Here is a 57,671-nt window from a genome sequence, read left to right on the forward strand (position 1 = left end):
ACATCGACAGCCCGCCCATCTCCATCGAGGTGGCGAAGTGGCCGACGGCGGGAAGGACCACGTCGATGCCCTGCTCTTTCAGCTTCGCGGCGGCCCGGCGATAGAGGATCAGCAGTTCCTCCAACGGTGTCGCCCCCAGCGAGTTCAGCATCAGCGCCACCCGCTTCGTCGGCGCGGGCACCGGGTCGGCCAGCAGGCGCTGGATCATCTCGTCGGCAAGATCGTCGGCGCTGCGCAGCGTGTCGCGCCAGATGCCGGGCTCGCCATGGATGCCCATGCCAAGTTCCATCTCGCCCTTTGCCAGTTCAAAGGACGGACCGGCCGCGCCGGGAATGGTGCAGGCCGAGGTCGCCATTCCGATACTGCGGGTGTGCGCGGCGGCGTCCCGCGTCGTGGCGGCCACGGCGTCAAGGTCATCGCCCCGGTCGGCGGCGGCGCCCGCGATCTTGTACAGCAGCACAAGCCCGGCCACGCCCCGGCGCTTGGCGGCCTCTTCGGGGGAGCCGCTGGCGATGTCGTCGGTGCCCAGCACCGTCTCGCAGCGGATACCGTCAAGGTCGACCATCTCGGCGGCCATGTCGAAATTCATCCGGTCGCCGCCGTAGTTCCCGTACAGCAGCAAAACCCCCTGCCCCTTGTCGGCGGCGCGGATCGTTGCTTCGCACGATGCGACCGACGGGCCGGCGAACACGTCGCCCACGGCACAGCCGTCGATGAAGCCGGGCGCGGTGTAGCCGACGAACAGAGGGAAGTGCCCCGAGCCGCCGCCCGACACGATGGCCACGCCATCCCGACCGCCCTTCGCCAAGGTCACCGCACGACCGTCGCGTGTCAGCCGGGGGTCGGTCAGGATCAGGCCGTCCAGCAGCTCATCCACGTAGGCGTCTGCGGTGTTCATCACTTTTGCCATTGCGTCCTCCCTTACGCGCAAGCGGGTCTTTTAAGGGTGGTACAAGGCGCGCCCTCCTCCGGGCGCGCCCCGTCCGGGTCAGGCCGGTTCGGCGACCTTTTCGTATTTCAGGACTTCCGGCAGAGCGGCCTTGATCTTGGCGGCCTGCGCCTCGCTGGTCTTCGGCATCGGTGCGCGCGGCAGGCCCGAGTCCACACCCTGCAGCGACAGCGCGTATTTCACGTTGGCCGGCAGGTTGTCGGCCGAGATCGTGTTCCAGAACCGCAAAAGCGCCTCGTGGATCTCGCGGCCCAGCTTGTGATTGCCCGCCTGCACCGCGTCCCACAGCGCCACGCAGGCGCCCGGAACGGCAGCCGGGTTGGCGGCGATGGTGCCGTGCGAGCCCATCGCGAAGGACGGGTACAGCAGCGCGTCGACGGCCGAGAAGATAAGCGCATCGTCCGGCGCGGTGATCATCAGGTCGGCGAACAGTTTCAGGTCGCCCGCGCTTTGCTTGACGCCCTTCACGTTCGGGATCTCGTTCATGATCTTCACCAGAAGATCGGGGGCGAGATAGTTCCACGGCACCACGTTGTAGATCAGGATCGGCAGATCGGTGGTGTCGCTGAGCGTCTTGAAATGGTTGTAGGTCGCGGTCTCGTCCGGCTTGAAGACATAGTGGACCGGCGTGATCTGCAGCGCGTCGATGGCGTATTTCGTCATCAGCTTCGCCTTGTTGGCGGCGTCGCGGGTCGAGTTGGTGATGATGCCGGCAATCACCGGGACCTGGCCCTTCGCCTCTTCGGCGCAGATCTCGGCCACGCGCTCCAGCTCGTCCGAGGTCAGGGTGTGGCCCTCGCCGGTGCTGCCGCCGAAACAGATGCCGTGGACGCCGCGCGTCAGCACGAACTGGACGTTCTGGCGCAGCGCCTTCTCGTCAATCTCGCCGCTTGCGTCGAAGGGCGTGACGATGGGCGGGATGATGCCGTAGATCTTCTTGCTCATGGGGTTCCTCCATTCCCGTATTTCGGAATGAAGGCTAGGAGCGAACCACGAAAACGGTCAACGGCATATTTCCCTTGAATACCACAATGCGGGATAGGATATCATGAAACTGGTCTAATACGTTGCTTTCGCTGGTTTTATTAATTTGCACCGTTCAGTAGTTTTGCGAGACGTACCGCAATATAGTAAATTTGCATCCCGCAATATGGAATAAACTGGGGATTGCTCACGCTGCACCTGCAGCATACTATCCCGAATTGTGGAACGGAGGAGCCAATGGAAACCAAAAGCGTGAAGACGCTGGGCAAGCTGGTCAGCGTGCTGGACTGTTTCTCGACCACCGAGCGCACGCTGACCGTGACAGAGATCGCGGACCGCACCGGCCTTCCCCGCTCGACGGCGCACCGCTCGATCCTCGCGCTGAAAGAGGTGGGCTTTCTGGAACAAGAGCGCGCGCGCGACGAATACCGGCTGGGCATCCGCCTGTTCCAGTTCGGCGCCACCGTCCTCAGCAACATGGATCTGCAACGCATGGCGCGGCCCTATTGCGAGGCGCTGAGCAGTCTCACCAACGAGTCCGTGCACCTGTGCGTGTTCGACGGCGAACGCATGGTGTTCGTGGAACGCGCCACCGGCGGCCCGACCGGCGATCAGAACGACATGATCGTGATGGAGATTTCGCCCTGCTACTGCACCGGGGTCGGAAAGGCGGCGCTGGCGTTTCAGGACGAGGCGACGATCAACCGGGTGATCTCGGCCGGACAGGACCGCTTTACCCAACACACAATCGTCGACCCCGACGACCTGCGCCGCGACCTCGCCGATATCCGGGAACGCGGCTATGCGCTGGACTGCGAAGAGCACAAGCTGAATGTCCGCTGCGTTTCGGCCCCGATCCGCAACTCGGCGGGCCGCGTGTTCGCCGCGGTGTCGGCCAGCGGCCCGGCGCGGCGGATGACGGAAGAGAACCAGCACCGGCTGGCGCCCTACGTCGTCAGCCACGCCGAGGCGATCTCGCGCAAGCTGGGATGGAACCCCGCAACCCCGGAGGACGGGGGCGCGGCCTGACCGCCGTGCCTCAGGCGGCGCGCGGCGACCGTCCGCCCGCCCACAGGCCGAACACCAGCACACCCAGCAGGACCAGCCCCGCCGCGCCCGCCAGCAGGCTCATCGAACTGCCGACCGGCCAGACCAGCGCTGCCGTTTCCAGAAGCGCCACCAGCAGGAAGCCCGCGCGGTGCACCACCGTCAGCGGCTGGATCATCCACCCGGTCAGCGCCGTCCCGGCCGCGAAGGTTCCCGCAAAGGCCGCGATCACCGCCAGCACGATGTTGACCGGCGTGCCGATCAGCAAAAGCTCGGGCGCGTAGACGAACAGGAACGGCGCAACCACCTTCACGAACCCAAGGCGGATCGATTCCATCGCCGTCTCGTTCGGCTCTGCCCCGGCGATCGAAGCACCCGCATAGGCGGCCAGTGCGACCGGCGGCGTGATGGCGGACAGAAGGCCATAATAGAAGATGAACATATGCGCCGCGATCACCGGCAGGCCGAAGGTCTCCAGCGCCGGGGCGATCAGGATGGCCAGCAGCAGGTAAGCCGCCGAGGTCGGCATCCCCAGCCCCAGCACGAAGCTGGCGACCATGGTCAGCAGAAGCGTCAGCAGCAGGCTGCCGCTGCCCACGTGGAGGATCAGCGAGGACATCTTCAGCGCCATGCCCGTCAGGGTCAGCACGCCGATCAGCATCCCCGCGATGGCGACGGCGGCGACGACCGGAAGCACGTTCTTCACCGTCTCCATCATCACCTCGACCATCCCGACCGGGCCGATCCGCGTCTTGGGCGAGAAGACCGAGACGATCAGCGTCGCGATCAGGCACAGCACGGCGGCGGCCGAGGGCGTGTAGCCCACGGCAAGGAACACGACGAGGCCCACCAGCGGGATCAGCAGGTGCCCGCGCTTCAGAAGGACCTCTTTCAGCTGCGGGATGTCGTCAGCCTCGGCGCGGCCGAGGTTGTATTTACCCGCCTCCTCGCGCACGCCCACCAGCAGCGCAAAGACATACAGCAGCGCCGGGATCAGCGCTGCGGCGGCGATGGTGGCGTAGGGCGTCTGGGTGAGTTCTGCCATCAGGAACGCGGCGGCGCCCATCACCGGCGGCATGATCTGCCCGGCAGAGGACGCGGCGGCCTCGATGGCGCCTGCGACCTTGGGACGATAGCCGGTGCGCTTCATCAGGGGGATCGTGAAGGTGCCGGTGGTCACAACACCCGCCACCGCCGAGCCGTTGATGGACGAGAACATGGTCGACGAGATCACCGCGGTCAGGGCCGGACCGCCCTGCACCCGCCCCGTCAGCGCGTGGGCAAGGTCGACGAAGACCTGCCCCAGCCCGGTCCGCAGCAACAGCGAGCCTAGCAGCGAGAACAGAAGGATGTACTGCACCGCGACGCCCATCGGCAGGCCGAACAACCCCTCGGTCCGCAAAAACAGGTTCGAGGTCACGCGGCCCAGCGAATAGCCTGCGTGGCCGTAGGTGCCGGGGATCAGGTAGCCGAAGAAGGCATATGCCAGCGCGATGACGCCCAGGCCAACCATGACCCAGCCGATCAGATAGCGCGCCAGCACCAGCACCGAGACGGTCGACACCACGAACAGGAAGATGTCCGTCGATCCGGCGATGCCGCCCGACCGGACGATATTCAGGTAGTTGACCCACAGATACGGCCCCGGCAGCAGCACCGCCGCCGCCAGCAGGTAGATCACCAGCCGCCACGGCCAGAAGGTCCGTTTCGCCGCGACCACCACCAGCCCCGCCGACACCATCAACGAGAAGAATGTCGACCGCAGGACCAGCGCCGTGATGTCGCCGAACCACGCGGACCAGATCACCAGCGCGCTTACGAGTATGGCCAGAATGGCAAGGACGCCGGTGGCGATCCGGTGCTCCCAACGCGGCAGATGCTCGTCCGGGAGAATGCTGGTGATATCGGTCATGGGGGATCTCTTGGTTCGGTTTTACGTGCATTCCCTCGAATGCACGAGGACGGGGCCGCTTCCGGCCCCGCCTTCAGTCAAGTCGGTCGGGGCTTACTTCGACGAGAAGTAGGCCTCGGCGCCCGGATGCAGCGCGATCGGCGTAGCGGTCGCGCGCTCCATCGAGATCTGCCCGGCGGCCGGGTGGACCTTGCCCAGCGTCTCGAGGTTGTCGAACAGCGTCTTGGTGATCGCCTCGATCAGTTCCGGGTCGGCATCGGCGCTGGTGAACAGGATCGCCGGGTCGCCCACCGCGGCCACGTCGCTTTCCTGCCCTTCGTAGGTGCCGGCAGCGATGTCGATGACCTCGTAATACGGATAATCCGCGATCAGCCCTTCCATGTTGGCCGCATCCACCGGGATCAGGTTCACGTCCTCGGTGGTGAACAGTTCGATGAACGCCGACGCGGGCGTACCCGCAAGGATGATCGAGCCGTCAAGCTGGCCGTTCTTGATGGCGCCCGTCGCCTCGCCATAGCTGAGGAACGACACGTTGCCGATGTTGAACGCGTCCTCGTGGGTCAGCAGCCGCTCGGCGAAGACCGACGAGTTGGACCCCGGAGGGCCGATAGAGATGTTGAGGTCGGCGAGTTCCGCGATCGAGGTCGCGCCGCTTTCGGCGGTCGCCGCGATCTGCAGTACGGCGGGATAGAGATAGGCGATCGCCGCCACGTTCTGCGCATCGCCGTCAAAGGCGCCTTCGCCGGCCAGCGCTTCGTACAGCACCGATGCGGAGGAGAAGCCCATGGTCATCTCGCCCGCGGACACGCGGCGGATGTTCTCGATGGACGCCCCGGTCACCTCGGCGTTCGCGGTGACGTTGTCGAGCATGGTGTTCAGCAGATCGGCCATGCCTGCGCCCACGGCGTAGAACACGCCGCCGGTGCCGCCGGTGCCGATCGACACGCGCTCTTGCGCGGTGGCCGGCGCGATGGCCGAGGCCATCAGGACGGCGGCGAGGGATAGTTTCTTGAGCATCGGGTGACTCCTCCCAAGTCGAGTTTCAAAAACAAGAAAGCTGTCGTATCAGAGCACAAGTAGCCCACCCGAAGCGAATGCCTGCAAATTCATTTGCCGAACGAGAATTAAGTTTTGGCTATACCCCACGCCGAAGAAGCCGCCATCCCATTAGTTCTGCACATGAGAGCTATTGGTTTCTCGTATGAATACACCCGGCACGCGACGTGCCGCGACGGCAATCCACCGCGTCATTACGGGATCGGCATGCGCCTCAGACCGGCGGCCACATGCGGCTGAACACGCCGTCGCGCTTCACCAGCCCGTGCATCGCCGCCGCCCCGGCGTGCATCACGATCAGCACGATCAGCACGGATTTCGCGGTGTCGTGAAACCCGCTGGCCGCGTCGGCAAGCTCTTTGTTGCGGCCGATCATGCCGCCGATCAGCGGATCCCAGAACTCCATCGGGAACCCGCCGGCCTGAACCCGCACGATGCCCGAGACGACCAGCGCGACAAGCGCCGCGTATAGCAGCCAGTGGACCACGCTTGCGATCAGCGCCTGCCCGCGCGACACGCTGGCCGGCAGCGGCGGCGGCGGCGCGGCCAGCTTCACCGCCAGCCGAAGCACGACAAGCAGTAGAATGATCGGCCCGATGTTCTTGTGGTACAGGAACAGCCAGTTCTGCACCGGTCGCGACAGCCCGTCCTGCACCATGATCAGCCCCGCCGGGATCGTCGTCAGCACAAGGACCACCGTCAGCCAGTGCAAGATGCGCGACGCACGCGAATAACGGGTCGGAAAAGAGGCAGATTGCACGTTGGCCATGGCGCGGGGCTCCTGCTCGGCATTCATACTATTGTCACAGACGAGTGAGTTCGGGCCAATAGTCAAGTTGGTTCGCTTGACTGTAGGGTAGAGGGCGGCATGTCGCTATTGATGAGTATCCTGTCACACCAGACGCCAGAGACGTCTCTGCCCGCCGGTGCGCGGACGCCTCTGGCCAACATGTTCCTGCTGTCGGTCGCACTTTCTGTGCTGCTGTTCGGCCTGTCGTGGTGGCTGGCGGGCGCGCGAACGGTTCTGCCGGTCGTCTGCTTCGGGCTGGGCGCGGCGGTGTCCGGCGTGTTCCTGCTGCGCCACTGGCCCGCGCACCGGCTGGGCTACGCGAATGCGCTGACGCTGGGACGGCTGGCGCTGACCGCGCTGATGCTGGTGCCGCTGGCCGATCCCCGGCTGACCGAAGGCGCGACCGGCTGGCTGGTGTTCTGCCTCGCGCTGTTCACCCTGACGCTCGACGGGCTGGACGGCCCCCTCGCCCGGCGCAGCGGCCTTGCGGGACCCTGGGGCGCGCGGTTCGACATGGAAGTCGACAGCATCTTCGCGCTGTTGCTGGCCGGTGTGGCGTGGCGCAGCGGCGCGGCGGGAAGCTGGGTCCTGCTGCTGGGCAGCCTGCGCTATCTCTTCGTCTTTGCAGGCTGGTTCTTCCCGTGGCTCGACGCGCCGCTGCCGCAACGGTTCCGGCGCAAGCTGGTCTGCGTCGTGCAGATCGGAACGCTGGTCGGCCTTTTGGCCCCCATCGTGCAGCCGCCCGTGTCGACCGTCGCCGCGCTGCTGGCGCTGGCGCTTCTCGCGTGGTCTTTCGCGGTCGACGTGATCTGGCTGGCGAGGCGGCGTTGACCGCAACGGCGCGCCGCTGGCTGGCGCTGATCCTGTCGCTGGTGCTGATCGACCTGCTGCTGATCCTGCCCAACCACCCTCGCGCGATGACGTGGGAGGCGCTGAAGCTGGTGCCATTGGAACTGCCGGTGCTGATCCTCGGCATGGTGGCCGCCGGGATACGGTCGCGGGGGCTGGCGTGGATCGCGACCGGCTTTCTGATCTTCATGACGCTCTACAAGCTGGCGGACCTTGCCATCTACATCGCCTATGGGCGCGGTTTCGATCCGCTGGCGGACATGCATCTTCTGCGCGCCGGTGCGATGCTGCTTGACGGCAGCACAGGGCTGCTTGGCACCGTGGCGCTTATCGGCGCGGCGCTGCTGCTGATCGCGGGCCTCGTCGTCCTGACCTATCGCGCGCTGCGTGTCTGGGGGCGTGCCGGGGCAAGGCTTCCGCGCGGCCTTCGGATCGTGGCGGGCGGCGTCGCGGTGGTGTTCGCCCTGCTCTGCGCGACCGAGATCCGCACCGCGCTGAACGGCTGGAAAGGCTGGCAGCCGCCCGGAAGCGCCTTCACCGCGAGACTGGCCGCCGAGAACATCCGCGACTTCGGACGCTCCCGCGCCGCGCAGGCCGAGTACCGCCGCGCCGCGTCCGAGGATGCGTGGAGCGGTCGCGAGGACATCTTCTCGAAACTCGGCGGGCGGTCGGTGGTGATCGTCTTCATCGAAAGCTATGGCCGAACCGCCTTCGTGAACCCGCTGTATTCCGAACGCCACGCCGTGACGATGGCGGCCGGGGAAGAGGACCTCGCCGCCGCAGGTCTTGCGGCGCGGTCCGGCTGGCTTCGCTCGCCGGTGCAGGGCGGCCAAAGCTGGCTGGCCCACGCCACGCTCGCCTCGGGCACCGAGGTCAGCGACCAGCGCCGCTATCGGGCGCTACTGGCCAGCGCACGGCAGACGCTGTTCACCCTCGCCGCCCGCTCGGGATACGAGACGATGGCGGTGGCCCCGGCCATCGTGCTGGACTGGCCCGAAGGTCCAGCACTGGGCTTCCAGCAGATCCGCGCCGCCGCCGATCTCGGCTATGAAGGTCTGCCCTACAACTGGGTCACGATGCCGGACCAGTACACGCTTGCCGCCTTCGACCGCGAGCCCCCGGCGGACAAGCCCCGGCTGGTGGAGATCGCGCTGATTTCCAGCCACGCGCCGTGGACGCCGGTCGCGGAACTGGTGCCATGGGACGCGGTGGGCGACGGTAGCGTCTTCAACGATCAGGCGACCGCGGGGCCGACCCCGAAAGAAGTCTGGTCCGACCGCGACAGTATCCGCGAATATTTCGGACTGACGCTCGACTATTCGCTGAAGACGGTGCTGTCCTGGGCCGCGCTGCCACGAGACGATCCGCCTCTGATCATCGTGCTGGGCGATCACCAGCCGGTCGAGTTCGTGGCGCAGGGCGGCGGCAAGGACGTGCCGGTCCACCTGATCGGCCCGCCCGAGGCGCTGAGCCTGTTCGACGACTGGGGCTGGACCGAGGGGCTGACCCCGTCGCCCGACCTCGAAACCTGGCCGATGCGCGCGTTCCGCGACAGATTTCTAAGCGCGACCAGTGCGTTGCCCGCCGGCCTTCAGGCGGACGGCTCATGAAGTGGCTGCGCCTTCTGCTGCCGCTGGTCCTGATCGGCGCCTGCCTCTACCTCGCCGACGGTCAGGACGTGTGGCGGCGGCTGTCGGCACTTTCGCCGGGCTGGATGCTGGTCACGCTGGTGCTGCTGAACGCAGTGACGCTGCTGTCGGCGGTGCGCTGGCGGGTGACCGCCGCGTCGCTGGGGCTCGCGATGCCATGGTGGGACGCGGTGCGCGAATACTACCTCGCGCAGTTCGTGAACCAGACGCTGCCCGGCGGCGTCGTTGGCGATGCGGCCCGCGCCGCCCGCAACCGCAAGGGCGGTTCGCTGGGCCGCGCGGCGCAGGGGGTCGTGCTGGAACGCGCGGCGGGGCAAGCGGGGATGGCCGCCGTCCTGCTCGCGGGGCTCGTCGGGCTGGTCCTGCGGCCGTCAGACGACCTGACCATCTCGCGTCTGCCCGCCGGGGCGCTGCTGCCTCTGGGCGCGCTGGCCCTGATGCTCGCCGCCCTTGCCGCGCTGGTCTTCGCCCGCGCCGGTCGGCCAACCGGGTGGCGCGCCGCCGCCCGCGACGCGCTGCTGCGACGGCTTCCCGTGCAGGCGGCGTTGTCGCTCGCCATCGCGGTGCTTATCGTCGGCGCCTTCGTCACCGCCGCCCGCGCCAGCGGCAGCGCCCTGCCCCCGGCAACCGCCGCCCTGATCGTTCCGCTGATCCTGACGGCGATGCTGCTGCCCGCCTCTGTCGCCGGCTGGGGCTGGCGCGAAGGCGCGGCGGCGGCGCTGTTCCCGCTTGCGGGTCTCGGGGCCGAGGCAGGTCTTGCGGCCAGCATCGCCTTCGGCATCGCCGCCCTGATCGCCGCCCTTCCGGGGGCCTTCTTCCTGCAACGGGGGCCACAACATGCCAAGCCGGCAGCGGCCGGCATTGCCACCCCCCATGAATAGCCTAGTCTTCTTTGAAACAGTGAGGTTCACATGCCAGTTCTAACCCCTTCCCGCCGCCTTTTCATCGGCGGCTCTCTCGCCACCGCAGGCGCCGCCCTGCTTTCGCCGCGCCGCGCCATGGCCCAAAGCGCCGCGACCCTTCAGCTTTCGTGGCTGCACTCTGTCCAGTTCGGCGGCAGCTACATCGCGCAGTCGAAAGGCTACTGGACCGACGCGGGGCTGGACGTCTCGCTGCTTCCCGGCGGGCCCAACGCGCCCGTCGAACCGCCGGTCGTCGCAGGGACGGCGCTGGTCGGCATCTCTGCCGCCGACTACACCGCCGCCGCCGTGAACCAGGGCGCGCCGTTCAAGATCATCGGCGTCGCGATGCAGAAGAACCCCTTCGCCATCGCGTCGCTGCCCGACAACCCGGTCAACAGCCCCGCCGATCTGGTCGGCAAGAAGATCGGCATGGCGCTGGCCAATACTCCGGTGCTCGAGGCGCTTTGCACGGTCAACGACGTGGACATCTCGCAGATCGAGGTGGTGCCGACCCAATACGACGCCGCCCCGCTGGTGCAGGGTCAGGTCGACTGCCTGCTGTGCTGGGCCACCGACCTTCCCGTCGCGATGGAAACGCAGGGCGTCGAAAGCGTGACCATGCTGCTGGCGGACCACGGCTATTCCGTGCATTCGCAAACCTACATCGCCACCGAGGACAGTCTCGCCAACCGCCGCGAAGACCTGGTCGCGCTGATGACCGGCGAGGTTCGCGGCTGGGAGGACTATCAAGCCGACCCCGCCGCCGCCGCCGCGCTGACCGTCGAGATGTTCCCCGACGCGGGTCTCGACCTGCCGACGCAAGAGCTTCAGGCCGACCGGCAGGTGCCGCTGATGTTCTCGGACCTGACGGACGCCGAGGGTTTCGGGTGGTTCACCGACGAGACGGTCGCCGCCAATGTCGAGACGCTGGACCTGCTGGGCACTCCTGTCTCGCCGGACCTCTGGGACCGCTCCATTCTGGAAGAGGTTCATGGATAACCACCCGGTCACGGCGCGGCTGGCCGCAAGCCCGGCATGAGCGCTCGGCCCGACATACGACTGACCGGGGTGTCCAAAAGCTTCGGCGCGGCCCAGCGCCGTGTCGAGGCGGTCGCCTCGGTCGATCTGACGCTCGCGGGCGGGCAGATGACCGCCCTTGTCGGCCCGTCGGGCTGTGGCAAGTCCACCTTGCTGCGGCTGATCGCGGGGCTGGACACGCCGTCCACCGGCACGATCACCATCGGCGACGAGACCCCCGACACGCTGCGCCAGCGTGCCGGGCTGGCAGTTGCGTTTCAGGACCCGGCCCTGCTGCCGTGGCGCACCGTGGAAAGCAACGTCGCGCTTGGCCGGGCGCTGGCCCGGCGGCCACGCGATCCGGATCTGGTGCGCGACCTGATTGCCCGCGTCGGGCTGTCGGGCTTCGAACAACGCCGCCCGGCCGAACTGTCTGGCGGGATGCGCCAAAGGGCTGCCATCGCCCGCGCACTGGCCGGAGAGCCGGACCTGCTGTTGCTGGACGAACCCTTCGCCGCCGTGGACGCGCTGACCCGCGACCGGCTGAATGCCGAACTGCCGCCCCTGTGGGAAGCACGCGGCGCGACCTCGGTGCTTGTCACCCACTCGGTCGCCGAGGCGGTGCGCCTGTCGGACCGCATCCTTGTCCTGACCCCGCGCCCGGCCAGCGTCGCCGCCGACATCCCGGTGCCGCTGCCGCATCCGCGCGACGCCGCCGTGCTGGCCTCTGACGCCTATCGCGACCTGTGCGCCAAGGTGACCGACGCGCTGCGCGACCACCAGTTCCCCGAAAACCTCGCCGCTCAATGACCATTGGTGACGCAACCGCGCCCGAGGGCCCGGCCGCGCAGGCGCGGGCGAAGCTGCTGCCGAAAGGCGTCGGGCTGCTGCTGGCGCTTGCCGCGTGGGAGGCCGTCGCCCGCATCACCGCAGGCGGCTTCGTCATCGCGGCGCCCAGCGAAATCGCCTTCCATATCGGCGCCAACACGGGCCTGTTGCTGCGCGCGCTGGGAACGACGCTGTGGTCCGCTGCTCAGGGCTTCGTCTGGGGCAATCTTGCCGGGGTGCTGCTGGCGCTGGCGGCCGTGCTGGCCCCGCGCACCGAAAGGCTGCTGTCGACCCTCGCCCTGCTGATCTTCTGCCTGCCGCTGGTCGCCACCGGGCCGATCCTGCGGGTACTGTACGGTCCCGGAACCGGCCCGCAGGTCACGCTGGCGGCGCTGGCCGTCTACTACACCACCTTCCTGCCGGTCCTCGTGGGCCTGCGCGCCGCCCCGCGCGGCTGGTTCGACCTTGTGCGCAGCTACGGCCGCAGCCGGTGGACAGAGATGTTTCAGGTCAGACTGCCCGCGGCCCTGCCCTATGTCGTCGCGGGCTTGCAGATCGCCGCCCCCGCCGCCTTCCTTGGCGCGATGGTGGGCGAGTTCACCGGCGCAGAGCGCGGGCTGGGCGTGCTGACGGTCCGGGCGCTGCGTGCGCTGGACCTGCCCGCGACGTGGAGCATCGCCGCCATCGCCGCGGGCGTGTCCATGCTGGCCTTCGCGGGGGTCGGCGCGCTTGGGCGGCGGCTGGACCTTGCCCCGCCCGAGGTGCTGCTGGCGCCCCCCACCGACACCCGGCGGCGCGCGTGGAGCGGGATTGCCGAGGCGCTGCTGGCCGCCGCCGTGACGCTGACCCTCTGGAAAGGCAGCATGGAGCTGTTCGCCCTGCCCCGCTTCTTCGCGAAACGGCCCGAGGATGTCTGGGCCTATCTCGTGACCTCTCCGGGGGCCGAGGCGCAACGCGCGCGCCTGTTCGGCGCGTTGGGCGAGACGCTGGCGCTGGCCGGTCCCGGCTATCTTGCCGGGCTGGTTCTTGGCGCGGGGCTTGCGATGGGGCTGACGCTGCGCCCACGGCTTGCCGGGGCCGTGATCCCCGTGTCGATCGCGCTGCGCTCGATCCCCATCGTCGCCACCGCGCCGCTGATCGTCTGGGCGCTGGGACGCGGCGCGACCGGCACCATCGCCGTCGTCGCCACCATGATCTTCTTCCCCACCCTGATCGCCTGTCAGCACGGGCTGGCCCGCACACCGCGCGCCGTGCTCGACCTGTTCGACGTCTACGCCACCGGATCGCTGCGCCGGCTGGCAAGCGCGCAACTGCCCGCCATGCTGCCCGCCTTCTTCGCCTCGGCGCGGATGGCCATTCCCGCCGCGATCCTTGCCGTCACCACCGCCGAGTGGCTGGCCACCGGGCGCGGCATCGGGGCGCTGATGGCGACCGTCGCCTCGACCTCGGACTATGGCATGCTGTGGAGCGCCATCGCGCTGATCGGCCTTGCCGCCGTGCTGGCCCATGCGCTGGTGGTCGCGCTGGAACGGATCGTTCTGTCGCGCACCAGCGCCGAGCAACTCGCCCGATGAAAGCCTGCGCCTTCGCGATCCCCGGCGACCATCGCCAGAAAACCGGCGGGTATATCTATGAACGCCGCTTGTTGGAGGAATTGCAGGCCGCGGGCCGAACGGTGGACCATATCGCCCTGCCCGCCGCATCCGCCGCCGCCGGGCAATCTGCCGACCTTCGCGCTTCGGTGACGGACAGGCTGCGCGACCTGCCCGCCGACGTGCCGCTGATCCTCGACGGGCTGGTGTTCGGCGCGATGCGAACCGGCGACCTTGCCCGCCTGCGCTGCCCCGTGATCGCGATGCTGCATCACCCGATGGGGCTGGAGGACGGGCTGCCGCCCGACACCGCGCGGCATCTGCTGGCGCAGGAGACCGCAAACCTCGCCCTCGCCACGCGGATCGTCGTCACCAGCCCGCATACCCGCGACACCTATATCGGGCTGGGCGCCGATCCCCAACGCATCACCGTGGCGCGTCCCGGCTATGACGGGCCGCGCGACCTTCAGCGCGTCGAGGCCGGGCCGCGTATCCTGTCGGTCGGGCTGCTCGCCCAGCGCAAGGGGCACGACGTGCTGATCCGCGCGCTGGCGCAGGTCTCCGATCTCGACTGGACCGCCCGCATCGTCGGCAAGACCCACGACCCGGCCATCGCGGACGCGCTTGCGGCGCTGATCGGAGAATTGGGCCTGACCGGGCGGGTGGTGCTGACCGGCGAACTGTCGGACGCGGCCTTGGCCGACGCCTATCGCAGCGCCCGCGTCTTCGCGCTCGCCACCCGATACGAGGGTTATGGCATGGCGCTGGCCGAGGCGCTGACCTACGGCCTGCCCATCGTCACCTGCGCGACCGGCGCGGTGCCGGGAACCGTGGGCGACGCCGCGTTGATGGCCCCCGCAGACGACCCCGACGCCTTCGCCGCCCACCTGCGCCACGTGCTGGGCTCTGAGGATGTGCAAGACGACCTCTCGGCCCGGTCCCGCGCCCTTGGCCGCGCCCTGCCGCGCTGGCGGGACACGGCGGCGGTGATGGGCGCCGTTCTGGACGCGCTTTGACGCCGGGGGCGGACACGGTCCGCCCCAAGCCAGACCGTTTTTACTTGAACGAGATCTGCGACAGCTGAAGCTCGCTGTTCGTGCGGATCGTCGGCGTGAAGTCCAGACGCGGGCTGACGCGGCTGAAGCCCACCATGTCGAACAGAAGCACGTCATAGGCCTTGTCATAGACATACCCCATCACTTCGCTCCACAGCCCCTCGCGCTCGGCGCCGGTCGCAGCGGTGGCTGCGGCGATCATGTCGTCGAGTTCGGGCACCTTGATGATCGATTGCAGACCCTCGCTGGCGTATTTGAAGAACATCGAGAACACCGGATCCCCGTTCGCGTTGTCATGCATCGCGGCGACGATGAAAGGCCCGACTTCCTCGGGATAGGGCGCGGTGTAGTACTGGTTCCACTCGCCGACCTCCATCATGTTGAGATCCACGTTCAGGCCCACGTCTTCCCACATCGCGGTCAAAGCCTCGAGCGTCTCGACCACGTTGCCCCAGTTGTTGTTGCGGCCGATGAAGGTGATCTCGGCGCCGACGTCGACACCATCGGCCTTCGCCTCTTCGATCAGCGCGCGGGCCTTGTCCGGGTCGTAGGGATAGGGTTCCAGATCCTTGTTATAGCCCAGCGTGGACGGCGGAACGATCGACGTCGCCAGCAGCGTACCGTCGGCGAGGATCGTGCCGATGAAGGCCTCGCGGTCCACCGCGTAGTTCATTGCCTGCCGCACCCGGATATCATCCAGCGGCGCGCGTTCGGCGGACAGACGGATGTAGACGGTTTCCGAATTCGGGTACGAGAAATCCATCTCCGGGTTCACCGCGTCCTGCAGCGCGATGTTCGGCGCGATGTCGGCCTCGCCCTGTTCGACCATCGCGGCGCGCACCGCCGAGTCGGGGCGGAAGACATAGGTCGCGCCGGTGACCGCCGGTGTGTCGCCCCAGTAGTTCTCGTTCAGCGTCAGCTTGATGTTCTGACCCCGGTTATACTCGGAGAAGATATAGGGACCGGTGCCCACAGGCATGTCGACATGCGTGGTCAGGTCGGTCTCGGACGGCATCACCGTCAGGGTCGACATCAGCAGCGGCAGGATCGGTTGTGCCGGGTCCACGGTGATGTCGATGGTCGTGTCGTCGACGACGGTCGTGGTGAACTCCATCCCGCCATAGAACTTGGCGCCGGTCTGGCAGACGATGTCCTTGGACTTGTTGCGCTCGATCGAAAAGGCCACGTCGGCGGCGTCGAACGGCGTGCCGTCGGTAAAGCTGACGCCCTCGCGCAGCTTGAACCGCCAGGTGCCGTCGCCCATGTCCTCCCAGCTTTCGGCAAGGCGCGGTTCGAGCCCGACGCCGGGGACAAGCTCGGTCAGGGTTTCCGACACGTTGCCCAGCAACACGCGGCCGATGTTCGACTGCGCCGCGTTGCACGGGTCGACGTTTTCAAGCTCTTCGGACAGCACGATGGTGACTTCGCTGTCCTGCGCCTGCGCGGCGACCGCCGCCGTCGACGCCAGCAAGGCGGCTGCGATTAACTGATATCTTTGGGTCACTTGGATCCTCCCTTTACCCAGGTCTTCCGGATGCTCCGCCGCCTGCCCCTGGCACATGGCCGGACAGGCGGCGGGTTCTGCCGGCCATGGAAACCGGGGACAGGGTCGCGCCCGTCGCGGCCCCGGCACTCACCCGCCGACCGCTCCGCACATGCAACCCGCTCCTCCAGCGAACCGCCCCCTTTCCAGATTGGCCCGGCCGGCCCGAAGGCACGACCGCAGACAGAATCTACAATCTGGTTTACACCATCTTAATCTTGTTTATTTCTGTCAACCTGAATTGCGAAATGCAGAAATCTGTCACAAACTCCGCCCATCGATCCGCGGGCGGAGGGGGCCGGCGGACGCAGGGGAGGATAAGGCAAACGATGAAAGTGACGGCGATCGAGACGATCTGGAACCCTGCGTGGTCCAACTTCCTGTGGGTGCGCGTCGAAACCGACGAAGGCATCACCGGGCTTGGCGAGACCTTCCGCCACGCCCAGCCCATCGCGACCTACCTGCACAGCCAGATCGCGGGCTACCTGCTGGGGCGCGACCCGCGCGCGACGAATGCCCATGCGGACGCTCTGCTGAACCATGGCGGCAACCGGTTTTCCGGCTACCCGACCCGGTCGGTCGAGATCCGCGCCAACTCGGCGGTCGACATCGCGTTGTGGGACATCCGGGCGCGTGCCCTCGATGTATCGGTCTGCGAGCTGATGGGTGGCCCGGTGCGCGACAGCATCCCGATCTACAACACCTGCGCCGGTCCCGGCTATAACTGGGCCGCCGGTCAGGCCCGCGCCCGGATGGCGGGCGACGGTCAGGCGGCGGCGGGGAACGTCACCGACGATCTGGACTGGCAGGAACGCGACCCGGCGGAGCTGGCGGAATCGCTGCTGGACGAAGGCATCACCGCGATGAAGATCTGGCCCTTCGACAAGGCCGCAGAGGCCACGCGCGGGCATCGGATCAGCGGCGCGGATCTGCGCGACGGGCTGCAAAAGCTCGACGCCATCCGCACGGCGGTCGACGACCGGATGGACGTCATGCTGGAATATCACGGGCTATGGCGCCCTGCCCCCGCGCGGCGCATCCTTCAGGAAACAGACCGCTTCAAGCCGTTCTGGCACGAGGACATCGTGTCGATGACCGAGATCCCGGCGCTGGCCGAGTTGCGCGCGCAGTCCACCACGCCCTTCGCGGGCAGCGAGAACCACGGCACCGCCGTCTGGGTCCGCGATGCACTGGCGGCCAGGGCGCTCGATTACGTCCACTACGACATCGGCTGGATCGGCGGCCTGTCCGAGGCGCTGCGGGTGGCCTACCTGACCTCGGCCCACGACGTGATGATCGCCCCCCACGACTGCACCGGACCGGTCGTCTGGATTGCGAACCTGCACCTGTCCTTGGCGATGCCGAATGCGCTGATCCTTGAAAGCGTCCGCGCCTTCTACAAGGGGATCTACCCGGAACTGGTCACCCATCTGCCGCAGATCGCGAATGGTACGGCCACGGCGATGGACGGCCCCGGACTTGGCACCGAGCTTTCCGACTTCGTGCTGAGCCATCCCGACACGCAAATTCAGCGCAGCGCCCTGTGACCGCCACACCCCACCGAGGAGCAACCCGATGAAGATCCATTTCGAGTGCAGCCCGAAGACCCGCCCCTCCATGCAGTTCGACGCCAAGGCCGTGGACGCGGTGCTGGCGAAGACGCCGGGGCTTGCCGATGGGCTGGAGTTCACCTTCAACAGCGACCCGGCGCAGTCGGACGCCTACCTTGCCGACGCTGACGTGCTGGTCGTGTCGAACCCGGTCGACCTGTCCGGCCTGGACCACCGCGCGCCCAAGCTGCGGTGGGCGCAGGTCATGAGCGCCGGGGTCGAGAAGGTGATCGCCCATATCCCCGATACCGTCCAGTTCACCAACGCCCGTGGCGCCCACACCGCCCGCGCGGGCGAGTTCGGCATCACCACGCTTCTGATGCTGAACAACCGCATCCCGGCCTTCGCCACCCAGCAGCGCGAGCGGGTCTGGAAGCAGTCGCCGCAGGCCATCGTGGCAGGCAAGACCGTGACGATCCTTGGCCTTGGCGCCCTGGGGTCGGCCTCGGCCAAATGGGCGAAGCTGTTCGACATGCGCGTGGTCGGCGTCACCCGCTCTGGCAGGCCGCATGAACATGCGGACGAGGTTCACGGGATGGACGGCATGGCCGCCGCCTTCGAGAAAAGCGACTTCGTGCTGATCACGCTGCCGCTGACACCTGAAACCAAAGGGCTGGTCAGCCGCGAGATGCTGGACCGCCTGCCCGCCCATGCCGGGGTGATAAACATCGGCCGGGCCGAGGTGATGGACTACGACGCTTTGGCCGACAAGCTGCGGGACGGCTCGTTGTCGGGCGCGGTGCTGGACGTGTTCCCCAAGGAACCGCTGCCCGAAAGCTCGCCTCTGTGGTCGGTGCCGAACCTGTTCCTGACGCCGCATTCGGGTCTCGACGACCCGGAAAGCTTCGCGATCAACTGCCTTGAGATCTTCGCGGAGAACCTCGAAGCCTTCAAGGCCGGCGCCCCGCTGAAGACGCCGGTGGACAAGGCCGCGGGGTATTGAGCCACCCCTACGCACCGGTTGCGCGTGGTGACCGGTGCGACACGCGACTTGGCGACGCGGTTGTTGTCCCACGCGGCAACTTCCTGCATATCTGTAAGCCAAGTACAGGGAATTGCCTTATGACCGCGCCGACCACATCGCTGAGCCAGGACATCTATCAACGGGTTTCCAAAGCGATTTCCGATGGCGAATGGCTGCCCGGTGAACGCCTGCCCAGCGAGGAAGCGCTGTCCAAGCGCTATGGCGTCTCGCGCCCGGTGCTGCGTCAGGCGCTGGCGCAATTGCGCGCCGAAAGCAGGCTGATGTCGCGCAAGGGCGCCGGGCACTACGTCTGCGAGGTGAACGACGGACATGCTTATGATTTCGGGGCGTTACGGAATGTTCCCGATGTTCGCCACTTTCTGAATTTCCGCGCGATCGTCGAATCCGAGATCGCCGCCGACGTGGCCGAGCAGGCCAACCCGCAGGTGCTGAAGGACCTGCGCGAGAAGATGGCCGCGCTGGAAGCCTCGATGGCGCGGGGCGGCCCGTCGATCACCGAGGACATCGCCTTTCACCTTGCGCTGGCGCGGGGCTGCCGGAACCGGTTCCTGCGCAGCGCGCTGGAAAGCCTGACCGACCAGATGGACGTCGCGACGCGGATGAACCGCGACCTTGCCCCCAGCCCGCTTCCCGAACGGTTCCGCCAGATCGCGTCCGAACACCGTGCCGTGGTCGACGCGATCGAGGCGGGCGACACGCAGGCGGCCCGGCAGGCGATGCACGCTCACCTCACCGCCGGCATCCAGCGGCTGTTCGGCAGCTAGGACCCGCTTTCGGGCCAGTCCAGCGCCCGCAGGTCGGCGGCAAGCGCCTGCGATCCGGCGGCAAAGATCCACCCTCCGCGCCGGGTCGGCGCATAGGGACTGCCGTCCTCCAGTTCCACATGACCGCCCGCCTCTTGCAGCAACAAAACCCCGGCGGCGTGGTCCCATACCTTGACCGAGGCGTTCACGCTGAAATCGGCCTGCCCCATCGCCAGCATGCGGTACTCGTGGCACGAGCAGCGCAGCGAGCGGGCGGCGCGGACGTCCGCCACGGCGCGCAGCGTTTCGATGCGTCGCGGTCCGGTGGCAAGGTCCAGCGGCACGGTGCCTTCGGCCTCTGCCAGCCCGGCGCAGGGCCGCGTTGCCAGACGCCTGCGCCTGCCCTGGGCATCGACGAACTCTGCCCCCTGCCCGCGCCGTGCGATGGCCCAGTCGTCCATCACCGGATCGTACAGCAGGCCGAACACGGTCTGCCCCTTGTGGACCACGGCGAGGATGATGCCGAAGACGGCCACGCCACGCGCGAAGTTGAACGTGCCGTCGACCGGGTCGATCACGACGCAGGTCTCTGCCGTGGCGACATTCGACAGCAGGTCGGGATCGTCGGCGACCGCCTCTTCGCCCACCACCGCGCAGCCCGGCAGGATCGAACGGGCGCCCTCTGCCAAAGCCACCTCGGCTTCGCGGTCCGCGATGGTGACAAGGTCGGACGCGTCGGCCTTTGTGTCGATCTCTGACGCGTCGAGGTTGCGAAAACGCGGCATCACGATCTCGCGTCCCACCCGCCGCACCAGCGAGACAAAGGCCTCTGCCGTCACCTCTGACTGAAGCTCATCCAATGTCGTCATCTCGATCTCCGATCAAAGCAGCCGCAGGGGTTCGAAGTGGTGCATATGCTCGAAATTGCAAAACTCGACCCGGCCAAGGCGGATGTCCTGAAGCCGGTCACCCTGCCGCGCGAAGACATCGTCGGACAGCGCGCAGACGTCTCGGGCCTCGTCCTCGGTCAGCCAGCGCAGCAGGTAAGCCAGCGTGATGTGGAAGGTATAGGTATCGAACCCGCGCGAGGTCAGCCCTGTCGCCTTGCGCAGACGCGTGCGGGTCTCGCGCAGACCCGTCTCGTCCGGCCCCACGCCGTCCACGGTCATCGAGTGCCCGGCGAAGACGTTCAGCGCGCGGATGCGGCGGCTGTCCGGCAGGTCGACAGCCTCTAGCCGGTCCAGCAGGATCCGGGACACCTCATCGCGTGGCGTGGCCGTGTCGACGCCTTCCGGCCAGTCGAACAGATGCGCGGACGGACCGGAAATGCCCTGAAACACCGTCATGTGCAGCGAGGACGGCGGCAGGAACGTGAACGCCCCGGCATGCGGTCCGGCGGCGAGTTCGGTCTGGATGTCAACCAGCGCGGCATGGGCGTCGCTGTCGGGGTCGATGTGGCAGATCATCGTGTTGCCCGGCCAGAGGTGCAAAGTTCCGTCCGGCAGGAACTTGCGGCCTTCCCTGGCGTCGGACACCCCCGGCGGCAGCAGGTCGTCGGACAGTGTACCGGTGAGGTAAGCGATGGGCTCGGGACGGAACTGCGTCATGTCGGTCTTTCTTCAGGCAGGTATCGGTGCCGGGGGCGCAGAACGCCTTTGTCGGCGGCAAACGTCGGTTAAACGCGATACGTGTCAGGCGCGTGTCGTATTCGGCGCGGCAAGGGCGTCGCTTCATTGACGTGCATCAATCCGCTGCGCCGCCCGGTGCGCGACACTGGGCGCACACTCAGGGGCCGCGCCCCTTGCCGGTTTGAAGGAACAGCCGCCCGTGGCATCGAAGCTGCCCGCCATCGCGACGCCCCATGCCGTGCCGCCAGAGGCGGTGCTTGCGGAACTGTCGGTATCTCCCGAAACCGGGCTGGCCCCGGCGGAAGTCGCCCGCCGTCTGACCAGCCACGGCCCGAACCGCCTGCTGCGCCAGAAACCCCGTAGCCCTTGGGCGATCCTGCTGCATCAGGTCCGCAGCATCATCGTCTGGTTGCTGTTCGCCGCCGCGCTGTTCTCGTTCATCGTGGGCGATCTTGTCGAGGCGGCGGCGATCATGGTCGTCCTTGCCCTGAACACCGGCATCGGCTTCGTCACCGAGTTCCGCGCGGCGCGGTCGATGGAAGCCCTGCTTCGGTTCGCAGAGGTGCAGACCCGCGTGCGCCGCGACGGCGGGGCGCGGATGGTCGATGCGCGCGACCTCGTGCCGGGCGACATCGTGATCCTCGACGCGGGCGACATGGTGACGGCGGACCTGCGGCTGGTCGAGGCGTCGAACCTGCAATGCGACGAGTCCGTGCTGACCGGCGAGTCCGTGCCTGTGGACAAATCCCCCGACCCGGTTCCGGCGGACGCGGCGCTTGGGGACCGCGCGGGCATGATGTTCAAGGGCACCGCGATCACCCGCGGCTCTGGCGAGGCAGTCGTTGTGGCCACCGGCATGGCGACAGAACTGGGCCGGATCAGCAGGCTGGTTCAGGACGCCGACGCCGAGGTGCCGCCATTGGAAAAGCGGCTGGAACACCTTGGGCAGCGGCTGGTCTGGCTGACCCTCGTGCTGGCCGCGGCCACCACCGCCGCGGGCATCCTGCGCGGGCACGAACTGACCGAGATGATCCAGACCGGCATCGCGCTGGCCGTCGCCGCCATCCCCGAGGGGCTGCCGGTTGTGGCGACGCTTTCGCTTGCGCGCGGGATGTGGCTGATGGCGCAGCGCAACGCGATCGTGCGGCGGTTGTCCTCGGTCGAGACGCTGGGGGCGACCACCCTGATCCTGACCGACAAGACCGGCACGCTGACCGAGAACCGGATGAGCGTGGTCGGCTACCTTCTGGAAGGCGAGGATATGGACGCCGCGCTGGTCCCGTCCGACCGCGTGGCGGACGCGGCGCGCTGCGCGGTGACCATCGGTGCGCTGTGCACGACCTCCGAACTGGGCGACGGCGACCATGTGACGGGCGATCCGATGGAGATCGCGTTGCTTCGCGCGGCGCGGTCATCCGGCCTTGCAGACAGCCGTTTCGGCCCGGAGACCGAGGTCGCGCAGCATGCCTTCGACCCGGACCGGCGGATGATGGGGTCGGTCCACGCGGACGGCGGCGGTTTCTTGGTTGCCGTGAAGGGCGCGCCAGAGGCCGTCATCGCCGTCTCGGCGCAGGTTCTGGGCGCCGAGGGCCCGCGCGCGCTGACCCCCGGGGACCGCGCCGAGTGGACCCGCCGCAACGATGCGGCGGCGGCCTCTGGCCTGCGCTGTCTTGGGCTTGCGATGAAGCGCACCGAAAGTGCCAAGGCCGAGCCCTACAAGGATCTCGTGCTCGTGGGGCTCGTCTGCCTTGAGGATCCGTTGCGCGGTGACGTGCCCCCGGCCATCGCCGCTTGCCGCGACGCGGGCATCCGGGTGGTGATGATCACGGGCGACCACGCCGCGACGGCGACGCGGATCGCGCAGGACGCGAAGATCTGCCGTGACGGGGCCGAGACGATACAGGGCCACGACCTTGCGGGGTTCGACCCGGCGACAGCCGACCCCGCCACGCTGGCGCGCGTGCTGGGGGCCGATGTCTTCGCCCGTGTCGCCCCCGAAACCAAGCTGGCCATCGTCGCGGCGCACCAGAAAGACGGCCAGATCGTCGCGATGACCGGCGACGGGGTGAACGACGCGCCCGCACTGAAGAAGGCCGACATCGGCATCGCCATGGGCCAGCGCGGCACGCAGGTGGCGCACGAGGCGGCGCACATGATCCTGCGCGACGACAACTTCGCCACCATCGTCGAGGCGGTGCGGCAGGGCCGCGTGATCTTCGGCAACATCCGCAAGTTCGTCGTCTACCTGATGTCGTGCAACCTGTCCGAGGTTCTGGTGGTGGGTCTTGCCGTCGCCTCGGGCCTTCCGGCCCCGCTGCTGCCGCTTCAGATCCTGTTCCTGAACCTCGTCACCGACGTGTTCCCCGCCTTCGCGCTGGGGATGGGGCGCGGCGATGGCCGCGACATGCACCGCCCGCCCCGCAACCCGTCAGAGCCCATCGCAGGTCGCGTCCAGTGGCGGCAGATCGCCGTGCTGGGCCTGTTGCTGACCGCCTTTACGCTGGGCGCCTTCGGGCTGGCGCTGTACCGGCTGGGGCTGGACCCTGCACCCGCCGTCACCGTGGCTTTCCTGACCCTTGCGCTGGGGCAGTTGTGGAACGTGTTCAACGTGCGGGCGTCCGACACCCGGCTGCTGGCGAACGATGTCGTGCGGAACCCCTATGTCTGGGGCGCACTGGCGCTGTGCGCCGTCCTGATCGCCGCCGCCGTGGGGCTGCCCCGGCTGGCGGAGGTGTTGCAACTGCCCTTCCCGGGGGCCGCGGGTGTGCTTCTGGCGCTTGGCATGAGCGTCGGGCATTTGCTGGCGGGTCAGGTCTGGCTGCGTCTCACCCGATGATCCGCAAGACAAAACGGGCGGGCCCAATCGGAGGGCCCGCCCGGTTCCGCCAAGGCGGCGCGGGGGTTACCCGGCCGTGCGTTCGGCCTCGGCGACGTTCATCTTCACCGCGAAGAAGCTGTCCGGCGTGCAAGAGATCGAGTCGATCCCCGCATCCACCAGCACCTTCGCGAACTCGGGATAGTTCGAGGGCGCCTGTCCGCACAGCCCGACCTTCGCACCCGCGTCATGCGCCTTGGAGATCACGGTCGAGATCATCCAAGTCACCGCAGGGCTGCGCTCGTCGAACAGATCGGCAAGCTGTTCGTTGTCGCGGTCGATCCCGAGGGTCAGTTGCGTCAGGTCGTTCGACCCGATCGAGAAGCCGTCGAACCGCTTGGCGAACTCTTCGGCAAGGATCACGTTGGCCGGGATCTCGCACATCACGTAGACCTGCATCCCGTCCTTGCCGCGTTCCAGCCCCTCGGCCTTCATGACGTCCAGCACCTTGTCGGCCTCTTCCGGCGTGCGGCAGAACGGGATCATCACGATGATGTTGTCGAAGCCCAGTTCCTCGCGCGCGCGGCGGATCGCCTTGCACTCCAGCTTGAAGCCGTCGGTATAGCCCGGATCGTAGTAACGCGACGCGCCGCGCCAGCCGATCATCGGGTTGTCCTCGTGCGGCTCGAACTGGCGGCCGCCCAGAAGGTCGGCGTACTCGTTCGTCTTGAAGTCGCTCATCCGGACGATGACCGGGTGCGGGTGGCACACGGCGGCGATGCGCGACAGCCCCATCGCAAGGTGGTCGACGAAGTAATCGGACCGCTCGGCATAGCCTGCCGTCAATTGCGCGATCTCTTCCTTCGCGGCCTTGTCCTCCAGTTCGTCGTACCGCAACAGCGCCAGCGGGTGGACCTTGATCGAATTGGCGATGACGAACTCCATCCGCGCCAGACCGACGCCGTCGTTCGGCAACCGCCACCAACGGGCCGCGGACGAGGGGTTGGCCATGTTCAGCATGACCTTCGTCTTCGTCTCGGGGATCGTGGCGAGGCTGGTCGTCGTCTCTTCGAACTCGGCGATGCCCGCGTAGACATACCCCTGATCGCCCTCGGCGCAGCTGACGGTGATCTCCTGCTCGTCATGCAGGAAATGGGTCGCGGTCCCTGCCCCGACGATGGCGGGAAGCCCCAGTTCGCGGCTGACGATGGCGGCGTGGCTGGTGCGCCCGCCGTGGTCGGTGATGATCGCAGAGGCGCGCTTCGTCACCGGCAGCCAGTCGGGGTCGGTGGTGCCGGTCACAAGGATGCCGCCATCGACGAAACGGTCGGCGTCGGCGATGTCCTCGATCAGGCAGACCCTGCCGGTGGCGACCGAGGTGCCGACCGACAGGCCGGTCAGCAGCTTCTCGCCCTTGGACGTGATCGTATAGCTCTTTAGCGCGCCGGTGTCGGCGCGGGACTGCACCGTCTCGGGCCGGGCCTGCACGATGTAAAGCTTGCCGGTGACCCCGTCGCGCGCCCATTCCATGTCCATCGGCGTGCCGTAGTGCCTTTCGATCTCGACCGCCTGCCGCGCCAGTTCCAGCACCTCGGCGTCGCCCAGCACGAACCGCCCGCGCTCGTCGCGCGAGGTGGGCACGTTCCGCACCGGCTGGCCGGGCACGTCGGAATAGATCATCTTCTTTTCCTTCGCGCCGAGCGTCCGCTCGATGATCGGCGTCAGCCCCTTGCGGTCGATGAAGGGTTTGTAGACCTGGTATTCGTCCGGCGTCACCGTGCCCTGCACGATGTTCTCGCCCAGCCCCCAAACGGCGTTGATCAGCACGACGCGGTCAAAGCCGGTCTCGGTGTCGATCGAGAACATCACGCCGGATCCGCCGATGTCCGAGCGCACCATCTGCTGCACGCCGATCGACAGCGCGACCTGCGAGTGGTCGTAGCCGTGGATCATCCGGTAGGTGATCGCCCGGTCGGTGAACAGCGAGGCATAGCAGCGGCGGCAGGCGTCCAGCAATGCGCCCTCGCCCGAGACGTTCAGGAAGGTCTCTTGCTGGCCCGCGAAACTGGCGTCCGGCAGGTCTTCGGCGGTGGCGGACGAGCGCACGGCGACCGAAAGGTCGTCGGTGCCGCCCCGCCGCGACAATTCACGGTAGGCCTCGACGATGGCGGCGCGGACCGCATCGGGCCACTTGCCCGCGACGAAGGCCTTGCGGATGGTGTCGCCGGCCACCTGCAGGGTGATCCGGTTCTCCGACAGCGCCGCGACGGTGTCGGCGATGACCTCGCCCAGCCCGTTGTGTTTCACATAGGTCCGATAGGCGTCGGCGGTGGTCGCGAAGCCCGGCGGCACATCGACGCCCAGACCTCCGAGCGTCTGCACCATCTCGCCCAGCGACGAGTTCTTGCCGCCCACCAAGGCCACGTCCTCGCGCCGCAGTTCCTCGAAGAAGATGGCGTGTTGAAGTGTTTGCTGACTGTCCATGATCAATCCTCCCGATTTCTCATCGCGCGGAGTCTCTCACAAACAGCGAGGCCGGGCCTTGATCGGCGTCAATCCGAAGCGCGTTTGCGTCGGAACGGTTCAACTGGGCGGAGTTTTAGTGCGCGCAGCGGCTGACGCACTTAAGGCGACACTTTAAGTATACCACTTAGGTATTTGTTTTAAATAAATATCTTCGTGACGCGTCGCAAGGATCACGTCTTGCCGGCATCCTTGGGCGGCGCAAGAAGATAGGTGTCCATGATCCAGCCGTTCTCGTCTTTTGACGCCACCCGCTGCCGTTCGATGTCGTCGCAGACGTCGCGCAGCTTGCCAGAGATCAGGATCTCGTCCTCGGTGCCGACATAGGCCCCCCAGTGGATCTCGATATCGCCGTCGAGCGCCCGAAGCCCTGCCTGCGTGTCCAGCATCACCACGACATTGCCGCCGGTGTCTGGCATGCCCTTGGTCAGCAATCGGCCCGTGGTAACGGTCAGCGGTTCGCCGATCCGGTTCAACGCGACCTTGTGGCGCGCGGCAAGCGCAGAGACGCTGCTGATCCCCGGGATGACCTCGTAGTCCAGATCGAAGGCGTCGGTGGCGGCGATGCTTTCGAGGATGCCCATCGTCCCGTCGTACAGAGACGGGTCGCCCCAGACGAGGAAAGCCCCCGTCTCGTCCTCTCCGATCTCCTCCGCCAGAAGCCGTTCGTAGATGCGGCGGACCTCGTCGCGCCACGCTTTCACGTCCGACTTGTACACGCCCGCCTTCGACCGCTCGGGGATGTCGAATTCCACGAAGCGATAGTCGTCGCCCTCGATGTAGCGCCCGCAGATCTCCTGCCGCAGATGCAGCAGACCGGCCTTGTCGGCCCCCTTGTTGGGCAGAAAGAACACCGACGCCCGGTTCAGCGCCTTGACCGCCTGCACCGTGATGTACTCGGGATTACCGGCCCCGATCCCGATTACCAAGATGCGCCGTCTCATCGCCACTCCCCGTCCGCTCCACCGCCCGGTCATTCCCTGTCGGGGTGGAAGCGTCAAGCGGCAAGGCGGAGTTACGCGCAGGCAGCGTCAATCCCCCCCTACGCCCCGCACGCCTTCACCACGGGACTGTCGCCCCGTCGTAGTTGATGTGCATGCCGCTTTGCTCGGGCGTTGCGTTGGCGATGACCTGGCGCATCTGGCTTACGGACTCCTCGGGCAGCAACTCTCCCGCATAGTCCGACATGCGCGTCTGCACGCGGCCCGGGCGGAGGGCGAGGCAGATGCAGCCCCATGGCTTCCACTCTGCCGCCAGCGAGCGCCACAGCTGGTTCAGCGCGGCTTTCGAGGCGCGGTAAACGAACTGGCGTTTGCCGGTGTAGGTGCCGTTCGACGCCGCGAGGCTGGAGATCTCGACCAGCGTCTTCTTCTCGCCGGCCTTCAGATTCTCTTCGATCAGGGTGGCAAGCCGGAACGGCGCCCAGGTGTTGGTCAGCATCATCCGCTGCCAGTGCGCCTCGTCGATCTCTTCCGGCGCAAGCTGCTGGTCGTCGCCATAGCCCGCGTTCATGATCGCCACGTCGATGGCATGGCCCTTCAGCCGGGCGGCGACGTCGGCGACCGAGGCTTCGTTCAGCCCGTCATAGCGCAGCTCGCGGGTGCCGGGGCCAAGGTCGACGATATCCATCGGCTTGAACGGCGTGCGGTTGGCGGCAAGGACTTCCCAGCCCTCGGCGGCGTATTGGCGAGCGAATTCCAGCCCGATGCCACGGTTGGCGCCGGTGATCAGAACGGTAGGCATCACTTCATTCCTTTCGCGAGGGCGATCACCACGGGACATCCAGCCCGTCGTAGCCGATGATCCGGCCGGCATCCGCCGGCGTCAGCCCTTCGACCACGCGTTTCATTCCGGCGACGCTTTCCTCGACCGCAAGCCCCTGCCCGCCGGTCATGTCGGTCGCCACGAAGCCGGGGCGCAGCAGCACGCAGGTCAGGCCCTCGGGCTCCCACTCCAGCGTCAGCGCGCGCCAGACGGCGTTCAGCCCGGTTTTCGAGGCGCGGTAACTGTACTGGGTGCCCCAGTCGTTTGCCTCGATGGAACTCATCAGGCTCGACATCGCGGTGACGATGCGTTTTTCGCCCGCCAGCAGATTTGGCTTCAGCGCGGTGGCCAGCGCGAGCGGGCCGAAGGTGTTGGTGCCGACGACCTTGAGGAACTCGTCCTTCGTGACCTCGGCGGGCTTTGCCTCGAGGTTGATGGCGATGCCCGCGTTGGCGATCAGCACGTCGATGGGCCGCCCGTTCATTGCCTGAACCAGCGCCGCGATCGAGGCGGGGTTGGTCACTTCCAGCGGCAGAACCTCTGCCCCGGTTTCGCGCAGCGCATCTGCGGCTTCGGGGCGGCGTGCGGTGCCGATGACGTCCCAGCCGTCGGCGGCAAATTGTCGGGCGAGCTCCAGACCGATGCCCCGGTTCGCGCCCGATATAAGGATGGTGGCCATCCGGTGCCTTTCGTCCTGTTGCGTCGTTCCGCGCGGTCGTGTCTGATTCGACGGCTCCGCGACGTTGGTGTGTCATCGGTATTCCGATGTCATACCAAACGACAAGGAAAGCCGTCGAACACCGGCCTTTCACATCGCCCAAGCGCACAATCGCAAGGCAGTTTGGCACGGCTCTGGCCGGTTGTGCAGCGAAAACAGGCACAAGACCGGGATCACGCGGTGTGCAGGTGGTATGCCAAATCTTTTCAGCGCACCTTTTCGAACACACGCCCCTTTGAACGACATTAATCCGGACAAGTGAATGGCAATGGTATCCCATCTGCGCCCCGTGGACCCCGCTCCGTCGGGCGCTCCGCAGACCCTGATCGAACTCGCCCACGCCGGGGTGACATTCCGCACACGGACCGGCGAGGACCTGACGGCGGTCGAGGACTTCAACCTGCGCATTCAGGACGGCGAGATCGTGTCGCTTGTCGGCCCTTCGGGCTGCGGCAAGTCGACGGTGCTGCGGATGCTGGCCGGGCTTCAAGAGCCGACCAACGGCGACATCTGGATCGGCGGCGGCAAGCGGCGGAGCGGGTTCTCGGAGGTCGCCATCGTGTTCCAGCGCCCGACGCTGCTGCCTTGGCTGTCGGTGCTGAAGAACGTGCTGTACCCCGTCCGCGCCCTGCGCCGGACCACCGCCGCCGACCGCGCCCGCGCGCAGGAACTGCTCGAGATGGTCGGGCTGGGCGACATGGGCGGCCGGATGCCCCACGAACTGTCGGGCGGCATGCAGCAGCGCGCGTCCATCGCGCGGTCGCTGATCCTCGATCCGAAAATCCTGCTGATGGACGAACCCTTCGGCGCGCTTGATGCGCTGACCCGCGAAGACCTGCAACTGGACCTGCTCGACATTCATGCCTCTACCGGCAAGACGATATTGCTGGTCACGCATTCGATCAACGAGGCGGTGCTGTTGTCGGACCGTGTCGCGGTGATGTCCGCCCGTCCCGGCCGCCTGCAAGAGCTGATCGACATCGACATCCCGACACCCCGGACGCACCAAACCTCGGCGCATCCCGCCTTTCACGACTACACCCGCCGGATCCGCGACAACATCTTCGGACCGAACGCAAGGAGCCACGCATGAGCCCCGCCGCCCGCAAGATCGTCCTGCCGATCCTCGCCTTCGCCCTGTTCATCGGCCTGTGGGAACTGATCAGCGTGTCGCTGGAGATCCCGGTCTACCTGCTGCCCTCGCCCAGTGCGATCTGGGAGGGCGGCGCGAAACTGGGCACGACGCTGTTCACCAACACCGCCGTGACGCTGAAGACGATCCTTCTGGGCTTTGCCCTGTCCTGCGCCGTGGGCATCCCGCTGGGGGTGCTGGTGTCGGTCAACCGCCTGACGTCCGAGGCGATCTATCCGCTGATCGTGTTCCTGAACGCGATCCCGATCATCTCGATCGCGCCGATCCTCGTGGTGATCTTCGGCACGGACGAGACGACGCGGCTGATCATCGTGACGCTGACCGCCTTCTTCCCGATCATGGTGGCGACGGCGACGGGGATCATGGACACGCCGCAAGAGATGCTGGACCTGTCCCGCGTCGCGGGCGCCGGTCCGCTGACCGAGATCCTGACGATCCGCCTGCCGCACGCGGTGCCGTTCATTTTCGGCGGCCTGCGCATCGGCGTGACGGTGGCGGTGATCGGCGCTGTGGTGGCAGAGTTCGTCAACGCCAACCGGGGGCTGGGTTATCTCGTCACCTCCTCCACCGCGCAATTCGCGATCCCGACGGCGATGGCCTGCGTGGTGATGCTCGCGGTGGTATCGGTGATCCTCTACGAGGCGGTGAACTGGACCCACCGGCTGCTGTTCGGCTGGTCGCTGCGGAACGATCCGGGGAAATAGGTCGGCGCCGCTCCACAAGGAACGCCGGGCCGTGGGGGCGGCCCGGCGATGCGCGGCGGCCTTTGGCCCTGATGCCGCGCGGGTGTCTGGTCGTCCCGGCTCAGGCCGCGTCCCGGTCCAGGTCCGCCTCGGGGTTCAGCTCTTTGTCCGTCAGCGAGATCCAGTACGCCGCGCCATGACACAGCGCCTCGTCGTTGAAGTCGTAATCGGGCCGGTGATTGCTCGTCCACTTCGGGTCGTCGCCGTTGCCCATCATCACGTTGCACCCCGGCCGTTGCAGCAGCATGAAGGCAAAGTCGTCTGCTGCGTTGATCGGCGGATTGTCGGGGTCGACGTTCTCTGCCCCCACCAGCGCCGAGGCGGCGGCAACGGCCTTGTCACGTTCGGCCAGCGTGTTCACCAGCGCCGGATAGCCCCGCTGATAGTCGATGGTGGCCGTGCAGCCCGACATCGCCGCCGCGCCCTCGGCCACATCTTTAAGCCGCTTCTCGATCGTGTCCTGCACCGCCGGATCGTGGATGCGCGAGGTGCCATGGATGCGGATGTCCGAGGGGATCACGTTGTTCGCCGTACCCGCCTCGATCATGCCGATCGACAGCACCGCCGAATCCTGCGCCGAGACATTGCGAGAGATGATCCCGTGAATGCCAAGGATGGTGTGCGCCAGCGGCACGGTCGGGTCGGTCCCCTTTTCGGGCGAGCCGCCATGCCCGCCGGTGCCGTGCAGACCGATCACCCAGTGATCCACGGCGGCCAGTTGCGGCCCTACGCGGGTGACGAACTTGCCCACCGGGATGCCCGGCTTGTTGTGCAGCGAATAGACGGCGTCGCAGGGGAAGCGCTCGAACAGGCCGTCGTCGATCATTGCCTGCGCCCCGGCGCCGCCCTCTTCGGCGGGCTGGAAGATACAGTGCACCGTGCCCCCGAAATCCGGGTTCTCGGCAAGGTAGCGGGCGGCGTAAAGCAGCATCACCGTGTGCCCGTCATGGCCGCAGCCGTGCATCTTGCCCGGTATGGTCGAGGCATGGGCGAAGCTATTGCCCTCTGTCATGTTCAGCGCGTCCATGTCGCCCCGAAACCCGATGGACCGGTTCCCCGGGCGCTTGCCACGGATCGAGGCGACGACCCCGGTGACACCCAGTCCCGCCTCGAACGGGATTCCCCACTCGGTCAGCTTGTCCTGCACCAGTTGCGAGGTGCGGAATTCCTCGTAGCTGGTCTCGGGGTGCATGTGGATGTCATGGCGCAGGGCCGTCATCTCGGCCTCCTGACTGCGCAGGGTTTTCATCACCTTGTCCAAATCCATACCGTTCTCCTTTCGGGACTGTCGCGGGTGCACGTTTTTTGTGCCGTTCGACCGGAACGCACCGCGCCGGGGCGCCTTTCAGTGGACGATACACCATCGGTACTCTACTGGTATGCCAATGCCACACAAGACCCGGCGACGCGAAATCCGACAACAGGAGAAATGAATTGATGAGACTTCCCACGACGATCGCTTTGTGCGGCCTCGCGATTGGTGCGTCGGCCCAGACGGCCGCTGCCGCCGACCAGGTCGACTTTCAGCTCGACTGGACTCCGGGTGGCATTTCGGCGGCCTATTACCTTGGCGTCGAGAAGGGCTGCTTCACGGATCAGGACATCGACGTCACCATCTCGCGCGGCTACGGCGCGGCGGACGCGGTGACCAAGGTCGCGACCGGCGTCGCGGATTTCTCCGTCACCGACCTTGGCGTGATCATCGGCACGATTGCCGAAAGCGGCGCGCCGGTGAAGGCGATCATGCCCATCGTGGCGCAGTCGCCGATGGCCATCGCCGTCATGGCCGACAGCGAGATCACCGAGTTGAAAGACCTCGAAGGCCACTCCATCGCCTCGTCCGTGGGCAACGCCGCGATGGAATTCCTGCCGCTGGGCATGGACGCCGTCGGCGGCGATATGTCCAAGGTCGAGATCATCACCGCCGAAAGCTCGGCCCTGACCGGCCTGCTGCTGCAAAAGCGGGTCGACGCGCTGGCCAGCTACATCACCTCGGTCAAGCGGATTGAGGCCATCGCAGCCCAGTCGGGGCTGGAGGTGCGCGGCATCCACTATGGCGACGCGCTGGACATCTACAACGCGTCGATCTTCACCTCTGACGCGATGATCGCCGAAAACCCGGACCTTGTGAAACGGTTCATGGCAGCCGTCGAATGCACCTACGACGCCGCCCGCGCCGACCCGGCGGCGGCGGTCGACGCCATCGTCGCGGGCGTCGAGGGAATGCAGCGCGAGACACAGACCGACATGGTGCCCTTCTCGTTCGGCTTCGCCTTCGACAACCCGGTGTTCGAGGCCAACGGATATGCCTTCGACATCGAACGCGTCGCGCATAACATCGCGATGGTCGACAAGGTCACGCCGCTGTCGCGCGACCTGACCCCCGAGGACGTGGTCTACGTCCCCGCCGAGTAAGCCCCCCGCCGGCGGCGCGCGGTTTTCCCGTTCGTGCGCCGCTGGCCCTGACGATACGGAGTTTCCATGCCGCTCATCACTGCCCGGTCCAACGGTGTCTTCACCATCTCGGCCACCCCCTTCGCCGAGGACGGATCGCTTGACCTCGACAGCACCGACCGCCTTACCGACTTCTACGTGCAGGAGGGCGCAAGCGGGCTGACGATCCTTGGCATGATGGGCGAAGCGCCCAAGCTGACCCAGCCCGAGGCGCGGGCCTTCGTGGAACGGGTGATCGCCCGCGTGCCGGACCTGCCCGTCGTGGTCGGCGTGTCCGCCTCGGGCCTTGCCGCGATCTCGGAACTGACCAAGGCCGCGATGGACGCGGGCGCCGCCGGCGTCATGGTCGCGCCGCCGCCATCGCTGACCACCAACGAGACGATCGAGGCGTATTACGCCAATGTCGTCGATGCCATCGGAACCGACGTTCCGCTGGTTTTGCAGGACTTTCCGCTGTCGACCACCGTCCCGATCTCGACCGCCACCCTTGGCCGCATTTTCGAGGCGCATCCGTCCATCGTGATGCTCAAGCACGAGGACTGGCCGGGGCTTGCGAAGATCTCGGCGCTGCGCAAGGCCGAGGCCGAAGGACGCCGCCGCACCGCCATTCTGTGCGGCAATGGCGGCATGTTCCTGCCCGAGGAAATGGCCCGTGGCGCCGACGGCGCGATGACCGGCTTCTGCTTCCCGCGCATGATGGCCGAGGTCTGCAAGCTGATGACCGCGGGCAAGACCGAACACGCGCGCGATATCTTCGACGCCTACCTGCCGCTGGTGCGGTATGAACAACAGCCGGGCGTCGGGCTGGCGGTGCGCAAGTACGTCTTCCACTCGCGCGGGGTCATCGCCTCGTCGAAGATCCGCGCGCCCGGCGCGCCGCTCGCCCCCGCCGCGGTGGCAGAGGTCGAGACTCTCATCAAGCGTCAGGAAGCACGGCTCGCCGAACTTTGCGGCTGACCACGGATCAGGCCCGGCTGGAATAGCCTTCAAGCTCGCGGTCGGGCATCCGCAGGCAGGCCGCCAGCGCCACCGCCATCATCAGGATCGCCGGCACCACCAGCGTCCAGGCCGGCCAGCCCGCCCCGCCGTCGCCATCAAGCCCCCCATCAAGCCCCGAGGCCACGGCGGCAAGCCCGGCGGCGGACGCGCCGACGGTCGCGCCCATCGCCCGCATGAAGCCCATCACCCCCAGCGCCGCGCCCATGTTCTCGGGCCGCGCCGCGTTCTGCACCGCCAGAAGGAAGATCGGGTACATGATGCCGACACCGATCCCCAGCGAGAACGACCCGACCTCGACCATCGCAAAGCTTCCGCCCGCGCCGATGACGACGGCCAGCAAAACGCCTCCGACGACCGCGATGCTTGCCCCCGCCAGCATGATCGGGCGATAGCGCGGGTCGCGCAGCAGCAGGCGCGGCGGCAGATACGGGCCCAGCATCACGCCGCTGAGGAAACCAAGGATCGCCACCCCCGCCTCGGTCGCCGTCATCCCGAAGGCCGAACGCCAGTACAGCGGCAGGTAGATCGCCAGTCCGATGTTGGTCCCCTGCGCACAGAACAGCGCGACCGCGTTCAGAAGGATCGTCCGCTCGGTCAGCACGTGAACCGGCACCAGCGGGTCGGCGGCGCGGGTCATGCGATAGCCGAAGCCGACCCAGAACACTGCCGCTGCGGCAAGGAAGCCCAACGCCATGGCCGCATTCGCCGCCGTGCCGGTCGCGTTGTCCAGCGCGAGGATTGTCGCGAAGGTCGCCAGCGACAGAAGTCCCGCACCCAGAACGTCGATTTTCCGCGTCCGCCGCGCCGCGCCGGTGCGGTCCGCCGTCAGGATCATCACGGCGACCAGCGCGCCCAGCGGCAGGTTCAGCCAGAAAACCGCGCTCCAGTGCAGGTTGTCGGCAAGGATGCCGCCCGCGACCGGCCCGAAGACAGAGGACACCGCATAGATGGTCGAGATCCCGGCGGCGAACAGCGCCCGCTTGCGCATCGGCACGAGGTCGGCGACGACCACGAAGGGCAACGCGATCAGCCCCCCTGCCCCCGCGCCCTGCAACGCCCGCGCGGCGACCAGCCGCGCAAGGTCGCGCGCCAGTGCCGCGGCGACCGACCCGATGACGAATAGCCCCACCGCGATCAGCAGCGCGCGGCGGCGTCCGTGGATGTCGGCGAAGGCGCCAAGGATCGGCGCCGTCGCGGTCGCGGCCATCAGATAGCCCGTGGCGACCCAGGGCAGCAGACGCCCGCCGCCCAGTTCGGCGGCGATGTCTCCCATCACCGGGCCGATGATCGTCTGTTCCAGCGCGGCAAGGAACAACGCCAGCAACGCCGCGACAAGCATCAGGCGGCGGCGCTGGGGAAGCTCCGTTGATAGGTCGTCCGTCAAGGCGTCTGGTATCCGGTCAGGTTCTGCGGCCGAGGATATAGTCGATGATCGCGTCGCGCACGTGGTCAAGATGCGCACCCATCAGGTCGCGCGACCGCTCGGGGTCATCGCCCGCCACGGCGCGGATCAGCGCAAGGTGCTCTTCGGCGCCGGGCTTGCGGCGATGCGAGATGCGCGCGGTGTTGAACAGGTGCGTCCGGCGGCGCAGGTCGCGGATCGCGGCCACGATCATCGGATTGCCCGCCGCTTCTGCGATGGTGTTGTGAACAAGGTCGTCGACGTCCCAGTGCTCCGAGGTGCTGACCTCGGCCGCGTCGCGCAGCGCGATGATCGCCGCCTCGACCTTCAGCAGCGTCTCGGGCGTGATGCGCCCGGTGGCGCGGCCCGAAACCTCGACCTCGAGGATGCGGCGCATGTCCAGAAGGCTGACGTAGCTTTCGACGCTGAGTTCGGCCACGACCAGCATGCGACCCTGCCGGCGCGACACAAGCTGTTCCGCCTCCAGCCGTCCCAGCGCCTCGCGGACCGGGGTGCGCGAAATGCCCAGCACCTCGGCCAGCCGCCGCTCTTGCAGGACCTGCCCCGGCTTCAGTTCGCCCGACAACATCCGGTCGAGAATGCGCCCGTAGGCGAAGTCGGCAAGGCTGACGCCCGCCTCTTCCACCGGCAGTTCACGGACTGCGCTTGCGTTCAGATCCTCCATTCGTCGTCCTTCCTTTCCCGGCCAGCGGCCCTTGCCGCTCAAAAAAGCGGCAGGTGCCCACAAGAACCAAATTCGTACTCGCACCGCGCCTTGACGCCTCGCGTACCATCGGTATGCCATTGGAGCACCTAATGGAAGATGTTTCGCGCGCGAAACGCTGCGCGCCCACTTCCCCGCTTCCCACCGGCCGCCCGAACCCGCGGCCTTCCAACGACCGGAGCCTTCACATGGCCATCACGCCCTGGCGCGCAACCTGTATCCAAGTCGACAGCAAGCTCGCCTTCCCCGCCGAGACCAAAGAGGCCGCCTGGGCCGTCATCAACGGCAATATCGACGTCGCCCTCGCCGCCATCGAGGCCGCCTGCGACAGCGACACGCCGCCGAAACTGGTGGTTCTGCCCGAGTTCGTCTTTCAGGGCCCGCAACGCAGCCTGCCCGCAAGCGTCTGGATCGAACGCGCCTGCACCACGATCCCGGGCGCGATCACCGACCGTCTGGCCGAGGTCGCGATCAAGCGCGGCATCTATATTGCCGGCAACCATTTCGAGGTCGATCCGAAGTGGCCCGACCGCTATTTCAACTCGTCCTTCCTGCTGGACCCGAAAGGCGAAGTGATCCTGCGCTACCGCCGGATCAACACCGGCAGCTGGACGTCGCCGCACGATATCCTTGACGAGTACCGCGAGGCCTACGGCGAAGAAGGCATCTTCCCGGTGGTCGACACCGAACTCGGCCGTCTGGCGATCTTCCCCTGCGGCGAGGTCTCGGTGCCCGAGATCACCCGCTCGTTCATGCTGCGCGGCGCCGAGGTCATCCTGCACCCCGACAACGCGCCGGTCAGCACGCTGGCGGATTGCGCCAAACGCTGCCGCGCGGCAGAGAACATGGTCTACCTGATCTCGTGCAACCTGTCGGGCACCGCGGGCTTCTCGGATACGCTGACCGGCGGGCACTCGATGATCGTCGATTATCGCGGCGACCTGATCGCCTTCGAGGAAAGCGACAAGGCGTCGAATGCCTGTTCCGCGATGATCGACGTCGAGGCGCTTCAGGCGGCGCGGCACGACACCGGGATGGCGAACGGCCTGATGCGGTCGCGGTTCGAGATGTACCGCGACTATTACGGCAGCGCCGATTTCTACCCGGCGAACGGTCTGGCCGAGGCCGCCGTCGAGACCAACGACGATTTCGCAGCGGTACATCAGAAGGCGCTGGCCAACATGTCGGCCGCCGGCGTCCTGCGCGACTGACCGCGCTGTTCAAACCCATTTCGCGGGCGCCCGCCACGGCGCGGCGCCCGCGACGCCGGCCACTCGGACGGCCCCAACTCCCCCACTACATTCTGAACGGAACAGCCGCGCGGCGGGAATGCTGCATGGCAGCATCGGGTGCGACGAGATCCGCGAATACGGCTGGACCGACCGCCGGCTTCACCGCAAGATCGGCCGATAGTTCAAATCCCGCGGCTGTCCAGTTCAGCCGCACCCGCGCAGCCCCGATTCCTTTCCCGCTGCGAGCGATTTTAGACATTGGCCGTCTGGCAACGCCGAAATTTAAGGCAAAACGCGCATCGCCCCCGTCCCTGCGCGCACCGGTCCCGGTTTCCTTTGTGACGTGTTTATCGCTGGCATACCATGTGAATGCCAACTCAACACCGATGAGAAACCGCCTGCATCCGGGCGCCAACGAGAGGCCAGCCAAATGAAACACTTTCTGCTCCGCACACTTTCCGGCGTCGCTCTTGCCGGGGGGCTGGGCCTGACGCCCGCCTTCGCTCAAGACCTTACAGATGTCAGCCTGCGCCTTGCATGGGTGACCGGCGGGGTTGACGCCCCGTTCTTCGTCGCCAAGGAAAGCGGCTATTTCGCCGAGGAAGGTCTCGACGTCGAGATCGTCGACGGCAACGGCTCGACCGGCACGATCCAAGCGGTCGGCAACGGCGACTTCGACATCGGCATCGCCGGCCTCGGCGCGCTGGCGCAGGCCCAGAAAGCGGCCGGTGCCGATACCATCATCGCCGTCGCGGGCCTGATCCAGAAAGACCCGACCTCGATCATCTCGCTGGAAGGCTCGGGCATCGCCTCGCCGAAGGATATCGAGGGCAAGCGCCTTGGCACCGACGCGGGCAACTTCGAGGACGGCATGATCAAGGCCTTCGCCGAAGCGAACGGCATCGACCTGGAGAAGGTCGAAGTGATCATCATCAACGGCGGCAACGACCGGGTCGCGCTGCTGAAAGGCGACGTCGACTTCATCAACGGCTGGGCCAACCCGGACGGCGACAAGGTCGCCGCGATGCACCCGATCGAACCGCCGCTGTTGTTCGCCGACTACGGCGTGAACATCCTTGGCTCGTCGGTCATCGTACGGAAGGACTTCCTTGCCGAGAACCCCGACGTGGTCTCGGGCTTCCTGGAAGCGATCATCAAGGCGAAAGCCGATGTCGAGGCCGACCCGGAAGCCGCCCGTGACGCGATCATGGCGAACCGCCCGGACTCGGACCCCGAAGCGATCCTCGAGCAGATCATCGTGATGAAGAAGTACGAGCACACCGCCGCGACCGAAGACATGCCCTATGGCACCGTCGCGCTGGAAGACATCGAGCTGACCATCGACCTGCTTGAAAAGTACTCGGGCATGGAGCCGGGCCTGACCCCGGGCGACATCTACACCGACGCCTATCTCCCCGCGGCGATGAACTGATCGGTTCATCTCCGAACTCGAACCGTGGGGTGGTGCGTCCACCCCACGGCCCTTTGTGCAAGTAACGACAGAGGCCACCTTGGATCTCGGACTGAAAGACCGCCACGCGCTTGTTCTCGGCGCCACCGGAGGGCTTGGCAAAGCCACCGCCCTCGCCCTTCTGGCCGAAGGCGCCAGCGTCACCTTCGCGGGCCGCGACGAAGCAAAGCTTGCCGCGCTGCTGGGCGAATTGCCCGCCGATCAGGCGGAGCGCGCCAATATCGCGGTGGCCGACCTTGGCGACACGACGGCGCCTGCGACATTGGCGGCGGCGGCGCGCGAACTTACGGGGCATGTCGATATCCTCGTCAACAACTCCGGCGGCCCGCCGCCCGGCCTTCCCACCTCGGTCGATCCGATGGTGATGCAGGAACACTATGCAAAGATGGTCACCCCGCTGGTGACGCTGACGCTGGACCTGCTTGGACCCATGCGCGCGAAGGGCTGGGGCCGCATCCTCACCATCGCCTCGTCCGGTGTCGTCCAGCCGATCCCGCATCTGCCGGTGTCGAACGCGCTCCGGTCGTCGCTGGTGGGCTTCATGAAAAGCCTTGCCGGTGAAGTGGCGGGTGACGGCGTGACGGTGAACATCCTCGCCCCCGGCCGCATCCTGACCGACCGCGTGATCTCGATCGACACAGGCGCGGCGGCGAAGACCGGCAAACCGCTGGCGGACGTACAGGCGGCATCCGCCGCGACGATCCCGGCGGGGCGCTATGGCAGCCCGGAGGAATTCGGCGCGGTCGCGGCCTTTCTGGCTTCGGCGCCCGCCTCATACGTCACCGGCAGCACGATCCGCATCGACGGAGGCATGATCCGCGCGGTCTGACCGCGCCCGTACAAGAATGGCGCCCGCCCGCCGGACGCCACCACTCACACCAAGGAGCGGTCCCATGGACCCGGACAACCAGCAATGAACGCACTCCCATCGCCAGACAGCCTGTCCACTCCCGCCACCGACACCCTGACGTCCACGGGCGCTGCGCACGTCTCGATCAAGGGCGTCACCAAGGTGTTCAACGGCCGCAAGGGCCGGGTTCAGGCGCTTGAGCCGGTCGACCTCGACATCCGCCGGGGCGAGTTCGTCTCGATCCTCGGCCCGTCCGGGTGCGGCAAGTCCACCCTGATGATGCTGCTGTCCGGTCTGCTTCCGGCCAGTTCCGGCCAGATCACCGTGGACGGCAAGGAGATCAACGCCCCCAACCCAGAGGCGGGGATCGTGTTCCAGAAGGACGTGCTGCTGGACTGGCGGTCGGCGCTGGAGAACGTGATGATCCAGGCCGAAATCCGCAAATCGGACAAGGCCGAGGCGAAGGCCCGCGCGATGGAACTGCTGTCGATGGTGTCGCTGGACGACTTCCACGACGCCTATCCCAGCGAGCTGTCGGGCGGCATGCGCCAGCGGGTCTCGATCTGCCGGGCGCTGCTGCACAAGCCGCCGCTGATGCTGATGGACGAGCCCTTCGGCGCGCTGGACGCGATGACGCGGGACCAGTTGCAGCTTGATCTGCTGAAGCTGTGCCGCGACGACGACATGACGGTCTTCTTCATCACCCACTCGATCCCCGAGGCGATCTTCCTCAGCGACCGCGTCGTGGTGATGACGCCGCGCCCGGGCCGGGTCGAGCGCATCGTGAACATCGACCTGCCCCGACCCCGCCGTCTCGCCATGCGCGAGGATCCGAAATTCATCCAATACGTCCACGAGCTGACCGGCATCTTCAAAAGCCTCGGCGTCTTCCGGGAGGAATAAATGGCTATGGCATCCGCAACCGAACCGCAGCAGGACGGGACACGCGCCCTCGCCCCCGTCCTGAAAGTGCTGAATGGCGTGCCGCTGGCCGTCTGGACGCTGATCGGGCTTCTTCTGTTCTGGGAGGCCTATGTGCGGCTGGCGAACGTCCCGCCCTTCATCCTGCCCGCGCCCTCGGCCATTGCGCAGGAATTCCGGGCTTATGGGCACCGGCTGTTCCCGAACGCGCTGGTGACGATGTTCGAGGTCGTTTTCGGCTTTACCTGCGCCGTGCTGATCGGCGTGCCGCTGGCGGTGGCCATCGTCTATTCCAAGTTCATCCAGAAGGGTGTTTACCCGCTGATCGTCGCCAGCCAGACGATCCCCAAGGTCGCCATCGCGCCGCTGCTGCTGACGTGGTTCGGCTATGGCATGACGCCGAAGATCGTGATCGTGATCCTGCTGTCGTTCTTCCCCATCGTCATCAACTCGGTGATGGGCCTGCGGTCTGCGTCGGACGAGATGATCCACCTTGCCCGCTCGATGGGCGCGAGCGCCTGGCAGACGTTCTGGAAGTTCCGCCTGCCCCACGCGCTGCCGTCGATCTTCGCGGGGCTGAAGCTGGCCACGGCGCTGTCGGTGATCGGCGCGATCGTCGCCGAGTTCATCGGGGCGGACAAGGGTCTGGGCTATCTGATCCTGATCGCCGGCTCCAACTTCGACGTCGCCCGCCAGTTCGCCGCTATCATCTGCATTGCGCTGATCGGGATGTGCTTCTTCTTCACCCTCGAGATGGTGGAACGCTTCGCGATCCCGTGGCGCAACAAGTCGGACGTCTCTGGCGAGGCGTAAGCCTTTCTTACTGGAGTGAAGCCGATACGACAGGCCGGGCGATCACTGCCCGGCCTTTTTCATGCGGCACCGGATTGGGGATTGCTTAACCCTGCCCGCGCGGATGAGGTGCTCGGGAACGGGGCCATTGCCGACCCCTAACGCCGGCTCGAAATCCCTCGGGCCGGGTGTCGCGAAATGGCGGATCATTGCAATCCAGCCTTCGCCCCGTGGCGCAGCGCGGCTTCGGCGAAGTCCTGAATTTCTTTTACACACGGGCGGGGCTTTCCTAGTGTTCTTGGCATCCAGCCAAGGAGACCCGCATGAATTCCGTCCGGAGCCTGCCTGCAATCGTCTCTCTGATCGTCACGCTGCCCGCCATGGGCCATGCGCAGGACAGTTCCGCGCCACGTGTTTTCAATGACTTCCTGAACGTCTCGGTGGACGCGAACATCACCCATCTGGAAACCACGGTCGGGGCGGTTTCGATCAGGTGCGAAGTGGATTCGTTTTTCAGTTCCAGCGGCGGTTCAGGCAGCCACGAGGTCGTGGGCGAGGCGATGTTGATCCTGCACGGCGGCATGTTCGACGTGGGCGGACGTTCGATCGAAGAGGCCATGCTCCAGAAGATCCCCTATACGGAATTTCGGCGTCTCGACTTCGTTTTCGGGAACGGCGGCACGCGGCAAATCGTCGAAACCTTCGACCTGACGCTTGGCCCCGTTCACTCGCCCTCGCGGATCGAGGAATGGAGCAAGGGCGGCTGCTTTCTGGAGCTGTTTCACGAATCCGAGACCTCGGGCATGTCCGAGGCCGAAATGATCGAAATGGTCTCGGACGAGTTCTACGGCACTATGCCCGCAAAATGCGATGCCGCCACGCCCACGCGATTGTTCAACTGCCTGCGGCCCGGCACCAGCCTTGAAAGCGCCGTGTTCTCTTTCGCACGTGAATTCTAGCGGGGCGATATCAAGGCTTGGCGGCGTGACGCAGGCGCGCGCCGGGTTTTGTCTTTTGCTTGCGTCCCTGGCCGGGTCCGTGGGCATCTCGCATGCGGACGAAGAGACCCGTGTCAGCGCAACACTCGGCTTTTCAGGTTGGGGCAGCGACGCGGGCGCGACGATACGCGGGGCGATCGGCTTTGAGGGCTGGGGCGCCGAGACGGCGGCACGGCAGGCTGCCCTTGCCTTCACGGGGTTCGGAGGTCCGGACCCGGCGATCGACGGTGGTCTGGCGTTTGCGGGTTGGGCCCTGACCAAGGTCGGCCCCAAGGCGGACCTGACCTTTTCGGGCTGGGGCACGACCCAAGAGGCCCCCAAGGCAAAGCTGGCGTTTTCGGGCTGGGCCAAGGATGGGCCGACAATCGAAACCTCGCTCGCTTTCGCGGGCTGGGGCGCAGATACGGCGCGCGTTCAGGGCCCGCTGTCCTTCTCGGGGTTCGGCGACCCTTCGGACGCGCAGGCCATGGCGCTTGCCTTTGCGGGCTGGGCCATGGACCAGCCGGAACTCTCGGGTGCCGTCAGCTTCGCAGGCTGCATCCGGGACGAGACCATCGCCCCCCATCCCCCGCTGCCACCCGAGGTCGTGCGGGCGCATTTCGCCAGCACCGACACGGGTCCCAATCTGGATCTTGAGGGGAACTGGCGCATCACTTGGGACGACGCGCCGATATCCTCGGCCTTCGCGACACTGACCAAGGGCGGCAGCTGGTCCTGCATGCCGGGCGGGGACGGCTGTTGGTACGCGTTCTCCAGAGACCCGAGCGCGCCATGGCTCATCGATATGTATATTCCCGAGCTCACGCTGTTCGAAAGCGAAGCCACGATCGGGCCGGGCCGCCAGTTCAGCGCGCAGTATTACTACCAAGTGCTTGGCCACTGGGGCGGCACCTCCAGGGGCGTAGCCACGGAAAACACCATCGTCGGTCAATGGAGCTATGGCGAAGAAGGCGGTCGCGAAGTCTGGACGCGCGTGCCCGGCACCATCACGGCGGCTGCCGGCAGCGACGGGCGCGTGGCGCCCCTTGGGCAGGCGGTTTCGGTTGTCACCGAATACGTCGACGCGACCTACACGATGCGCGGAAACCGCCCGGAAGCGTCGCTTCGCGTGCTGGGCGATCAGCTTTGGGGCGTTCAGCGGTACTGGATTCCTGCCGATAGCGATATCGAGATCGGCCGGGTCTGGTACATGTGCGCGGACTGGGCCGAAACGGGTGAAGTCTACGACGGCCACGAAGGCTGCTTTTCCAGCGGCGGCGCGGTCGGGCTGCGATTTGACCTCAACATCTGGCCCGACGCCAAGCCGGGATGGCATTACCTTTATTTGAACGACGTCGCGATCCCGTTCGAACTGGAAATCCAGGGTTATCCCGAGTGCGGCACCTAAGGGCCTTGGCTTACTCGGAAAGATCCGGGCGCACCACCAAGGAAAAGCCCCGCCCCTGTCCGATGACGTCGAAACATCGGACGGGGGCGGGGCGTCCCGGAACCTTGGTGCTTTAAGCGGGCGAGCGTGTGGAACCCGGCCCCAGGTTCAGAGATCGAGGACGAGGCGTCCGGACTTGCTGCCGGAACAGCAGATCAGCATGACCTTGTTCGAGGCGCGCTCGCGGTCGCTGAGGATGTTGTCCTTGTGGTCCGGTTCGCCTTCGATGACCCGCGTCTCGCAGGTGCCGCAGACACCGGAGCGGCAGGAATAGGCGACGCGGATGCCGTTCTCTGTGAGGACTTCCATGATCGTGCGCCCGGCCGGAACCTCGAACTCCTGCCCCCGGCGCTTGAGCACCACGGTGAAGCTTTCGGTCGAGGCTTCGAACTCGTTCTTGAAGTGCTCGACGTGGACGGCATCGGGGTCCCTGCCCTTGGATGCGTCGGTGAAAGCCGCGATCATCGGTTCGGGGCCGCAGCAATAAAGATGCGCGTCGGGCGCGGCGGCGGCCACGCGGGGGGCGATGTCCATGACGGTGCCGGTAAGCGCATCGTCATGCAGGTGCAGCACCCCGTTCGAGGCGGCGGCCAGCGCGCGAAGCTCTGGCAGGTAGGCGGCCAGCGCCTCGGCCCGGAAGGCATAGTGCAGCTCCCACGGGGTGCCTCGCGCGGCGCAGGCGCGGATCATCGACAGGATCGGCGTGATGCCGATGCCGCCCGCGAAGAAGGCGAAGCGCGGGGCGTCGGTCAGCGGGAAGGTGTTCAGCGGAGCCGAGACCTGAAGCGTCGCCCCGACGCGAAGGTCCTCGACAAGGAACGCCGACCCGCCACGGCTGGCGGGGTCGCGGTTGACCGCCACAAGGAAGCGGTCGTCGTCACCGGGCGCGTTGACCAGCGAGTAGCTGTTCGACAGGTCCCCCGGCAGCGCGAGGTCGATATGGGCCCCGGCCTCGATCCCGTCGAGCCGGCCACCGTCCAGGCGGCGAAGTTCGATCTCGCGGATGGTCTCGGCGAGGTAGCGGATCGCCGTGACGCGCAGCGTCAGGGGGCCGGTGTCCTGTGCCGGCGCTGTCGCGCCGGCACGGATGGTTTCCTGCATGGTCATGCCTTACTCGGCCGCCGAAAGGTTCGGCTTGTAGCCCTTGGCTTCGGCCATCTTCTCTTCGTAGCCGTCCAGCCAGTCGGTGCCCTTCGGCACGATGATGTCGCCGCCACGGGCATTCTGGGCGTATTCCGGGTGATCCACGAAGTCGGGCAGCTTCTTGCTGTCGCGCCATTCCAGCGCGGCGTCAAGCATCACGCGACGGGTGAGGATGACCATGCGGTCCGACGCGGCGAGGTGCTCCATCGTGCGGTCGACCACGTGGCCCATGCTTTCCTGGATCGCCTGATCCTGCAGCGGAACGCCGACGATGCCGGTGTAGCTGTCGCCGTTGCGCTGCCACTCGCGGTCGATGCCGTAGTCGTTGGTGGCATCCTTGACCGGACGCCAGCGGCCTTTCCAGTCGGTCGTGGTGGGCAGGTATTCCAGCGGGCGTTCCAGACCGCCAACCGGGGTGCCGTCAGCGTATTTCAGCTTTTTCTTGCCGCCGCCCTCGGCCCGCGACAGGTCGATGTTGAAAATCATCGTCGAGTCGTCGTCGATGGGCACCCACGCGTTGACGGTCTTGCTGGCCGCAAGGCCGCCGCCACCGGGATAGGTGACCCAGAACGGGTACAGATAACAGGCGTAACGCTGGTGCTCGTGGCCCTCCATCGCGTCACGCTGCGCCGAGTACATGGTGCCGAAGTTGGTCGTGGTCACGTTGATCTTGGGCGACTTCTCGGTGACCGTGAACACTTCGGGGTCGGACAGGTCGAGCTTTTCGCCGTCGATGCCGCCCACGTGCAGGAAGCCAAGGTGCGAGGTGTCGATGTCGCCTTCCAGCGCCTGCATGTAGTTGCAGTCGCGGTGGGTCAGCGCGATGTTGCGGTCGTCGCCCTCGCCCATGATGGCGTCGATCTCGGGCAGCGGCGGCGGGTTGTCCTGACGCTCGCCGAAGTAGGCGAAGACGATGCCGCCGGATTCACAGGTCTTGTAGGCATAGGCCGGAGTGCCCGCCGGGTACTTGTTCTTGTCCTCGAGGTTCGGCTGGTCAAGGCACTTGCCGGTCACGTCGAACTTCCAGCCGTGATAGGCGCAGCGGATGCCGCCCTTCTCGTTGCGTCCGAAGAACAGCGACGCGCAGCGGTGCGGGCAGCGGTGGTCCATGACGCCCACCCGGCCCTCGGTGTCCCGGAAGCCGATCAGCTTTTCGCCGAGGATCATCAGGCGCACCGGGTCGCCGTCGGCGACAAGCTCGGACGACAGGCAGACCGGGGTCCAGAACTGGCGGAAGAATTCTCCCATCAGGGTTCCTTTGCCGACGGCGCAGAGGTCGACGTTTTCTTCAGCTGTGATCATCTTGGTTCTCCTAGAGTTCGACGGTCGAGGCCGGATCCTCGGTTCCGGCGGAAAGGGGCACGAGCACACCGGCCCATTCGAGATTGGCCCGCGCCTGCGCGATGGCGGCGTGGGTTTCGCTTGCGTGTTTCATCGGGGCGTCGCGGAAGCGGTCGGGCGGGTAGAAATGCGCGTCGGCATAAAACGGGACGTACATCTCGTAGCGGGCGCGCAGATGCGGGTTGGACAGGCCGGTGTCGTTGCGGCGGTCGGCCCGCAGGCGCTCGATGTCGATCATGGCCGAGACAGAGGTCCCCTCGGCGTCCCCTTCCTCGAAGGCCAGCGTTTCGCCCCAGTGGTCGAGGATATGGGACCGGCCGCCGGTGAAGGTGCCGTCCGGCGAGAAGCCGATGGGCCCGGCGACATTGGCCGAAACCATGTAGGTCATGTTCTCGGCGCAGCGGGCCAGCTTGGCCGCCTCTTGCGCCGCGGAATAACGCGAGTTCGTCGGGTGCAGGATCACCTCGGCCCCGTTGAACATCATGCAGCGCGCGACCTCGGGCACCGTGATCTCGCCACAGGCGATGACGCCGATCTTGCCCAGCGGCGTGTCGGCGACCGGAAAGACCTGATCCTTCGGCGTGGCTTTCATGTAGTCGGTCATGAAGTCGTGCACCGACGGGAAGGCCGCTACGTTCACGCGGCGATAGCGATAGATGATATCGCCGGCGGGTCCGATGATGATGCAGGTGTTGAAGTAGCGGCCCGGCCATTCCTCGGGCGCTTCGAACACGTTGCCGGCGATGTAGATGCCTTCGCGTTTGGCCAGCGCCTGAAGCGGTTCAGTCAGAGGGCCGGGCACCGTCGAACAGGCGCGGCGGATCCAGTCCTCGACCGCCATGCCCAACGGCGGACCCTGCATGCCGAACTCTGGGAAGACGACAAGATCGGGACGGTCCGGCCCGGCAAGCGCGGCTTCGATCAGGCCGATCATACGCGCCTGATTGCGGGCGATCACCGCCCAGCCGCCCGCGTCATCGGCAGCCTGACAGGCCCGTTCGCTCTGCATCTGGATGCAGGTCGCGCGCCAGGACGGTATCGTCATCGGGTCTCCTTCCGGCGTCTTTGCCGTGTATCAGGTGCCAGCTGCGCACCACTGGTATACCATTAGTCTGCCGCCCTCGGAACCCGAAATCAAGCGCCTCCCGATGCCGACCGCTGCCGGGGGCCGGAATGCGGTGCGTTGCCTAAAAAATCCGCAGTTCAACGCGTCTGCCGTCAAACGCGGGGCAGAAGGAATCCCGCGACGGGATACCAAGGGCATTCCGGCGGTTCCAAAACAGGCAAAGGGTTGCTAGAACGTTCGGCACGAGGAGAGGCTAAGGACTACAGGCAGATGGAAACCAATGCGGCGCTGGACGTAACTGCGCTCCACGACAAACCGACTCGGACCAACGAGGTTTACGAGCAGATCATCGACATCCTGATCCGTGGCGAGTTGCGCCCGGGCGATGTCATCGTCGAACGCCGCATGGCCGAACGCCTGAATGCCTCGCGCACCCCGGTCCGCGAAGCGCTTGGCCGGCTCGAAGCCGAACGGATGGTGCTGCGCCAGCCCGGCCGCGGCGTGACGGTTGCGCCCTTCTCGACCGAAGCCTTCGTCGAGGTGCTGAACATCCGCCAGCTTCTTGAATCCGAAGCCGCCCGCCTTGCCGCCGGACAGATCCCGCCCGAAACGATCTCAGAGATCCGCGACGCGATGAAGGCGCTTTCGGAAAAGTCCGAACCGACCCCCGCCGAGGTCTGGGAGACCGACAACCTGCTGCACGGCGCGATTGCCGAGGCGTCGGGGAACGAACTGATGGCCGCGATGATCCGCGACTTGCGGCGCCGGACCCATGTGTTCAACGCCTTCCGCAACCCGAACAAGCACATCTACCAGTATGACGAGAACGCCAAGTTGCTGGACGCGATCGAGACCGGCGACGGCGAGACCGCGCGCGCGGCGATGACGCAGCATATCGAGACGGTGAAGGTCGCGATCGTCAGCCGTCTGGCGGGGCTGACGCGCTGATGCTGGCGGGCGCCCTGCCCGCCAGACCCTTGTTCCACATCTCTTTGCTCAGGCCGTCCGGCGGGCATAGGTGCCGGGCGTTTCCGCGCTGACGCTGGCGCCGTCCCAAACCCGCACGCCATTCACATAGGTCGCCGAAGGGATCGCCGCGAAGGTCATTCCGTCATAGGCGCTCCAGGCCGAGCCTTCGGGCGTGCGCGCGGAATCATAGACGATCTCGCCCGGCGTCAGCACCGCGATGTCTGCGTCGCAGCCCGGCTCCAGCCGCCCCTTGGTTTCCAGCCCGAAGAAGTCCGCAGGCCCCTCGGCCAGCAGCGCGGCGGTCAGCGAGGCGGCGGCCTCGACCGATCCGGTGCGGCGCAGCGCCTCGGTGTAGAAGCCCGGCAGCAGCGTTTCGAGCCCCGGCATGCCCGCCGCCACCTCGAAGATGTTCTCCGACGCCTTCCGCTCGAGACCCCAAGCCGAGTGGTCGGAGGAGACGAAAGCCGCGCCGCCGTCCTCGATCACCTGCCACAGCGCATCGCGGACGCCCGACCGGATCGGCGGGTTCACCTTCAGCTTCGGGCCAAGCGTCGGCATGTGCTCTTCCGCGTCGAACAGCAGGTAATGCAGGCACATTTCGGCGCTCGCCTTCTCGCCCCGCGCGGCATGTTCCGCAACAAGGTCGAAGCCCTCGGGGATCGAGATGTGGACGATATGCGCGTGGCCGCCCAGCGATGCGCCGAGTTCGAGGAAGGTTGCCGTCGCCGACATCTCGGCCACCGGCGGACGCGAAGGAGAGTGATCGAGCGGCGTGGTGCGCCCCTCGGCACGGAACTTCGCCTCGGTCGCGCGGACGACCTCTTGATCCTCGTTGTGCAGGCCGACGGGTAGGCCGGTGCCGTCGAGCGTCTCGAACAGGGTCAACACCGCGCCGGACCCGATCCGGGGGAAGCGGTGGGGATGCGCCTCGAAAGACGAGATCTTGAAGGCCGCCACGCCCGCTTCGACCAGCCCGCTGATGTCCGCCGGGTCGGGGTCGGTCGGGATGGTGGCGTACAGCGCGACGTTGGTGTGGGCCAGCTCTTCTATCGCGGCGACCTTCTGGTTCAGCAGGCCGACGGTCGTGATCGGATCGGGATGGTCATAGGGCATGTCGACGATGGTGGTGACCCCGCCGATGGCCGCCGCCCGGGTGGTCGGCGCGATGCCGGGAAAGCCCCATTGGCTGCCCGCATGGGTCTGACCGTCGATGGCGCCGGGCAGGATCAGCGCGTCACCGTGGTCGGTGGTTTCGGCGGCGTCGGGCGCCTCGCCTTCGCCAAGCGACACGATACGGCCACCGGCAATGCCCAGCCAGCCCTTCGTGACGCTGCCACCGGGCAGCACTAGCCGCCCCTTCAAGACGAGATCGAGCATCCCTGCCCTCCTTGGTTTTTTTCCGGCACATGCCGCGGTGCGCCTGCATCCCCGCCCAAGGGGCTTGCGTTGCCGCGGCAAACGTGGAATCCCTTTGGCATACCAGATGTGTGCATAGTCGATGCCACCCCGTCAACCCGTCCCGGACCACTTCCAGCGAGACCCCATGATCTACGATCTCACAACACTTGCGCTGCTGCCAAACACCCTTGGCGCGGTCATGCCGCTGCTGCCTGAAACCTATGCCGGTTTTTCCAGCACCGGCCGCGTCCTTGGCGCGTTTTCCTGCGACTTCGGCGTCCTGAACCGGTTCCACTTTCTGACCGCCTACGAAAGCACCGAGGCGCTGGCCGCCGAGCGCGCGCGGCTGATGGAGACCGAGAACCCCTATGGCATCGGCGAATACCTCGGCGGCGTGAACAGCACGGCCTACAAGCCGTTCTCGTTCTGCGCGGATATCGAGCCGGGCGCCTACGGTCCGTTCTACGAGTTCCGGACCTACAGCATGTCGCCCGGCGGCGTTCCGCAGACCGAAGAAGCGTGGGGCAAGATCATCGAGCGCCGCAACGAGATGTCGAAGCTGCTGATGGTGATGGCCTCGATCGAGGAAGGCCCGCAGAAGATGGTGCATATCTGGCCCTACAAAGCGCTGGAGGACCGCGTCGCGGCGCGGGCGCAGGCCGGCAAGGAAGGCATCTGGCCGCCCCCCGGCGGGTCGGACTATCTGTCCGGCCTGCAGTCGGAACTGTTCCTCGCCACCGGGTTCTCGGACCTGAAATGACGCCCGGCGACCTTGCCGTTCTGGCGCGGGCGGGGGTCACCCTGCCGCCCGCCCAGCCGCCGGTCGGAACCTTCGTCGCGGCGGCCGAGATCGGCGGGCTGCTGCATGTCTCGGGTCAGGCGCCGCTGGACCCCGATGGCGTGCCCCTGCGGGGCCGGGTCGGCGAAGAGGTGGACGCAGCCGAGGCCCGCGCCCGCGCGCGGCGCACCGGGCTTGCCCTGCTGGCGGCCATCGCCACCGAGCCGGGGCGGCTGGCCCGCGTCACCCGCGTCATCCGACTGCTGGGCACGGTCAACGCGGTGCCCGAATTCACGGCGATCCCCGAGGTTCTGGACGGCTGTTCCGAGCTTTTCGACAGCATGTTTCCGGACGGCCATGCCCGCACCGACGTGGGCTTGCCAGCGCTGCCGAACAACATCACGGTCGAGATCGAGGCGGTCTTCGCCCTCGCGCCCAGGACGCCGGAGCCGCAATGACCCGCGACATCGTCGTCATCAACCCCAACAGTTCCGGCACCGTGACGCAGGCCATCCGCGACACGCTTGCGCCGCTGGACCCCCGGTTCCGCTGCCTCGACATTGCCGAGGGACCGGCGACGATCGTCACGCAGGAGGACGTGGACCGCGCAGGCCCGCGCGTCGCTGCCCTCGCCGCGCACCAATCCGAGCCAGCCGCCGTCGTGATCGCCTGCTTCTCGGACCCCGGCCTTGCCGAAACACGCGCGCGGCTGGATTGCCCGGTGATCGGGATACAGGAAGCCTCGGTCGCCGCCGCGCTGGCGCTGGCGCCCCGGTTCGGGATCATCGCGCTGTCGGAAGCTCCCATCGAGCGCCACCGCCGGCGGCTTGACGCGATGGGCGTCCTGCCGCGTCTGGCGCTGGAGGTCGGGCTGGGCGGAGTGTCCGCCCACGACGCCGGCCACGGCCCTGCTCTGTACCCCGAGATCCTTGCGGCGGGCGAGCGCCTGAAGGCCGCCGGGGCCGGCGCCATCATCCTAGGCTGCGGCGGCTTCGGCCCCCGCCGCGCGACCCTGCAAGGCGACCTTGGCATCCCGGTCATAGACCCGGTTCTGGCCGCGGGCGCGGTGGCCGTGTCGGTGGTGTAGGAGACGGTATTTCGCCTAGTCTGGCTGCGCCTCTGTCGCAGCCGAGAAACGGACGATCGTGTCCGCGGACTTTAGCGTAGTAGGACGGTGCGCGATCAGCACCACGGTACATCCCACCGGGCGCGCGGCCAGGGTCTCCTGGACCAGCGTTTCAGACAGCGGATCGAGCGCGCTGGTCACTTCGTCGAGGATAAGCAGGTCCGGATTGCGCAGCAGGGCCCGCGCCAGCGCGATGCGCTGCCGTTGTCCGCCTGACAGTTCTGACCCATTGTCGGTGATGACGGTTTCGTAGCCGTCGCGGGTGTTCATGATGAAGCCATCCGCATTCGCACGCGTCGCGGCTTGCCGGACCGCCTCCTTCGATGCGTCACGCTTTCCGTAGGCAATGTTCTCGCCGATGGTTCCGTTGAACAGGTAGATGTCCTGCGTCACGACCCCGATCTGTCCAAGCCAATCCCCAAGTTTGTACGCGCCTATGTCTCTGCCATTGGCGGTGATGCGCCCGCCCGTCGGCACCGACATGCGACACAACAGGTCCACGAAGGTCGACTTGCCGGAACCCGACGGCCCGGCAATCCCTGTGACTTCTCCCCTCGGGATACGAAAGCTCAGGTCTTCGAGCACCGGACCGTCCGTGCCGTCGTAGCGGAACGATAGCCCCTCGACGGCGATATCGGTTTCCAGACCGGTGAAGGGCGTGGTTCCCGCAGGACGATTGGCCCCGTCAGCCAACCACGGAACAATCGCATGAATTGCAGCAACTTCGGCCAAAAAGTTCACGCGGATTCCGACTAGTTCGCTGGCGCGTGGCATCAGGCGGCGCAGGATGATGATGAAACTCACGAATGCAGGGATCGCCACAATCGACATGCCCAGCCCCACCAAGGCAAGCAACGTGATCAACAGCAAGATCAGCAGTTCCGTAACCGGCTGCACCGCGACAGAGATCGTCTCTTGCCGGACATTTGCGCGCTGAAGCCGGTCGAAGGCCTCGGAAAACCTTTGGTGCTCGTATCGCTCGCGTCCGAACAGCCTGATCGTCTTGAGCCCTGCGATTGTGTCCCAGATCCGCACCGTCAGTTGCTGCTGGCTATCGACGACGACATGGCCCAGCCGCTCGATCCGGGTGACCAAAAGGTGGACGACAACGGCGATCACCGCCGCGCAGACAAGAACCAACACCGTCAGTTGCCAGGACAACGCCAGCAGCAGGAACAGGAAGAAGCTCGCCGCCAGTAGTTCGCTGAAGGACGTAAGCAGCGACAGCATCGCGTCCACTGCCCGCCACGCCTGGTTTTCAAACGCATTCATGATCTCTCCGGAGGTCTTGCCAAGCTCCCGCCCGCCCCCGTTCAGCAGGCGGGCGAACATCCTGCCCTGCACCCGGTCGTTGACCGTGGCGTCATAGCGTATCCAGAAATAGTCGCAGCAGAACTGGGTGACGTTCTTCGCGATGATGGCAGCGACGATGCAAAACAGGAGGACGCGGACTTGCCAGTCGTCTGGAAATCTCTGCAAAAGAACGTCGAGGTGATCCGAAAACGGGTACTCGGCCCAAGAGACATCCTGCCCGGCAATGATCGTGTCGATCAGCGGCACAAGCAGATATAGTCCCACGCCCTCGAAGACGGCGGCCACGACGCTGAGGGCAAGAAGAACCAGAACGAACCAGCGCAATCCCCCCAATGAGTTGAACAGGATCAGGACGGCTTGAAGGTTCGACAGGCGCCCGTCTTTCATACCCGACACAGCATCGCAAAACCAAAAGACGCAAACCAAATGGAAGCGGACACAGCGCAAGTCTTTTTGTTCGGGGAAGAGAGAGCGACCAAGGTAATTCCGCAGCCTGAATATCGTTCAGATCAACCGTATCAGCTTGGCTGCCCCTGACAAGAGCGCCGCGCAGCGATTGCGTCGCGGCCTCTGATGTATCGGCTCGCCGGCGCACCTACACAGGTTTGGATCGGTTTTCAAAGGCTAGGGTTGCCTATTCCCGCCTCTACCTTCGTCCGGCGTGTCGGCGCGCCAGACCGCGCCCTTGTCGCCAAAGGAAGTAATTGCCCTTCGGTTACGTCGCAGTATATCTTCCTAAGACGTAGGCTGTGACCACGTCATTATGGTGCGCCTTCGCTTGAGTGCTGCCATCTCCGGTGACGTGATAATTATGCGATACTTTAGGCCTTGAGTAACGAATTGAAGCCTCTTGTTTCCATCGTGGTTCCTGTCTTTAATGCGGACCCCTTCCTTACGGCCACGATCAAATCCGCCTGCGACCAAACCTATAGAAACATTGAAGTTATTGCGGTTGACGATGGATCTTCGGACGATAGCGCAAGTACCCTTGCCTTACTCGCAAGTACTTATCCACAAGTCCGATGGATACCAAGCCAGCATTTTGGTGTTTCCAGTGCACGGAACATCGGCATGAACGCGGCGAAAGGTGATTATGTCGCTTTTCTCGACGCCGACGATCTTTGGCATCCAACAAAGATTGAAAAACAGGTTGCTGCGATGGCGAAACATCGCAATCAGCCGGATTGGGCCGCCTGCTATTCGCTATTCAGGATCATCGACCGTAGCGGAAAGGTACTCAAGAACGGCCCCACCCGATACTCACGGGGTTATCTGTATGGCAGCCATCTGGTCATCAACCACATAGGAAATGGCAGCAACCTACTGGTCCGGCGCGACGCGGCACTTGCTGTCGGAGGGTTCGATACGGCCCTGAGCCATTGTGAGGACAGGGATTTTCACCTTCGGCTGCTCAAGCATTTCCGGATCGATGTCGTGCCGGAGTTCCTGACGGGCTATCGAAGACACTCGGATTGCGCGACGCTGCACCACAGCGAGATGGCAAGGTCGCTGATCTTGGTGATCGGCACCTCCGCGAACGAGCCTGGCATCCCGCCCGGCCTCAGACGCGCCGCGCTCGCCGCTGCTCACAATTACGCGTGGCTCAAGTTCCTGAAAGACGGAGCGATCAAGGAGTGTTTGGCGTCGCTTTCAAGCTTCCTGCGAAGCGACCCCCGTGGTGCCGGGCAAGAGATCGTGTACCGCCTAAAGAACCGTTTCAAGGCAGTCAGGGATCGGTTCGGTGCCAAGGCGCTTGATCCGAAGGGCGAGACTGCGCCGGAGTTCTTCGACCTCGATCCCTGTGACGGAGTTCTGGCCGAGGAGACCGTCAAAAACACTCGCAAATTCGAACGCCTTCAGGATTTCGATGCGCAACTGGAGCGCCTGTTTGCTCACGAAATCGGCGAACCGGCCCAAGCCTCTCGGGTCGACACCGAACAGAAATATGCCTTACAGGGCCGGAATTGATCAGGTGTTGACCGGGCGGGCTTGTTCGGCCCGGCCTCCCCTCTAAAACTCTTTGATATCAGACCAAGAGGACCGAAAAAATCGCCGAAGTCGCCTTTATCATCCCGGCCTACAACGCCGCTCTGCATCTGAGCGAGACCATTGAAAGTGTTCGGGCGCAGTCCGTCGAAGATTGGGAAATCGTGATCGTCGACGACGGCTCGGCGGATGCAACCGCTGACTTGGCGCGGGACTGGGCGGGGCGCGACAGCCGGATCAATCTTGTTCAGCAAGAGAACGCCGGCGCCAGCGCCGCACGGAACAGCGGGATGAAGGCGACAACCGCCACGTATGTCGTTTTCCTGGACAGCGACGATTGGGTTTCGCCTGACTTCCTGAAGAAATTGCTGCCGCGTGTCACGCGACGGAAGCTGGACGGCGCCTTCTGCGCTGCGGTTGATGTCGACGAGCATGGAGAGCGGGGCAAATACTGGCAACCGGTCCCGCGGCAGGAGTTTTTCAACACCACGGCGCACGACTGCCCGATCGCCGTCCATTGCGGCCTCCTTCGCCGGTCGCTTGTCCTCGAAGTCGGCGGCTGGGATGCCACGTTGAAGACCTGCGAGGATTGGGACCTTTGGCAAAGGCTTGCGCGCTCCAAGGGCAAGTTCGCGAACACGTCCGAAGTTCTTGCGTTCATTCGCCTTCGCCCCGGTTCGTTGTCCCGATCCGCCGCTCACAACCTTGCCGCCGACGGGGCCAAGGTCATTCGCCGCGGCCACCAGCCCGACGCCCGCGTTCCGGATCCCGATCCTCAATGGGCCAAGGGCGCACCGCCGGAAGCCATGGCCCACACGCTTGCCATGCATCTGACATGGGCGGCCATCCTCGACATCGCGACAGGAGGCACCGGCAAAAAGATCCTTGACGACGATTGTGATTTTGCAAATGCCGACATCACGCCCTACGGGCTGGCCGCGACGATCCACGATGCGATATCGCACGGGACCGGAGAGCTTCAAAGCGATTGGTCGGACTATTGGCCCCGCATCACGGATCTTCTCGAAACCATCGAAGACCGCTGCGGCGACCCGAAATTGAAGCAACGCACACTTCGCTTGCTGGAGACGCTTGTGTTCCGCCACGCGCACCTGAGCGAACCGACGGCGATCGGCGGCACGTACTGGACGTCGATCGACGTGATCGATCCGATATCATCGCTGGACGTGCCGCCAGGCCACGATCAGGCGGCCATCAACGTGTACCGCAAGGATAAGCGGTTCGGGACGGTAACGCTCGACGTGCGGGACGGCCATGTCGCGGCGCAGCGGATTTTCGACGCCGTGGCCGAGCGGATGGGCGGACGCATCGCGGCGCACGTTCTGCGGAAGAAAGGCCGGGACGCGTTGCCACTGATGGGGCCCATGGCAAAGACGGTGTTCCGGCGGTCGTTCGTCCGGTTTGCCGGCTACCTGAGCCAGCTCGAACCTGCCTCGCGGCGGGCTGCGCTGCGCCAATTCGCGATCCTGCACGGCGAGGAATTGGTAAAGGCATCAGGCATCCTGCGAACCGCCGAAGAACCGGATGCGGACACCCCCACCCCCTCGCCAGCTAACGTAATGGCAAAGAACCGCCAGCATACGGTCACGGTGACGTCCGATTACGGAACGGACTACTGGGAGGGGATCTTTTCCACGCAGGATCCGTGGGACTACACCAACGCGTACGAGCAGACGAAGTACCAGCAAACCATTGACGCGCTTCCCAATCGCCGTTTCGGGCGCGCGCTGGAACTTGCCTGCGCCGAGGGCCACTTCACGCAGCTTATCGCACCGCTGGTCGACGAACTGGTCGCAACCGATATCTCAGAGACTGCGGTGCAGCGGGCGGCAGAGGCGTGTTCCGCGCACACGAACATCCAGTACCAGACGCTCGACCTCATTCGCGACCCGGTCCCCGGGAAATTCGACCTGATTATCTGCAGCGAGGTCCTTTACTATTTCGAGCGCGGTTCCGAGATCCGCTCCCTTGCCGAACGCCTTCAGAAACACCTCAACCCCGGTGGCCTGATCCTGATGGCGCATGGCAACGTCGCCGCCATCCGTCCCGAAGAAACCGGGTTCGAGTGGGGGCACAACTTCGACGCCCGCTCGATCGGGAAGATCTTTTCCGACACCGACGGCCTGCAACTGGTCAAGGAGTTCAGAAGCGATCTTTACCGCATCCAGCTGCTGGAAACGACGGAGGGCTCCAACACCACCGTTTCCGCGCCCCCTATCATCGACATCGAGCGTGCCGAGGACCTGAACTTCTATGTTTCGTCTCAGATTGAATGGAACGGTTGCGCGCGGTTCAAGCAGGTGGAGGTCACCGACCGGCTGCCGATCCTGATGTACCATCGCGTTGCGAATGAAGGGAATCCGGGGCTGGACCCGTATCGTGTCACCCCCGAGCAGTTCGATGTG

The 57,671-nt window shown here is 66.2% G+C and carries 48 protein-coding genes and 1 pseudogene (2 of these 49 only partly in view); 29 read left to right on the forward strand and 20 right to left on the reverse strand.

From position 1 onward, the window contains the following. Positions 1 to 898, reverse strand: partial view of a dihydroxyacetone kinase subunit DhaK gene (locus ACP156_RS20910; RefSeq protein ID WP_425053330.1) — the 5' portion only. The gene continues 74 nt to the left of window position 1, outside the view; the window shows 898 of its 972 coding nt (coding positions 1-898); it begins with the start codon at positions 896 to 898; its stop codon lies beyond the left edge, outside the window. 90 nt (positions 899 to 988) lie between these two features. Further along, on the reverse strand, positions 989 to 1,894 hold the full coding sequence (locus ACP156_RS20915) for a dihydrodipicolinate synthase family protein (protein ID WP_425053331.1): 906 nt from the start codon (positions 1,892 to 1,894) through the stop codon (positions 989 to 991). A gap of 276 nt (positions 1,895 to 2,170) precedes the next feature. Here ACP156_RS20915 and ACP156_RS20920 point away from each other — a divergent pair, with 276 nt between their 5' ends. Next, the gene (locus ACP156_RS20920) at positions 2,171 to 2,962 is read left to right on the forward strand and encodes an IclR family transcriptional regulator (protein WP_425053332.1); all 792 of its coding nucleotides are present in this window, start codon (positions 2,171 to 2,173) and stop codon (positions 2,960 to 2,962) included. Between the two features lie 10 nt (positions 2,963 to 2,972). Here the strand turns inward: ACP156_RS20920 and ACP156_RS20925 are convergent, their stop codons facing one another. The 3 genes from ACP156_RS20925 to ACP156_RS20935 all read right to left on the reverse strand — a co-directional run bounded on the left by ACP156_RS20925 (position 2,973) and on the right by ACP156_RS20935 (position 6,717). Then, positions 2,973 to 4,892: a TRAP transporter permease gene (locus ACP156_RS20925; protein ID WP_425053333.1), complete on the reverse strand. Its 1,920-nt coding sequence runs from the start codon at positions 4,890 to 4,892 to the stop codon at positions 2,973 to 2,975. A gap of 93 nt (positions 4,893 to 4,985) precedes the next feature. Then, positions 4,986 to 5,909, reverse strand: a complete 924-nt coding sequence (locus ACP156_RS20930; RefSeq protein ID WP_425053334.1) for a TAXI family TRAP transporter solute-binding subunit — start codon at positions 5,907 to 5,909, stop codon at positions 4,986 to 4,988. A gap of 253 nt (positions 5,910 to 6,162) precedes the next feature. Continuing rightward, entirely contained in the window at positions 6,163 to 6,717 is a 555-nt protein-coding gene (locus tag ACP156_RS20935; RefSeq protein ID WP_425053335.1) for a cytochrome b, read from the reverse strand. Between the two features lie 111 nt (positions 6,718 to 6,828). Here ACP156_RS20935 and ACP156_RS20940 point away from each other — a divergent pair, with 111 nt between their 5' ends. The 7 genes and pseudogenes from ACP156_RS20940 to ACP156_RS20970 all read left to right on the forward strand — a co-directional run bounded on the left by ACP156_RS20940 (position 6,829) and on the right by ACP156_RS20970 (position 14,591). Continuing rightward, positions 6,829 to 7,569, forward strand: coding sequence for a CDP-alcohol phosphatidyltransferase family protein (locus ACP156_RS20940; protein WP_425053336.1), 741 nt, complete (start codon positions 6,829 to 6,831; stop codon positions 7,567 to 7,569). Next, positions 7,566 to 9,197 carry a sulfatase-like hydrolase/transferase gene (locus ACP156_RS20945; RefSeq protein ID WP_425053337.1) on the forward strand — a complete coding sequence of 544 codons (1,632 nt, stop codon included), beginning with the start codon at positions 7,566 to 7,568 and terminating at the stop codon, positions 9,195 to 9,197. Before ACP156_RS20940 ends, ACP156_RS20945 begins: the two co-directional genes overlap by 4 nt. Then, positions 9,194 to 10,117: a lysylphosphatidylglycerol synthase transmembrane domain-containing protein gene (locus ACP156_RS20950; protein WP_425053338.1), complete on the forward strand. Its 924-nt coding sequence runs from the start codon at positions 9,194 to 9,196 to the stop codon at positions 10,115 to 10,117. The genes ACP156_RS20945 and ACP156_RS20950 overlap by 4 nt, the downstream gene beginning before the upstream one ends. 30 nt (positions 10,118 to 10,147) lie before the next feature. Further along, positions 10,148 to 11,137 carry an ABC transporter substrate-binding protein gene (locus ACP156_RS20955; protein ID WP_425053339.1) on the forward strand — a complete coding sequence of 330 codons (990 nt, stop codon included), beginning with the start codon at positions 10,148 to 10,150 and terminating at the stop codon, positions 11,135 to 11,137. A gap of 138 nt (positions 11,138 to 11,275) precedes the next feature. Continuing rightward, positions 11,276 to 11,965 (forward strand): annotated as a pseudogene (locus tag ACP156_RS20960) (ABC transporter ATP-binding protein); the annotation flags it as partial. After that, a complete protein-coding gene (locus ACP156_RS20965; protein WP_425053340.1) occupies positions 11,962 to 13,557 on the forward strand; it encodes an ABC transporter permease in 1,596 nt (531 codons plus the stop codon). The pseudogene ACP156_RS20960 and the gene ACP156_RS20965, both read left to right, overlap by 4 nt. Next, positions 13,554 to 14,591, forward strand: a complete 1,038-nt coding sequence (locus tag ACP156_RS20970) for a glycosyltransferase family 4 protein (RefSeq protein ID WP_425053341.1) — start codon at positions 13,554 to 13,556, stop codon at positions 14,589 to 14,591. Before ACP156_RS20965 ends, ACP156_RS20970 begins: the two co-directional genes overlap by 4 nt. Before the next feature lie 40 nt (positions 14,592 to 14,631). Here the strand turns inward: ACP156_RS20970 and ACP156_RS20975 are convergent, their stop codons facing one another. Beyond that, positions 14,632 to 16,134 carry an ABC transporter substrate-binding protein gene (locus ACP156_RS20975; protein WP_425053342.1) on the reverse strand — a complete coding sequence of 501 codons (1,503 nt, stop codon included), beginning with the start codon at positions 16,132 to 16,134 and terminating at the stop codon, positions 14,632 to 14,634. Positions 16,135 to 16,502: 368 nt separating this feature from the next. Here ACP156_RS20975 and ACP156_RS20980 point away from each other — a divergent pair, with 368 nt between their 5' ends. The 3 genes from ACP156_RS20980 to ACP156_RS20990 all read left to right on the forward strand — a co-directional run bounded on the left by ACP156_RS20980 (position 16,503) and on the right by ACP156_RS20990 (position 19,532). After that, on the forward strand, positions 16,503 to 17,720 hold the full coding sequence (locus ACP156_RS20980) for a mandelate racemase/muconate lactonizing enzyme family protein (protein WP_425053343.1): 1,218 nt from the start codon (positions 16,503 to 16,505) through the stop codon (positions 17,718 to 17,720). Positions 17,721 to 17,748: 28 nt separating this feature from the next. Further along, complete coding sequence (locus tag ACP156_RS20985) at positions 17,749 to 18,726, forward strand: D-2-hydroxyacid dehydrogenase (RefSeq protein ID WP_425053344.1); 978 nt, start codon at positions 17,749 to 17,751, stop codon at positions 18,724 to 18,726. Between the two features lie 119 nt (positions 18,727 to 18,845). Next, a complete protein-coding gene (locus ACP156_RS20990) occupies positions 18,846 to 19,532 on the forward strand; it encodes a FadR/GntR family transcriptional regulator (protein WP_425053345.1) in 687 nt (228 codons plus the stop codon). Here the strand turns inward: ACP156_RS20990 and ACP156_RS20995 are convergent. After that, positions 19,529 to 20,380 (reverse strand): inositol monophosphatase family protein, encoded by an 852-nt coding sequence (locus ACP156_RS20995; protein WP_425053346.1) that lies wholly within the window; start codon positions 20,378 to 20,380, stop codon positions 19,529 to 19,531. The genes ACP156_RS20990 and ACP156_RS20995 overlap by 4 nt on opposite strands. Before the next feature lie 12 nt (positions 20,381 to 20,392). Continuing rightward, positions 20,393 to 21,118, reverse strand: a complete 726-nt coding sequence (locus tag ACP156_RS21000) for a DUF1868 domain-containing protein (RefSeq protein ID WP_425053347.1) — start codon at positions 21,116 to 21,118, stop codon at positions 20,393 to 20,395. Positions 21,119 to 21,338: 220 nt separating this feature from the next. On the opposite strand from ACP156_RS21000, the gene ACP156_RS21005 reads away from it, so the two are divergent. Beyond that, positions 21,339 to 23,975 carry a cation-translocating P-type ATPase gene (locus ACP156_RS21005; RefSeq protein WP_425053348.1) on the forward strand — a complete coding sequence of 879 codons (2,637 nt, stop codon included), beginning with the start codon at positions 21,339 to 21,341 and terminating at the stop codon, positions 23,973 to 23,975. Between the two features lie 66 nt (positions 23,976 to 24,041). On the opposite strand, the gene ppsA is transcribed toward ACP156_RS21005, so the two are convergent. The 4 genes from ppsA to ACP156_RS21025 all read right to left on the reverse strand — a co-directional run bounded on the left by ppsA (position 24,042) and on the right by ACP156_RS21025 (position 28,920). Next, positions 24,042 to 26,438, reverse strand: coding sequence for a phosphoenolpyruvate synthase (ppsA, locus tag ACP156_RS21010; RefSeq protein WP_425053349.1), 2,397 nt, complete (start codon positions 26,436 to 26,438; stop codon positions 24,042 to 24,044). Between the two features lie 212 nt (positions 26,439 to 26,650). Beyond that, positions 26,651 to 27,421: a precorrin-6A synthase (deacetylating) gene (gene cobF, locus ACP156_RS21015; RefSeq protein ID WP_425053350.1), complete on the reverse strand. Its 771-nt coding sequence runs from the start codon at positions 27,419 to 27,421 to the stop codon at positions 26,651 to 26,653. A gap of 115 nt (positions 27,422 to 27,536) precedes the next feature. Continuing rightward, entirely contained in the window at positions 27,537 to 28,220 is a 684-nt protein-coding gene (locus ACP156_RS21020) for an SDR family oxidoreductase (RefSeq protein WP_425053351.1), read from the reverse strand. A gap of 25 nt (positions 28,221 to 28,245) precedes the next feature. Continuing rightward, positions 28,246 to 28,920 carry an SDR family oxidoreductase gene (locus ACP156_RS21025; protein ID WP_425053352.1) on the reverse strand — a complete coding sequence of 225 codons (675 nt, stop codon included), beginning with the start codon at positions 28,918 to 28,920 and terminating at the stop codon, positions 28,246 to 28,248. A gap of 301 nt (positions 28,921 to 29,221) precedes the next feature. On the opposite strand from ACP156_RS21025, the gene ACP156_RS21030 reads away from it, so the two are divergent. Next, on the forward strand, positions 29,222 to 30,052 hold the full coding sequence (locus ACP156_RS21030; RefSeq protein ID WP_425053353.1) for an ABC transporter ATP-binding protein: 831 nt from the start codon (positions 29,222 to 29,224) through the stop codon (positions 30,050 to 30,052). Further along, positions 30,049 to 30,816, forward strand: a complete 768-nt coding sequence (locus ACP156_RS21035; RefSeq protein WP_425053355.1) for an ABC transporter permease — start codon at positions 30,049 to 30,051, stop codon at positions 30,814 to 30,816. The genes ACP156_RS21030 and ACP156_RS21035 overlap by 4 nt, the downstream gene beginning before the upstream one ends. Before the next feature lie 100 nt (positions 30,817 to 30,916). Here the strand turns inward: ACP156_RS21035 and ACP156_RS21040 are convergent, their stop codons facing one another. Beyond that, positions 30,917 to 32,122, reverse strand: a complete 1,206-nt coding sequence (locus ACP156_RS21040; protein WP_425053356.1) for a M20 aminoacylase family protein — start codon at positions 32,120 to 32,122, stop codon at positions 30,917 to 30,919. A 170-nt stretch (positions 32,123 to 32,292) separates the two neighbouring features. Here ACP156_RS21040 and ACP156_RS21045 point away from each other — a divergent pair, with 170 nt between their 5' ends. Beyond that, on the forward strand, positions 32,293 to 33,270 hold the full coding sequence (locus ACP156_RS21045) for an ABC transporter substrate-binding protein (RefSeq protein ID WP_425053357.1): 978 nt from the start codon (positions 32,293 to 32,295) through the stop codon (positions 33,268 to 33,270). 66 nt (positions 33,271 to 33,336) lie between these two features. Then, entirely contained in the window at positions 33,337 to 34,266 is a 930-nt protein-coding gene (locus ACP156_RS21050) for a dihydrodipicolinate synthase family protein (protein WP_425053358.1), read from the forward strand. A 7-nt stretch (positions 34,267 to 34,273) separates the two neighbouring features. Here ACP156_RS21050 and ACP156_RS21055 read toward each other — a convergent pair whose 3' ends face one another. Continuing rightward, a complete protein-coding gene (locus ACP156_RS21055; protein WP_425053359.1) occupies positions 34,274 to 35,692 on the reverse strand; it encodes an MFS transporter in 1,419 nt (472 codons plus the stop codon). A 16-nt stretch (positions 35,693 to 35,708) separates the two neighbouring features. Further along, a complete protein-coding gene (locus ACP156_RS21060) occupies positions 35,709 to 36,395 on the reverse strand; it encodes a GntR family transcriptional regulator (RefSeq protein ID WP_425053360.1) in 687 nt (228 codons plus the stop codon). Positions 36,396 to 36,622: 227 nt separating this feature from the next. Here ACP156_RS21060 and ACP156_RS21065 point away from each other — a divergent pair, with 227 nt between their 5' ends. From ACP156_RS21065 to ACP156_RS21095, 7 genes are all read left to right on the forward strand, one after another. After that, the gene (locus tag ACP156_RS21065; protein ID WP_425053361.1) at positions 36,623 to 37,645 is read left to right on the forward strand and encodes a nitrilase-related carbon-nitrogen hydrolase; all 1,023 of its coding nucleotides are present in this window, start codon (positions 36,623 to 36,625) and stop codon (positions 37,643 to 37,645) included. A 451-nt stretch (positions 37,646 to 38,096) separates the two neighbouring features. After that, a complete protein-coding gene (locus ACP156_RS21070) occupies positions 38,097 to 39,098 on the forward strand; it encodes an ABC transporter substrate-binding protein (RefSeq protein ID WP_425053362.1) in 1,002 nt (333 codons plus the stop codon). Positions 39,099 to 39,177: 79 nt separating this feature from the next. Then, entirely contained in the window at positions 39,178 to 39,966 is a 789-nt protein-coding gene (locus ACP156_RS21075; protein ID WP_425053363.1) for an SDR family oxidoreductase, read from the forward strand. 84 nt (positions 39,967 to 40,050) lie between these two features. Next, positions 40,051 to 40,890, forward strand: coding sequence for an ABC transporter ATP-binding protein (locus ACP156_RS21080; protein WP_425053364.1), 840 nt, complete (start codon positions 40,051 to 40,053; stop codon positions 40,888 to 40,890). Beyond that, complete coding sequence (locus ACP156_RS21085; protein ID WP_425053365.1) at positions 40,891 to 41,721, forward strand: ABC transporter permease; 831 nt, start codon at positions 40,891 to 40,893, stop codon at positions 41,719 to 41,721. It abuts the gene before it with no gap. Positions 41,722 to 42,023: 302 nt separating this feature from the next. Continuing rightward, positions 42,024 to 42,659, forward strand: a complete 636-nt coding sequence (locus ACP156_RS21090; protein WP_425053366.1) for a hypothetical protein — start codon at positions 42,024 to 42,026, stop codon at positions 42,657 to 42,659. Between the two features lie 79 nt (positions 42,660 to 42,738). Beyond that, complete coding sequence (locus ACP156_RS21095; protein ID WP_425053367.1) at positions 42,739 to 44,085, forward strand: hypothetical protein; 1,347 nt, start codon at positions 42,739 to 42,741, stop codon at positions 44,083 to 44,085. A gap of 147 nt (positions 44,086 to 44,232) precedes the next feature. Here the strand turns inward: ACP156_RS21095 and ACP156_RS21100 are convergent, their stop codons facing one another. The 3 genes from ACP156_RS21100 to ACP156_RS21110 are packed head-to-tail and all read right to left on the reverse strand — an operon-like array spanning position 44,233 to position 47,653. Next, entirely contained in the window at positions 44,233 to 45,231 is a 999-nt protein-coding gene (locus ACP156_RS21100) for a PDR/VanB family oxidoreductase (protein ID WP_425053368.1), read from the reverse strand. A 3-nt stretch (positions 45,232 to 45,234) separates the two neighbouring features. After that, positions 45,235 to 46,569 (reverse strand): Rieske 2Fe-2S domain-containing protein, encoded by a 1,335-nt coding sequence (locus ACP156_RS21105; RefSeq protein ID WP_425053369.1) that lies wholly within the window; start codon positions 46,567 to 46,569, stop codon positions 45,235 to 45,237. A 10-nt stretch (positions 46,570 to 46,579) separates the two neighbouring features. Continuing rightward, positions 46,580 to 47,653, reverse strand: a complete 1,074-nt coding sequence (locus ACP156_RS21110) for a nitrilase-related carbon-nitrogen hydrolase (protein ID WP_425053370.1) — start codon at positions 47,651 to 47,653, stop codon at positions 46,580 to 46,582. Positions 47,654 to 47,944: 291 nt separating this feature from the next. On the opposite strand from ACP156_RS21110, the gene ACP156_RS21115 reads away from it, so the two are divergent. Then, positions 47,945 to 48,622: a GntR family transcriptional regulator gene (locus tag ACP156_RS21115; protein ID WP_425053371.1), complete on the forward strand. Its 678-nt coding sequence runs from the start codon at positions 47,945 to 47,947 to the stop codon at positions 48,620 to 48,622. A 48-nt stretch (positions 48,623 to 48,670) separates the two neighbouring features. On the opposite strand, the gene ACP156_RS21120 is transcribed toward ACP156_RS21115, so the two are convergent. Continuing rightward, positions 48,671 to 50,020, reverse strand: a complete 1,350-nt coding sequence (locus ACP156_RS21120; RefSeq protein ID WP_425053372.1) for a dihydroorotase — start codon at positions 50,018 to 50,020, stop codon at positions 48,671 to 48,673. Positions 50,021 to 50,186: 166 nt separating this feature from the next. On the opposite strand from ACP156_RS21120, the gene ACP156_RS21125 reads away from it, so the two are divergent. The 3 genes from ACP156_RS21125 to ACP156_RS21135 are packed head-to-tail and all read left to right on the forward strand — an operon-like array spanning position 50,187 to position 51,906. Next, positions 50,187 to 50,801: an NIPSNAP family protein gene (locus ACP156_RS21125; protein ID WP_425053373.1), complete on the forward strand. Its 615-nt coding sequence runs from the start codon at positions 50,187 to 50,189 to the stop codon at positions 50,799 to 50,801. Beyond that, positions 50,798 to 51,277: a RidA family protein gene (locus ACP156_RS21130; RefSeq protein WP_425053374.1), complete on the forward strand. Its 480-nt coding sequence runs from the start codon at positions 50,798 to 50,800 to the stop codon at positions 51,275 to 51,277. The genes ACP156_RS21125 and ACP156_RS21130 overlap by 4 nt, the downstream gene beginning before the upstream one ends. Further along, complete coding sequence (locus tag ACP156_RS21135) at positions 51,274 to 51,906, forward strand: aspartate/glutamate racemase family protein (protein ID WP_425053375.1); 633 nt, start codon at positions 51,274 to 51,276, stop codon at positions 51,904 to 51,906. Before ACP156_RS21130 ends, ACP156_RS21135 begins: the two co-directional genes overlap by 4 nt. A gap of 15 nt (positions 51,907 to 51,921) precedes the next feature. Here ACP156_RS21135 and ACP156_RS21140 read toward each other — a convergent pair whose 3' ends face one another. Then, complete coding sequence (locus ACP156_RS21140; protein ID WP_425053376.1) at positions 51,922 to 53,706, reverse strand: ABC transporter ATP-binding protein; 1,785 nt, start codon at positions 53,704 to 53,706, stop codon at positions 51,922 to 51,924. Between the two features lie 414 nt (positions 53,707 to 54,120). Between ACP156_RS21140 and ACP156_RS21145 the strand changes: the two genes are divergently transcribed. After that, complete coding sequence (locus tag ACP156_RS21145; RefSeq protein WP_425053519.1) at positions 54,121 to 55,227, forward strand: glycosyltransferase family 2 protein; 1,107 nt, start codon at positions 54,121 to 54,123, stop codon at positions 55,225 to 55,227. 101 nt (positions 55,228 to 55,328) lie between these two features. After that, positions 55,329 to 57,671, forward strand: partial view of a glycosyltransferase gene (locus ACP156_RS21150; RefSeq protein ID WP_425053520.1) — the 5' portion only. It continues 675 nt past the right edge of the window; 2,343 of the gene's 3,018 nt are visible here — the first part of the coding sequence; its start codon is at positions 55,329 to 55,331; its stop codon lies beyond the right edge, outside the window.

The sequence above is a fragment of the Psychromarinibacter sp. S121 genome (assembly GCF_049801035.1).
GTDB lineage: Bacteria > Pseudomonadota > Alphaproteobacteria > Rhodobacterales > Rhodobacteraceae > Psychromarinibacter.

Excerpts from the sequence above, each read along its gene's own strand:
- ACP156_RS20915 (WP_425053331.1), bottom strand. The coding sequence starts at position 1,894 with ATGAGCAAGAAGATCTACGGCATCATCCCGCCCATCGTCACGCCCTTC.
- ACP156_RS20920 (WP_425053332.1), top strand. The coding sequence starts at position 2,171 with ATGGAAACCAAAAGCGTGAAGACGCTGGGCAAGCTGGTCAGCGTGCTG.
- ACP156_RS20925 (WP_425053333.1), bottom strand. The coding sequence starts at position 4,892 with ATGACCGATATCACCAGCATTCTCCCGGACGAGCATCTGCCGCGTTGG.
- ACP156_RS20930 (WP_425053334.1), bottom strand. The coding sequence starts at position 5,909 with ATGCTCAAGAAACTATCCCTCGCCGCCGTCCTGATGGCCTCGGCCATC.
- ACP156_RS20935 (WP_425053335.1), bottom strand. The coding sequence starts at position 6,717 with ATGGCCAACGTGCAATCTGCCTCTTTTCCGACCCGTTATTCGCGTGCG.
- ACP156_RS20940 (WP_425053336.1), top strand. The coding sequence starts at position 6,829 with ATGAGTATCCTGTCACACCAGACGCCAGAGACGTCTCTGCCCGCCGGT.
- ACP156_RS20950 (WP_425053338.1), top strand. The coding sequence starts at position 9,194 with ATGAAGTGGCTGCGCCTTCTGCTGCCGCTGGTCCTGATCGGCGCCTGC.
- ACP156_RS20955 (WP_425053339.1), top strand. The coding sequence starts at position 10,148 with ATGCCAGTTCTAACCCCTTCCCGCCGCCTTTTCATCGGCGGCTCTCTC.
- ACP156_RS20965 (WP_425053340.1), top strand. The coding sequence starts at position 11,962 with ATGACCATTGGTGACGCAACCGCGCCCGAGGGCCCGGCCGCGCAGGCG.
- ACP156_RS20970 (WP_425053341.1), top strand. The coding sequence starts at position 13,554 with ATGAAAGCCTGCGCCTTCGCGATCCCCGGCGACCATCGCCAGAAAACC.
- ACP156_RS20980 (WP_425053343.1), top strand. The coding sequence starts at position 16,503 with ATGAAAGTGACGGCGATCGAGACGATCTGGAACCCTGCGTGGTCCAAC.
- ACP156_RS20985 (WP_425053344.1), top strand. The coding sequence starts at position 17,749 with ATGAAGATCCATTTCGAGTGCAGCCCGAAGACCCGCCCCTCCATGCAG.
- ACP156_RS20990 (WP_425053345.1), top strand. The coding sequence starts at position 18,846 with ATGACCGCGCCGACCACATCGCTGAGCCAGGACATCTATCAACGGGTT.
- ACP156_RS20995 (WP_425053346.1), bottom strand. The coding sequence starts at position 20,380 with ATGACGACATTGGATGAGCTTCAGTCAGAGGTGACGGCAGAGGCCTTT.
- ACP156_RS21000 (WP_425053347.1), bottom strand. The coding sequence starts at position 21,118 with ATGACGCAGTTCCGTCCCGAGCCCATCGCTTACCTCACCGGTACACTG.
- ppsA (WP_425053349.1), bottom strand. The coding sequence starts at position 26,438 with ATGGACAGTCAGCAAACACTTCAACACGCCATCTTCTTCGAGGAACTG.
- cobF (WP_425053350.1), bottom strand. The coding sequence starts at position 27,421 with ATGAGACGGCGCATCTTGGTAATCGGGATCGGGGCCGGTAATCCCGAG.
- ACP156_RS21020 (WP_425053351.1), bottom strand. The coding sequence starts at position 28,220 with ATGCCTACCGTTCTGATCACCGGCGCCAACCGTGGCATCGGGCTGGAA.
- ACP156_RS21025 (WP_425053352.1), bottom strand. The coding sequence starts at position 28,920 with ATGGCCACCATCCTTATATCGGGCGCGAACCGGGGCATCGGTCTGGAG.
- ACP156_RS21030 (WP_425053353.1), top strand. The coding sequence starts at position 29,222 with ATGGCAATGGTATCCCATCTGCGCCCCGTGGACCCCGCTCCGTCGGGC.
- ACP156_RS21035 (WP_425053355.1), top strand. The coding sequence starts at position 30,049 with ATGAGCCCCGCCGCCCGCAAGATCGTCCTGCCGATCCTCGCCTTCGCC.
- ACP156_RS21040 (WP_425053356.1), bottom strand. The coding sequence starts at position 32,122 with ATGGATTTGGACAAGGTGATGAAAACCCTGCGCAGTCAGGAGGCCGAG.
- ACP156_RS21045 (WP_425053357.1), top strand. The coding sequence starts at position 32,293 with ATGAGACTTCCCACGACGATCGCTTTGTGCGGCCTCGCGATTGGTGCG.
- ACP156_RS21050 (WP_425053358.1), top strand. The coding sequence starts at position 33,337 with ATGCCGCTCATCACTGCCCGGTCCAACGGTGTCTTCACCATCTCGGCC.
- ACP156_RS21060 (WP_425053360.1), bottom strand. The coding sequence starts at position 36,395 with ATGGAGGATCTGAACGCAAGCGCAGTCCGTGAACTGCCGGTGGAAGAG.
- ACP156_RS21065 (WP_425053361.1), top strand. The coding sequence starts at position 36,623 with ATGGCCATCACGCCCTGGCGCGCAACCTGTATCCAAGTCGACAGCAAG.
- ACP156_RS21070 (WP_425053362.1), top strand. The coding sequence starts at position 38,097 with ATGAAACACTTTCTGCTCCGCACACTTTCCGGCGTCGCTCTTGCCGGG.
- ACP156_RS21080 (WP_425053364.1), top strand. The coding sequence starts at position 40,051 with ATGAACGCACTCCCATCGCCAGACAGCCTGTCCACTCCCGCCACCGAC.
- ACP156_RS21085 (WP_425053365.1), top strand. The coding sequence starts at position 40,891 with ATGGCTATGGCATCCGCAACCGAACCGCAGCAGGACGGGACACGCGCC.
- ACP156_RS21090 (WP_425053366.1), top strand. The coding sequence starts at position 42,024 with ATGAATTCCGTCCGGAGCCTGCCTGCAATCGTCTCTCTGATCGTCACG.
- ACP156_RS21100 (WP_425053368.1), bottom strand. The coding sequence starts at position 45,231 with ATGACCATGCAGGAAACCATCCGTGCCGGCGCGACAGCGCCGGCACAG.
- ACP156_RS21105 (WP_425053369.1), bottom strand. The coding sequence starts at position 46,569 with ATGATCACAGCTGAAGAAAACGTCGACCTCTGCGCCGTCGGCAAAGGA.
- ACP156_RS21110 (WP_425053370.1), bottom strand. The coding sequence starts at position 47,653 with ATGACGATACCGTCCTGGCGCGCGACCTGCATCCAGATGCAGAGCGAA.
- ACP156_RS21115 (WP_425053371.1), top strand. The coding sequence starts at position 47,945 with ATGGAAACCAATGCGGCGCTGGACGTAACTGCGCTCCACGACAAACCG.
- ACP156_RS21120 (WP_425053372.1), bottom strand. The coding sequence starts at position 50,020 with ATGCTCGATCTCGTCTTGAAGGGGCGGCTAGTGCTGCCCGGTGGCAGC.
- ACP156_RS21125 (WP_425053373.1), top strand. The coding sequence starts at position 50,187 with ATGATCTACGATCTCACAACACTTGCGCTGCTGCCAAACACCCTTGGC.
- ACP156_RS21130 (WP_425053374.1), top strand. The coding sequence starts at position 50,798 with ATGACGCCCGGCGACCTTGCCGTTCTGGCGCGGGCGGGGGTCACCCTG.
- ACP156_RS21135 (WP_425053375.1), top strand. The coding sequence starts at position 51,274 with ATGACCCGCGACATCGTCGTCATCAACCCCAACAGTTCCGGCACCGTG.